Raw genomic sequence first — 56,713 nt, forward strand, 5'->3', positions numbered from 1 at the left:
GAGTTCGTTGACGCCGGGAGGCAGATCGTCGTCGTCCTCACGCGAGAACACACGAATACCGATCACCTTGCCCGACTCACCGTGGGGCACCTTCAACGACGTGTCACGCACCTCGCGGGCCTTCTCACCGAAGATCGCACGCAACAACCGCTCCTCGGGAGTCAGCTCGGTCTCACCCTTCGGAGTCACCTTGCCGACCAGGATGTCACCGTCACGCACCTCGGCACCGATCCGCACGATGCCACGCTCGTCCAGATCCGCCAGCACCTCATCCGACACGTTCGGAATATCACGAGTGATCTCCTCGGCACCGAGCTTGGTGTCGCGAGCATCGATCTCATGCTCCTCGATATGAATCGAGGTCAGCACGTCCTCCTCCACGAGACGCTGCGACAGAATGATCGCGTCCTCGTAATTGTGACCCTCCCACGGCATGATCGCCACCAACAAGTTCTTCCCCAACGCCATCTCACCGTTCTCGGTGGCCGGACCGTCGGCGAGGGCGTCCCCGCCGACCACCCGCTGCCCTTCGTCCACGATCGGACGCTGGTTGGCGCAGGTGCCCTGATTGGTGCGCGAGTACTTCCGCAGCCGGTAGCTGCGCCGCGTCCCGTCGTCGTGCATGACGGTGATGTAGTCGGCCGAAACCTCCTCCACCACACCGGATTTCTCGTTGACGATCAGGTCCCCGGCGTCGACGGCGGCCCGCCGCTCCATACCGGTGCCGACCAGCGGCGCTTCGGTGCGCAGCAACGGAACCGCCTGCTTCTGCATATTCGCACCCATCAGGGCGCGGTTGGCGTCGTCGTGCTCGAGGAACGGAATCATGGCGGTCGCGACCGACACCATCTGGCGCGGGGAGACATCCATATAGTCGATCAGATTCGAATCGACGAGCTCGACCTCGGAATTCTTGCGCCGCACCGGGATTCGTGCGGCGACGAAGCGGCCTCCGGCATCGAGCGGTTCATTGGCCTGGGCGACGACGTGCCGGTCCTCCTCGTCGGCGGTCAGATAGTCGACCTCGTCGGTGACGGCGCCGTCGACCACCCGGCGGTACGGAGTCTCGATGAAGCCGAACGGATTGACCCGCGCGTATACCGAGAGGTAGCCGATGAGGCCGATACTCGGCCCTTCGGGCGTCTCGATCGGGCACATCCGGCCGTAGTGGCTGTAGTGCACATCGCGAACCTCCAGACCGGCGCGCTCGCGGCTCAGGCCGCCGGGCCCCAGCGCCGAGAGTCGGCGCTTGTTGGTCAGACTCGCCAGTGGATTGCGTTCGTCCAGGAACTGCGACAGCTGTGAACTGCCGAAGAACTCGCGGACCGCCGCGGTGATCGGGCGGATGTTGATCAGGGTCTGCGGAGTGATGGCCTCGACGTCCTGCGTGGTCATCCGTTCCCGGACCACCCGCTCCATCCGCGAGAGCCCGATGCGGATCTGATTCTGGATCAACTCGCCGACCGTGCGGACCCGCCGGTTGCCGAAGTGGTCGATATCGTCGACCTCGACCGGAACTTCCGGCCCACCGGCCGCGGTCATCGTGGAATCGCCTGCGCGCAAACGCAACAGGTATTCGATGATGGTGACGATGTCGTCCTCGGTCAGCACGCGCGGACCACCCGTGCGGCCCCCGTGCACCCCGAGTTTCTTGTTGATCTTGTACCGGCCGACCGCGCCGAGATCGTAGCGGTTGTCCCGGAAGAACAAGTTCTCCAGCAGGTTCTGCGCGGACTCCTTGGTCGGCGGCTCGCCCGGACGCAGCTTGCGGTGGATGTCGAGCAGCGCCTCGTCGGTGCCGGCGGTGTTGTCCTTGGCCAGTGAGGTGGTCATGATCTCGGAGAATCCGAAGCGTTCGGCGATCCGTTCGCTGCTCCAGCCCAGCGCCTTGAGCAGGACGGTGACCGGCTGACGACGCTTGCGATCGATCCGCACACCCACGGTGTCGCGCTTGTCGACATCGAACTCCAGCCACGCCCCGCGCGACGGAATCACCCGCGCCGAATACAGCGTCTTCTCCGTGCCCTTGTCGATGGACTCGTCGAAATACACACCGGGCGAACGCACCAACTGCGACACGACCACGCGCTCGGTGCCGTTGACGATGAACGTGCCCTTCTCGGTCATCATCGGAAAGTCACCCATGAAGACCGTCTGCGACTTGATCTCACCGGTGTTGTTGTTGACGAACTCCGCGGTCACGAACAACGGCGCCGCGTAGGTCATGTCCTTGTCCTTGCACTCATCGATCGAGGCCTTGACCTCTTCGAAGCGCGGATCGGAGAGTGTGAGCGACATCGTTTCGGAGAAGTCCTCGATGGGGCTGACCTCGGCCAGCACCTCGGCGAGCCCGCCCATCGAGTCATTGCCCCGCGCGGCCGCGCGCCGTTGCCACTCGGGCGCTCCGACCAGCCAGGCGAACGAATCGGTCTGAACCTCGAGCAGCCCCGGAATTTCCAGGGGCTCGGTGAGTTTCGCGAACGAGAGTCGTTTCGGGATTGTCAAGGCGCGTCCTTCCAGCACCGCGCGCGGTCACGACATGGGTGACCGGCACGAGATCTGCTTGTCCTGTAGGGGCTGTATGCACAAATCCGCACCGGATGTCGTCCGAACATGCCTCGGCCGAGCCGATGGTCGGTGACGCGCAGATTGCATCACTGTCCACGGCTGTTTCGTATTTCGAGAGTTGGCGGGCATCCGGGCTGCGGGAGGTCCCAAAGTACACCGCAAAGAGAAGGTTGTCGAGAGCGCGACAAGAATAAGACACCGCATTATCGGTGTCTTCCCACTTCAATAATGGCAGCCGTATATGCGATTCGTCAAGTCGATTGTCGCCAGGACCGGCGTGTCGTGGCGATCACTTCACGCTGCCAGCGGTCAGGCCCGCGACCAGCCGCTTCTCGATGAGGGCGAACAGCACGACAACCGGCACGATGCCGACGGTGGAGATGGCGAACACGAATTGCCAGGCGGTGTCGTATTGGCCGACGAATTTCGTCAGCGCCACCGCGAGCGGTTGATTTTCCGGAGTGGTCAGCACCACCAGGCTCGCCGCGAATTCGTTCCAGCAGGAGACGAAGACGAAAATCGTCGCGGTGACAATTCCGGGCCATACCAGCGGCAGGCTGATTCGCAGCAGAATATGCGGGCGGGACAGTCCGTCGAGTTGCGCGGCTTCCTCGATCTGCACCGGAATCGAGGCGAAGAAGCTGTGCAGGATCCACACCGCGAACGAGAGGTTGAACGCCGCGTTCACCAGAATCATCGCGAACCAGGTGTCGTTGATGCCGACGGCGAAGAACTCCCGGATCAGGCCCGTCACCAGCACCGTCGGCTGCAGCATCTGAGTGACGAGCACCGCGCCGAGAAAGGCGGCCCTTCCCGGAAAGTGCTGTCGTGCAGTGTAATACGCGGCCGGCACGGCCACGGCCAGCACGATCAGTGTCGCGAGCACCGAGATGGCCAGGGTGCTGACGATATTGAACGGCAGCGGCGTTTCCGGGGTATGCCACATATCGGCGTAGTTCGCGGGCCGCCACCGATCCGGCAGATAGGCCGGCGGAATGCGCAGGATCTCCGACCGGGGTTTCAGCGATCCGAGCACCATCACGAGATACGGGACGAGAAACACCGCCGCGATCACGACACCGGCCGCGGTCAGTCCCCAGCGCCGCTTCGGTTTCCGCACGGCGCGTTCGCGGGTGGTCATGCGCCGGCTTCCGCGGTCGGCCGGACCAGTTTCACGTAGACCGCGATGATCACGGCGATCAGCGCGAAGTTCAGCACACTCATCGCGGCGGCGGTGGCCAGCTGTTGATTCTGCCGAATCAGCTTGTAGGTCAACGTGGTTGTGGTGTCGGCGGAGAATCCGGCGATACTGCCCGTCAGCACCTGCAGGATCGGCAGCGAATTGAAGACGTTGATGATGTTGACGACGGTGGCGACCGCGATCGCCGGACGTAGCTGCGGCAGCGTCAGATATCGGTAACGTTGCCACGCCGATGCGCCGTCCACCCGGCCCGCCTCGCCCACTTCCACCGGAATCGATTGCAGCCCGGCCAGAATCGTATAGGTGGTGAACGGGATCGACACGAAGACCGCGACCGCGATCGCCACCGCGAAGGCCGATCCCGGCTCCTTGGTGAACCCGAAACCCCGATCGAGCACACCGACATCGACCAGGAGGCGATTGGCGAGGCCGACCTCCGGATCCAGCAGATAGGCGAACACACTCGTGGTCATGACCACCGAGGCCGCCCACGGCACCAGGATCGCCAGCCGGATCAGGGTACGGCCGGGAAAGTCGAGAGCGAGAAATTGCGCCAGCGCCGCCGAGACCACCAGGGTGATCAGCACGACGGCGACCACCCAGACGACGGTGTGGGCGAGGACGCTGCCGAGCTCCTCGATGCCGAACAGCCGGCGGAAGTTGGCCGTCCCGGCGAAGCCGCGATCACGACCGTAGCGGCTGAGATCGCGGGTGCTGGTCCAGAGCATGTATCCGGCGGGAAATGCGACCACCGCGGCGATCAGGAGGATCACCGGGCCGATCCACGGCAGGGCGCGGATCGCGGATCCGGTGCGGCCGCGTGGGCTGCTCATTGCGCCGCCCGCGCGATGCGGCGCAGGACCTCCGCCGGGTCCGCGCCCTGTGCCACCGTGCCCATCTGCTGGCGGATCGCGCCCTGAACCGCGGCCCATTTCGGATCGGCGGAGGGATAGAAGCGGGCGACCGGCAGGGTGGCGGCGAAGGTTTCGGTCACCGGATCGTGGGCGAGCGCGCGAGTTCCGGAGGTGGTGATCGGGATGAAGTGCTCCGCCCGCACGAATTCCGAGTAGACCGCGGGTGAATAGAAGTAGTTCAGGAACTGCCGGATCGCGGCCTGCTTGTTGCGGTGTTTACGGAACGCCATCAAGTGGTCGGCGACGCCGAGGGTGACGGACGCACCGGTTTTCGTCGGTGAGGGTGCGGTGGCGTAACGAAACGCCGGATTCTGCCGGTCGATCATGCCCAATACCGGCGGCAAACCTTCGATCATGCCGATCCGGCCCTGGACGAATGCGTTGATCACGTCCTTGCGATCGGTGGAGCCCGGATTCGGCTGGGTGTCGCCCGCCGCGGCCAGTTCCGACATCGCCCGCACCCCTTCGCGGTTGGCGTCGGTGTCGACGGTGAGGGTCGCGCCGTCGGACCAGCTGCCGCCGGCGCCGAACGTCCAGATCGACGTCTCGCCCTGCGCCTCCTCACTGCCCAGCGGCAGGCCGTAACCGGAGATGCCGCCGCCGAGGGCCTGGATGCGGTGCGCGTCCTCGCGCAACTCGGACCAGGTCCGCGGCGGGGCGGCGATGCCGGCGCGGGCGAACAGGTCGGTGTTGTAGAACAGCGTGCGCGTCGAGGCGAACAGCGGTAGCGCCCATTGGGTTCCGCCGATGGAGGCGTTGCGGGCGAAGCCGGGGTCGATGTCGTGCAGGACCGCCGGGTCGGCGATATCGGTGGCCGGATAGAGCATGTCGTCGGTCGCGTAGGCGGAGTAGGCGTCGATGCCGAGAATGTCGGGTGTGGTCGTCACCGACTGCAGATCGGTGCGGATCACCTCGTTGATCGAATCCCACGATTCGACCTGAAGATGGATCGTGATCTGCGGATTCTGTGCGCGGAAGCCCGCGATGATCGCAGCCCACTCCGCGCGGGTCGCGTCGCTGTAGGCGGGCACCAGCAGTGCCAGTGCGCCGGGATCGGAATCATCGGTGCTGCGGCCGCGGAAGCCGCAGGCGGCGACGGTTACCGACAGCACGACGAGAACCGCGGCGATCGTGAACGCACCGCGCGGCCGACCGGACACCAAGCGTCAACCTTCCCCTTCGTACAACCGTCACCCGCGGCATTCGCGGGACATCGGCGGATGCCGGAGGGTGGGGACCGGTCCGGCTCGTCCGAATCTAACCGGGGCGGCGGTCGCGCGGGACGATTCGCGGGAAAGTTGACATGATCGAATCGCGGTCCGATTCTGAGACCGTGCCGCCCTCCACCGAGAGCTCGGATCGCACGCATCCGCCCCGGCCCCACCTGGCCGCCGAGGTGGCCACCCAGCCCGACGACTGGGCATGGGCCGCGGCGGTCGCGGCAGAGCACCGAACGCTGCTGCCGAGCCCCGGCGAGCGGGTGGCGGTCGTGGGCTGCGGCACCTCCTACTTCATGGCGTGCGCGATCGCCGAACTCCGGGAATCGGCCGGCCACGGTCTCACCGACGCGTGGCCGGCGAGTGCGGTGCGCGGTGGCCGCGATTACGACCGCTATCTGGTGATCTGCCGTTCCGGTACCACCACCGAGGTGGTCGACGCGATGCGGGCGATGCCTGCCACGGTGGCGCGCACCGTGATCTGCTCCAGTCCGGGGACGCCGGTACTCGAGCTCGCCGACCCGATCCTCATCGACGCGGTCGACGAGCGTTCGGTGGTCCAAACCCGTTTCGCGACAACGGCTCTCGCGATACTGCGGTGGCATCTGGGGGAGGATCTGGCGCCGGCGATCGAACAGGCCCGCGCGGTCCTGGACGAGGCCGCCGAGTCGAGTGTGCCGGCCGCCGTCCGCAACGCGGAGCAGATCACTTTCGTGGGAATGGGTTTCGCCGCGGCGCTGGCCGAGGAGGCGGGGTTGAAATTGCGGGAATCCTGCCGGGCCTGGGCGGAAGGGTATCTCGCGACCGAATATCGGCACGGTCCCATCAGTATCGCGGCACCGGGTCGTGCGGTGTGGGCGCTGGGGCACGTCGCCGCTGGGCTGCGCGAGGACATCGCCGCTACCGGAGCGCATGTCGAATATCGCGATATCGATCCGATGGCCGATCTCGTGCGCGTGCATCGGCTGTGCCTGCTGCGGTCCGCGGATCTGGGACTGGATCCCGACCATCCGCGCGGGCTGCGGCGATCGGTGATCCTGCGATGACCGAAGCGAGGGAGCTCGATCCGGTCCTCGCCATGGATGTCGGTGGAACCACGATCAAGGCGGAGATCAGCGACTCCGCCGGCCGGGTCGAGGCCGCCGCGACGGTGCCCACCCCGCGCGGTGAGCGGGCCTTCGACGCCATGGCCGCGCTGGGCGACCGATTGCTGGCCGAGGTCTCCGACGAGACACGGGCCGGCCTGCGTCGCGGGGCGATCGGACTGCCGGGCATCGTGGACGCCGCACGGTCGCTGGCGGTGTTCAGCAGCAATATCGGCTGGCGAGATGTGGTGGTGGGCAGTCGATTACAGGACCGGTGGGGATTTCCGATACTGATCGAACACGATGTGATCCTGGCCGGCTGGGCGGAGTGGCGCCTGGGTGCCGGACGCGGCGCCGACGATGTGCTGGTGGTGAACCTCGGCACCGGAATCAGCGGGGCACTGGCCGTTGGAGGGCGGCTCGTGCGCGGTGGCGCCGGGCAGGCCGGTGAATACGGGCATATCCCGGTGCGGCACGACGGGCGACGCTGCTCCTGCGGAAATATCGGGTGCGTGGAAACCGTGGCCTCCGGACCGTCCATCATGCGGGCCTACCGCGAGCGCACCGGCCGCGACATCGACGGCGCCGAAGCGGTTTTCGCGGCTCTGCCGGACGATGCGCACGCCCGGGCCGTGGTCGACGACGCGATCGACGCGCTGGCCGACGGACTCCTGGGGGTCGTGCACGCGGTCTGCCCGCAGCGCATCGTGCTCGGTGGCGGGCTGGCGGGCGCCGGGCCGGTGCTGAGCGAGGGGCTGCGCGCGCGTCTGGAGCGGCTGGTGCGAGTGGCGCCGGTTCCGCAGGTCGTCACGGGTGCGTTCGGTGCGCGGGCCGGATTGGTGGGCGCGGCCCGCTATGCCCGGCTGGAGGTCCTCGAATGAACGATGGGCAGCCGGTGCTTCGCGGCCGCGTGGTCACCTCGGCCGGGGTCGTCGACGATGCGGTGCTCGAGGTGCTGGACGGTCGCATCGAGGCGGTGCGGCCCCTCGCGCAATGGACGTTCGGCAACCGGGGCGCCGAACCGCCGCCGCATCTCGGGACCTTGCTGCCCGGTCTGGTCGACATCCACAACCACGGCGGATACGGCCACCGATTCGACACCACCGATCCGGAACAGGCGCGCGCGGCGGCGCGCTATCACCATCGCCAGGGGGCCACGACGGTGCTGGCGAGCATCGTGACCGCCGCACCCGACACGATGGTGGCCCAGGTCGCGGCCCTGCGCGAGGTGGCCGCCGATGGTGAGATCGCCGGAATACACGTCGAAGGTCCGTTCCTTTCCGAGATGCGCTGTGGTGCACAGGATCCCCGCTATCTCCGCGATCCCGATCCCGAACTGATCCGGCGGCTGCTCGAGGCCGCGCACGGGCATCTGCGCGTGATGACGCTCGCGCCCGAACGCCCGGGATTCGCCGCCGCCGCGGCGCAACTCGGCGAACACGGCGTGGTGGTGGCGCTCGGCCATACCGACGCGGGTTACGAGCAGTTCTCAGAAGCGTTGGCGCCCAACGGAGCCGGTGCTCTGGTCACGCATCTCGCCAATACGATGGCGCCGCTGCACCATCGCGCGCCCGGCGCGGTCGCCGCCGCACTGGTGGGTGCGGCCGCCGGTGATGTGGTGGTCGAATTGATCGGAGACGGCGTGCACATCGAATCCGGTTTCGGGGCATTGGTTTTCGCGACGGCGCGGCACCGCGTGGCGCTGGTGACCGATGCCATGCAGGCGGCCGGTCTGCCCGACGGTGACTACCGTCTCGGCCCGCAGGCCGTCCATGTGGAAGCCGGGGTGGCGCGGGTGCCGAGCGGCGCCCTGGCCGGCGGAACCGCGACGCAATTGCGGTGCCTGCGCTGGGCGGTGCACGAATGCGGTGTGGATCTGGTCGACGCGGTGCGCGCGGCGGCGACGACGCCGGCGGCCGCGATCGGCGCGACGGCCGTCGGTGATCTGCGGCCGGGGATGTTCGCCGATGTGCTGGTGGTCGATTCGGATCTGGAGTTGCGCGCGGTGCTGCGACGAGGACAGTGGTTGAGGTGATCCTCACCGTGACGCTGAACCCGGCCTACGATATGACCTATCGGGTCGAGAACTTCGAACCCGGACGGGCGCATCGGGTTTCGTCGGTCGAGCAGCGTGTCGGCGGTAAGGGCATCAATGTCACCCGGGTGCTCAATCAGATCGGGAAATATTCGCGCGCAACAGGTTTCGCTGATCATACGTTTTCCGCCGCTGCCGAACGAGAACTGCCGGTGGACTTCGTGCACGCGCTGCCGTGGGTGCGGCGCACCGTCGTGATCAGCGACAGTCACGACGGCTCGGCAACCTCGCTGTGGGAGCCGGGGGCACGACTCACCAATCCCGACGCGGTGGATCAACTGCTGGTGCGATTGCGGGGGCTGGCCGGTGAGGCCGGTGGCATCGTCGTCTCCGGGTCGCTGCCCGGCGGCGTGCGCGCGTCGCTACCCGCCGACCTGGCCCGCATCGGACTCGGCGCCGGGGTTCCGGTGATCTGCGATGTGGACGGTCTCGCCCTCGAAGCCGCCGCCCGGGTGCCGGGGGTGATCCTCATGCCGGATCTCGACGAACTCGCGGGACTGACCGGGGCACGCCCGGCCACGACCGAGGAGGTGGCCGCGGCGGCCGCCGCGCTGATGGGCGACGGCGCGGGAGCGGTGATCGCGACGCGGGGCGCCGGCGGCATGGTCGCGGTGACACCGGACGGCGCGTGGTCGGCCGTTCTGCCCGAGCCGTTGTGCGGCAATCCGACGGGGGCCGGTGATGCCGCGGCCGCCGCGGTGATCGCCGCGCTGGCCGGACCCGACCGGCCGGAGTGGCCCGCGATACTCGCCGATGCGGTTGCCACCTCGGCCGCGGCGGTGGTGATGGCGGTGGCCGGCGAGATCGACCTGTCGCTGCGGCAGCGGGTGCTCGCGGAGGTCGTGGTCGAGAAGCTGGCCGATCCGGTCGGCGACCGCTGACCCTTCCGGTGCGGCGCTGCCTCGGGCCCCGGGGCGGCTCGGGCCGAGGGGAATTGCGCCGCGCCGCGTCCGTGCGGTGACCGCGGCGGTGGCGGGCGGTACATTGCCAACGGGCTTGTCGTTGTCTGCGTGCCGTGGGCCGATGCTCGGTGCCTCGGATCGCCGAACCAGAGGATCGTCGAACCGGAGTTTCCGGAAGAGGTGAGCTGATGCCCGACTCCGCACCAGACCCCGCTGCCGCTCCCGAGCCGGTCACGGGCCGCGACCTCGCGCCTGCCACGGACCCGGCGCTCGAGCCCGACCTCGCCCGTAAGCCCGACCTCGCCCGTAAGTCCGATACCGCTCGTGAGTCCGATCCCGCCCTCGAGTCCGACTTCGTCTCGGAGCCCGGCGCCGCAACCCCTGCCGACGACGTGCCGATCCCCCGGATGCCTTTCACGGTTCGCGCGGCGCAGGTCCTCGCGCTCGGCCTGGCCGTGGTCGGCGTCGGCTGCACCGTCACCGCGGGCTGGGTGTCCGGGTGGCATGTCGCGCTGATCACCGGGCTGTCGTTCGTCGCCAGCTGGATATTGGGCGCGGTCGCCCTGGCCTTCGGCGCCGTCGGCGCGAGCATCCGGATCAGCGCGGTTCTGCTCGCGGTGCTCAACGCACTGTGGACGGTGCCCTCCATCGTCGTGGGCCGCCCGCCCGGCTGGCTCGGGCCGGTGGTCTCCGTGCTGGTCGCCGGGCTGCTGCTGCGACGTTCGGCCCGAGACTGGTTCGAACCCTAGGGTCGGCCCCGGACGATCAGGAGGCGGCGGCGGTGGCGTGTGCCGGGGTCCGACTCGAACCCGCGGACCGCACCGCGAGCAGTTCGGCGGCGATCGCCACGGCATGTTCCATCGGGGTGCGGGCACCGACGTCGAAGCCCGCCGGCGCGTGCAAGCGGGCCAGCGTGTCGGCGCCGAATCCGCCGGCCTGCAATGCCTCGAGCCGGTGGTCGTGCGCCGAATGCGAGCCGAGCGCGCCCAGATAGCCCAGCTCGGGTAGGCGCAGCGCGACGGTGAGCAGGGGGATCTCGAACTTCGGGTCCTGGGTCGCGGCGACGATCGCGGTGGTGCGGTCGATGGCCCCGATCCCGGCCTGGGCGTTGAGATAGCGGTGCGGCCAGTCCACCACTACTTCCGCGCCCGGGAACGAGGCGGGCACGGCGAAGGCCTCGCGCGGATCGCAGATGGTCACGCGGTAGCCGAGCAGCCGGCCCTGGGTCGTCAAGGCGGCGGCGAAGGTATTGGCGCCGAAGATGATCAGTCGCGGCGGCGCGGTGTGGGACGAGACGAACACATCCGATTCCGGCAGCGACACCAGCTCGGTGTTGTGCCGGCGGTCGGTGACCAGATGCTGGCCGATCACCTCCGGGTCGCTGTGCCACACGACGGTGAACACCGTGACGGGCTTGTGCCGCGCGATATCCCCGGCCACCGCCGCGAATTCCGGAAAGTCGTTGCGGGAGAACGGTTCTACGAACACGTCGATGGTTCCGCATTCCGCGCTCACGTCGAATCCGGAGGTCGCGTCGAAGCGCCGCAGCTCTCGGTGGCCGGTGCGCGCGGCCTCCACCGCGGCCTCGTAGACGGCGGCCTCGTAGCAGCCGTCGGAGACCGATCCGTGCACACCGCCGTCGGGGTCGACGAGCATCGCCGAGCCCACCGGTAAGGGGGAGCTTCCGAAGGTGCGGACCAGGGTTGCCAGGCCGCCCGTGCGGCCGCTGTGCCAGACCCGTAGCAGGTCCTCGACGATGTCACGCATCACATGCTCCCGATCAGCGTGCGCGAGTGGGCGGGCCCGCCGGTCGTCGCGTCCCGTCGCCAGATCGTCACACGTGAGGGCCACGATAACCGCTCCCGTGCGCGGCGTCGTGTCGGCGATGGGAATTCCCCGACGGGCACCGATCGGCGCGGGAATCCGGCTGTGACATAGCACAACCGAATAACCGACCGAGTTGTACCGTCAGGCGAACAGGCCGCGAACGAACGGCAACGAATCGACCAGTGAGGCGTTCACCGTGCCGTCGTGATCGGTGGGATAGATCCGGAAGGTCAGCGGCTGCCGGTTGGCGGTCAGAACCCCCGCGTAGCGCAGTGTCTCCGGGGTGATCACATCGGTGTCGCGCAGGCCCTGGCCCATGAAAATCGGCCTGTCGTAACCGGTTTCGGGCAAGCCGAGGTAGCCGGACAGCAAACCGTGCAGATTCGGAATCTGCGACAACGGGCGGGTGAACAGATCGCCGATCACCACGCCCGCGGCGGCCAGATCGTCACCGAGGGGTGTGAGACATTCGTCCTTCGCGCGGTCGAGCCAGTTCCGGCCGGAGTCGGTCAGGAAGGACTCGATGCCGAGTTCCGGGAACGTGGTGCGCAGGCCGTTCAGGATGTAGAGAACGTATCCGGTGGTGTGCGGGCTCAGCTTCACCGGCGGGATGCCCGGGCCCAGCGGCATCAGGATGTCCTCGATATAGGCCGGTACGCCGGTGCCGACGCCACCCCGGTAGTCGAGGTCGGGGCCACCGAACTCGGTCGCGTAGCGCGCGGTGAACATCGCCGCGCCGCCACCCTGCGACTGGCCGACCACGACCCACTCGCGCGACAGCTGCGAGTAGTGGCCGACGGCCGCCCGCACGGCGTCGACCACGTTGTGCGCCTCGACGACGCCGTTGAGATACGGGTGATCGCCGGGGGTGCCGAGGCCGGCGTAATCGGCGGCCACGATCGCGTAGCCCTGCTTCAGCCAGGTGCCCAGATACGCCCAGTCCCGATCCACGGCGCCGGGGCCGGCGATGCTGTAGGCGCAACTGTCGCCGAGGCCGACCGTGCCGTGCGCCCACGCGACGACCGGCCAGCCGCCGGCCGGAGCCGGGCCCGGCGGAAAATACACCGCGGCGCTCGCGACCGTCGGCTGATTCCCGACCGTGCTCGTCGTATAGAGGATGCGCTGGGAATCCACGGAGCCGGGCAGCGTCGCGGCCGCGGACAGCGGCTCCACCGATTGCACCGCCGGCGTGTCTGCCGCGGCGCCGGGCGCCTCGATCACGGCGGCCGTCGCGGCCAGTGCCAGGGAGCAGGCGACGCCCGCGACCGCGGTCCACAGTGTGCGCATCGTGTTCCTTTCCGGGTTCCGGTGCCGACCCCCGGGGCACGACGATCAGTGTCGCAGCCGCTCGTTCGAGCCGCCGAGGTATGTCCGAATCGTACGGAGCCGGGAGTGGCGCGGCGCACACCGAGGGCAGCCGCCCGCGCTTGTGAAGGTCCTCACAGTCGGCAATGCGTGCTCCCGAATCGCCGCGGTGGTAAGGCTCACTGAAACAGTACGGGCGTTACGTAAAACCGCATGTCAGGCCTACTCGCCAGTAGAAGTGGGGCGTGCAATTAACAGGCAAATTTTGCAGACTTAGCAAACACCCCCGCAAAGCTAGCCGAGATTCACACTTGCAACAGGTAGACGGCAATTTTTAGTTGTGCCATCGTGTGGAAGTACACCCGATGGGCATAGCAACCCTGCAAATTGCCGCTCCAGCAGAGTTCGGACATCGCGACCCGTAGTCGGCGCGGATGTTCGGCGAGCGGGGCAACCGAGACCGAACGAAGAAGTGGAGTCATCAGATGTCGAACGTCGGCACCCCGAAGACCGCTGCGGAGATCCAGAAGGACTGGGACACCAACCCGCGCTGGAAGGGCATCACCCGCGAGTACACGGCCGAGCAGGTCGTGCAGCTGCAGGGCAATGTCGTCGAGGAGCACACGCTTGCCCGCCGGGGTGCGGAGCTGCTGTGGGAGGGCGTCAACGCCGAGGGCGAGTACATCCACTCGCTCGGCGCTCTGACCGGTAACCAGGCCGTGCAGGCCGTGCGTGCCGGCCTGAAGGCCATCTACCTGTCCGGTTGGCAGGTCGCCGGTGACGCGAACCTGTCCGGCCACACCTACCCCGACCAGTCGCTGTACCCGGCCAACTCGGTGCCGTCGGTCGTGCGCCGCATCAACAACGCGCTGCTGCGCGCCGACGAGATCGCCAAGGTCGAGGGCGACACCTCGGTCGACAACTGGGTCGTGCCGATCGTCGCCGACGGTGAGGCCGGCTTCGGTGGCGCGCTGAACGTCTACGAGCTGCAGAAGGCCATGATCGCCGCGGGTGCCGCCGGTACCCACTGGGAGGACCAGCTGGCGTCGGAGAAGAAGTGCGGCCACCTCGGTGGCAAGGTGCTGATCCCCACCCAGCAGCACATCCGCACCCTGACCTCGGCTCGCCTGGCCGCCGACGTCGCCGACACCCCGACCGTCGTCATCGCCCGTACCGATGCCGAGGCCGCCACCCTGATCACCTCCGACGTCGACGAGCGCGACCGTCCGTTCATCACCGGTGAGCGCACCGCCGAGGGCTTCTACCACGTCAAGAACGGCATCGAGCCCTGCATCGCGCGTGCCAAGGCCTACGCCCCCTACTCCGACCTGATCTGGATGGAGACCGGTATTCCGGACCTGGAGGTCGCCCGCAAGTTCGCCGAGGGCGTCAAGTCCGAGTTCCCGGACCAGCTGCTGGCCTACAACTGCTCGCCGTCCTTCAACTGGAAGGCGCACCTGGACGACGCCACCATCGCGAAGTTCCAGCGCGAGCTGGCGGCGATGGGCTTCAAGTTCCAGTTCATCACCCTGGCGGGCTTCCACTCGCTCAACTACGCGGCCTTCGACCTGGCCTACGGTTACGCCCGCGAGGGTATGACCGCCTTCGTCGACCTGCAGGAGCGCGAGTTCAAGGCTGCCGCCGAGCGTGGCTTCACCGCCATCAAGCACCAGCGTGAGGTCGGTGCCGGCTACTTCGACACCATCGCCACCACCGTGGACCCGAACACCTCGACGGCGGCCCTGAAGGGCTCCACCGAAGAGGGCCAGTTCCACTGAGCTGAACCCGGTCGCCCCTCCCGGGCGACGGTGACCTGAACCGGCGGCAGCTGTCGCCGGTTCACCTCACCACCAGATATGGGCACTCCTGCAACGAGCGCCCGCAGCCCTTCCCGTCGAACAGCCCCGGCGGGGAGGGCTTTTCCCTTAGAACCCCGACAGTCGACAACGTGCCCGGCAAAATTCGATACGAGACAACTGATTTCGTAAGAACATGGGTAACTCATCGGGTACATCCAGAACCGGTTTGGCACCCGACGCAACAACGGATGCACGACTACCGCGGCACTCAGCCGCCCGCAAAAATTCCGGAGAGGCGGAACAGTGAGCAGCGAGAAGATTCAACGCGTCGGAGTCATCGGCGCTGGACAGATGGGCGCCGGAATCGCCGAGGTCTGCGCCCGGGCGCATGTCGATGTGCTCGTGTTCGAACAGACCCGGGAACTGGCCGCCGCCGGCCGCGCCCGCATCCTGCGATCGCTGGATCGCGGTGTGAGCAGCGGCAAGATCACCGAGCGCGAGCGCGAACAGGCCGCCTGGCGGCTGCGGTTCACCTCCGACCTCGGTGACTTCGCCGACCGGCAGTTGGTCGTCGAGGCCGTCGTGGAGAGCGAAGACGTCAAGACCGCGATCTTCAGCGAACTCGACAAGGTCGTCACCGACCCCGACGCCGTGCTGGCCTCCAACACCTCCTCGATTCCGATCATGAAGATCGCCGTCGCCACCAACAACCCCGAGCGGGTCGTGGGCATGCACTTCTTCAACCCGGTGCCGGTGCTGCCGCTCGTCGAGCTCGTGACCACCCTCAAGACCAGCGAAGCCGTTTCCGCGCGCGCCGAAGCCTTCGCCGGTGAGGTCCTCGGCAAGCAGGTCGTGCGCTCCGCCGACCGCTCCGGCTTCGTCGTCAACGCGCTGCTCGTGCCGTACCTGCTCTCGGCCATCCGCATGGTCGAATCCGGCTTCGCCACCAAGGAAGACGTCGACAAGGCGATGGTGCTCGGCTGTGCCCACCCCATGGGCCCGCTCGCCCTGACCGACCTGGTGGGCCTCGACACCGTGAAGTCGATCGCCGACTCCATGTACGCCGAATTCAAGGAGCCGCTCTACTCGGCGCCGCCGCTGCTGATGCGCATGGTGGAGGCCGGGCTGCTCGGTAAGAAGACGGGGGCCGGCTTCTACCAGTACAACCGCTGACGATCGGGCTTCTCGGAGCCGGTCGGCTCGTCGTTCGGGTGCCGCTGCGTAGGCGACGAAAGAGCAAGCCGTGGTGCCCGAACGACGATCCCTGGGTGCCGCGAACCCGCCGGAGCGAAGCGTAGGCCAACCAACACAGGCATAGGCTGCGGAGAAGGTCCTCGACCGCAGCTCGAAAGGGAGTCCCGCTCATGGTCAACGTCACCGACGGTTTCGGATCGAGCATCCTGGGTTATCCGCGGATCGGTCCGCACCGGGAGCTCAAGCGTGCACTGGAGTCGTACTGGCACGGCGCCCTCTCGCGCGAGGAGTTGCTCGCGGTGGGGCGCGACATCCAGGACACTCAGTTCTCCGAGCTGGCCGCGACCGGACTGACGCAGGTACCCGGTAACACCTTCTCCTTCTACGACCACATCCTCGACAACGCGCTGCTGTTCGGCGCGGTGCCGAAGCGGTTCGAGCCGTATCGCGAGGAGTTGCACCCGCTCGACTTCTACTTCCTGATGGCGCGCGGCCGGCCGGATCTGCCGCCGTTGGAGCTGGTTCGCCTGTTCGGCACCAACTACCACTACCGTCAGCCCGAACTCGACGCCGATACCGAATTCTCGCTGCACCCCGAGGCTTTGCTGGAGGAGTGGGACCGGGCGATGGACCGCGGCATCGAACTGCGGCCGGTGGTGCTGGGCCCGCTGTCGCTGCTGTTGCTGTCCAAGGCGGGGCAGGTGCCGGGCGAGACCGAATTCGACAAGCTGACCCTGCTGGACAAGTTGCTGCCGGTCTACGAGCAGCTGCTCGAGATCCTGGCCAAGCGCGGTTCCACCTGTGTGCAGTTCGACGAGCCGTGCTTCACCAGTGAACGCACGCCGGAGGAATTGGCCGCGTTCGAGCGTGCCTACCAGCGACTGTCGACGGCCGCGCTGCGTCCGCGCATCCTCGTCACCGGCCAGTACGGCGATTTCGGTGAGGCCGTGCGGATTCTGGCGGGTACCGCGGTGGAGGCGATCGGGCTCGATCTGGCCGGCCACCGCACCCGGCCCGAGGAACTCGCCGAGATTCCCGGAATCCGGCGCAAGCGGCTCTACGCCGGCGTGATCAGCGGCACCAACGTCTGGCGTGCCGACCGGCTGGTCACCCTCGAATACCTCAACGCGCTGTCGAAGGTGTGCCCGGACCTCGTCGTGTCCACCGGGACCACGCTGCTGCACGTGCCCTACGACCTGTTGGTCGAATACGACATCGAGGGCAATGTCGCCGACCGCCTCGCATTCGCGAAACAGAAAGTGCTCGAGGTTGTTTCGCTGGCGAAGGCATTGACCGAAGTGCATCGGGGCGGGGAAGGCGGCGAGACCGCGGCGAAGTGGGCGAAGCGCCCGACGTCGGTGCATTTCAAGCAGAAACACGCTGTGCGGCAACGGGTTTACGCCGTCACGCCGCAGATGCGCGAGCGTGAACCGTATGAGGTGCGCGCGAAGGCGCAACGGGAGCGGCTGAATCTGCCGCTGGTTCCGGCGACCACGCTCGGCTCCTTCCCGCAGACCGACGCGGTGCGCCAGGCCCGCTACGACCTGGGCGAAGGCCGGCTGTCCTACGAGGAGTACCGCAAGCGGATCGAGGCCGAGATCGAGTCGACCATCCGCCTGCAGGAGGACATCGGCCTCGACGTGTTCGTGCACGGTGAGCACGAACGCAACGACATGATCCAGTACTTCGCCGAACTGCTCGACGGTTTCGCGACCACTCACTTCGGCTGGGTGCAGGTCTACGGATCGCGGTGTGTGCGGCCGCCGATCATCTACGGCGACGTGTCGCGGCCGAAGCCGATGTCGGTGGAGTGGATCACCTACGCGCAGTCGCTCACCGACAAGCCGGTGAAGGGCATCGTGACCGGTCCGGTAACGATGGTGGCGCGCTCGTTCGTGCGCCAGGACCAGCCGCTGTACGAGACCGCCGATCAGGTGGCGCTCGCGATCCGCGACGAACTGGCCGATCTCGAGAAGGCCGGCGTGGCGATCATCCAGGTCGACGAACCGGCGGTCCGCGAGTTGCTGCCGCTGCGGCCGGACGGGCGCACCGAATATCTGCGCTGGGCGGTCAACGCGTTCCGGCTGGCGACCTCCGGGGTTCGGCCCGACACCCAGATCCACACCCATATCGCCTATTCGGCCCGCTCCGAAATCGTGCGTGCCATCGAGGAACTCGACGCCGACGTCACCGCCATCGTCGCGACCCGCTCGCTGGAATGGGTGCTCAAGGCGCTGACCGAGGATGTCGAGGAAGGGCACGGCCTGAGCCACGGCGTGGGCCCGGGTGTGTACGAGAGCCGCTCGGCGCGGATTCCGGATATCGACGAGATCGACGAATTGCTCACCGCCGCAGCCGAAGCCGTGACCCCGCAGCGGCTGTGGGCGAATCCGGACGGCGGTTTGAAGACCCGCCACTACTGGCAGTTGGATCCTTCGCTGCGCAATATGGTCGCCGCCGCCCGCCGGGTGCGGCGTCGCGCCGAAGCGGCCGAATAGCTCCTGCCGCTGCGCAATCCGCATCGCCCGGGTGGTTCGCCACCCGGGCGAAACTCACAGCTGTTGCCGAAGATTCGCTCGCCCCGAGTGCGTTAGCCTACGACTACTGTTTCGAGATCAGGAGAACCGCTCATGGGTATGTTCGACCAGCTCAAGGATGCCGCCGGCAAGGCGGCCGACTTGGCGGCCAAGAATGCCGACAAACTCGACCCGGTGATCGACAAGGTCGGCGATCTGGTCGACAAGCAGACCGGCGGCAAGTTCGAAAAGCAGGTCGACGCCGCGCAGCAGGCCGCGAAGAAGGCGCTGCACGAGCAGACCGAGAAGTAGACCACGCACAGGTGGTACACGGGCGAAGGCCACGCCCGGCTTCGTGCCGGACGTGGCCTTCGTGCTGTGCGAATCAGTGCCGGCCGAACAGCAGCGCCATCAGAGTCGCCATGGTGTCGTCGGCCTTCTGCGTGCGGTCGAAGGTCGTCAGGGCGAGCAGCGAGGGGAAGCGCTGCCGCGCGACGGCGTGGGCGTAGGTGAATTCACGCAATCCGTCGGGGCCGTGGATGCGGCCGAAGCCGGAGTCGCCCACACCGCCGAAGGGCAGCGACGGAATCTGCGGGAACGTGAAAACCGCGTTGACGCTGACCATTCCGGTACGCAGCCGATCGGCCAGTTCCCGCCCGCGCGCCTTCGAGAACACCGCCGCGGACAGGCCGTAGCGGCTGTCGTTGGCGCGGGCGATCGCGGTGTCCATATCGGGCACCTTCGCGACGGTGAGGGTGGGCCCGAAGGTTTCCTCGGTCACGGCCGGGGCGTCCTCGGGCACGTCGACCAGCACGGTGGGCTGCACCACCTGTCCGACGATGGTGTCGGCGCCGCCGGTCAGTGCCCGGCCGCCGCGCGCGACGGCGTCCTCGATGTGGCGGCGGATCACGTCGAGTTGCTTCGGCATCGTGATGGGGCCGATCTTGGCGCCCGGATCATTGCCCGCGCGTTGCTGTTTCGCCTTCGTCACCAAGGTGTCGAGGAAGGTGTCGTAGACGCGCTCGTGGACGTAGACCCGTTCGGTGCCGATACAGGACTGGCCGGCATTGGCCATTCCGGCCCACAGCGCGGCGTCGGCCGCGGCGTTCAGATCGGCGTCGGCGTCGACGAGCAGCACATCCTTGCCGCCGCATTCGGCGACCAGCGGCGTGAGGCTCTCGGCGCAGGCGGCCATCACCTTCTTGGCTGTCGCCGTGGAGCCGGTGAAGGCGATCTTGTCCACGCCCGATCGGCACAGCGCCGCACCGGTCGCCCCTTCGCCCGTGATCAGTTGCAGCACCGGCTGTTCCGGCACGACCTCGGCGAACATGTCGACCAGCCAGCGGCCGACGCCGGGGGAGTATTCGCTGGGTTTGAACACCACGGCATTTCCCGCCGCCAGCGCGTACACGATCGAACCCAGCGGTGTGAACACCGGATAGTTCCAGGGGCCGATCACGCCGATGACGCCGAGCGGCTTGTACTCCACCGACGCCGCCTGATTGATCGTGAGCAGCCCCACCCGAGCGCTCTTGCGGCCCAGCACCTTCGGAGCATTGCGGCCCGCCCACTTCAGATGGTCAAGGCTCAGCGCCACCTCGAGCGCGGCATCGGAATACGGCTTACCGGTCTCGTCGTGCATCACCGCGGCCAGCTGCCGCATCCGGCGGGCCAGCAGTCCCGCGAATCCGGCCAGGCGCCGGGCCCGCTCGCCGTAGTCGAGGCTCGACCACCACTCGTATGCCGTGCGGGCGCGGGCCACCGCCGCCTCGATATCGGCCTCGGTGTGGATGGGGTAGGTGCCCACCACCTCGCCGGTGCCGGGATCGTGCACATCGAAGGTGGCGTGCGTATCGATCTCACCGATCTCGTTCACGGTCGTCATCGGGTGGCCTCCTCGGTAGCGGTGCCGGTGCTGGACGACGGGGTGCGGCCGCGGATCAGGTCGGCCGCCTTCTCGCCGATCATGACGGTCGGCGCATTGGTGTTGCCGCGGACGATGCGGGGCATCACCGAGGCGTCGACCACGCGCAGTCCGCTGACGCCGTGGACGCGCAGTTCGGGGTCGACCACCGCGGTCTCGCCGCTGCCCATGGCGCACGTGCCGACGGGGTGGAACAGCGTCTGGGTCCAGCGTGCGATGTGCGCCCGCCAGCCGTCCTCGTCGATCCGGTCGGCGCGTTCGGGCAGGTAGGAACTGTCGAGATGGGCGGCCAGCGGCTGCTGCCGCGCGATCTCGTGCAGTTGCCGGCAGCCCGCGAGCAGGGCATCCGCATCGCGCGGGTCGGAGAAGTAGGCCGGATCGATCTCCGGCTTCCACAGCGGATCGGCCGACCGCAACCGCAGCCGCCCGCGGCTGTGCACGTCGACCAGCGTCGGCCCGGCGGTGAACATCGGCGCGATGTTCTCGTGAAAACCGTTGTCGTAGAACGCTGTCGGCGCGACGTGGTATTGGATGTCGGGACCTTCGAGTCCCTCGCGGGTGCGCACGAATCCGCCGCCCTCGCCGACATTGGAGGTCAGCGGCCCGCGGCCGAGCGCCTGCCACTGCGCGAGCCGCAACGGGGTCTCGAAATCGGCGAGATCGGAGACGCCGCGGGTGCGCCACAGGATGGGGGTCACCGGGTGGTCGTGCAGATTCTCGCCGACGCCGGGCAGGTCCACCACCACATCGATGCCCAGTTCGCGCAGGTGCGCCGCGGGCCCGATACCGGAGAGCATGAGCAGCTGCGGCGAATTGACCGCACCGCCGGAGAGCAGCACCTCGGCCTCGGCATGCACGGTGTGCTCGCTGCCGTGGCGGCGATAGGTCACGCCGACCGCGCGGGTCCCGTCGAGCACCAGCGCGGTGGCGTGCGCCTCGGTCCGCACGGTCAGGTTCGGCCGGTCCAGCGCCGGGCGCAGATAGCCGTCGGCGGTGGACCAGCGGCGGCCGTTGCGATGGGTGACCTGGTAGCGGCCCACGCCCTCCTGCGTCGCGCCGTTGAAATCGTCGGTGCGGGCAATGCCCGCGGCCGCGGCCGCGGCGATCCAGGCATCGGTCAGTTCGTGGGTGTAGCGGCGGTTCTCGACGTGCAACGGGCCGTCGGTGCCGTGATACGGCGAACGCAGGCCGGTGTTGGTCTCCGACCGCAGGAAATAGGGCAGGACGTCCTCGTAGCTCCAGCCGACCGCGCCGAAGTCGCGCCGCCAGCCGTCGTAGTCGGCGCGGTTGCCGCGGATGAAGATCATCGCGTTCATCGACGAGCATCCACCCAGCGCCTTCATCCGCGGCCAGTACGCGCGCCGGCCGCCGAGATGTTTCTGCGGTGTGGTCTCGTAGCGCCAATCCCATTGGGTGCGAATCAATTTCCCCCACGCCGCCGGTATCTTGATCTCGTCGGCCCGGTCGTCGGGACCGGCCTCCAGCAGCAGGACCGAGACGTGGGGGTCCTCGGTGAGGCGATGGGCGAGGACGCAGCCCGCGCTCCCCGCTCCGATGATGATGTAGTCGAACGATTCACGGTCGGGCACGCGAGGACCTCCAGCACGGTTGCCGAACACCGACACGGATCCGGACGGGGCCGACCTGCGGTTATAGCGGCAGAGACCGTCCCGGACCCGGTTCCAGGGTCGACCTTACGCTGTGTGCGGCGGTCGGGAGCGGAGTTCGGAGGTAGCGAATCGCGGCCGGGGCCGGCGGGTCCGGGCGGGGCGCATACGCAGTGCAGTGCTTCCGCCGAATATAAAGGTACACAGGCGATTACAGATTACTCGGCGCCCGACGATCGCGTGGCGGTCGCTCGCCACCTGCTCCGCTGCGATGCGGCCGGCTCCGGAGGGGGTGCTCGGTATTCGTGAGCCTGGGCGTGTCCGGATCACGGCACGTAGGATTCGGCCGGACCCGCGAACCGGGGATGGCGTCGATGCCCGCCGCGAAGACGGTTGCGCGGTATGGCGGCGAACGGCAGGAGGACCGTGATGGGTGGTTCGTTCCCACGGGGTGCGCGCCGTGGCCGGCGACGGATCTCTCGGCGCGGCCGGGGCGGTGCGCACGGGCCCGTCGGACATGTCGCGAGTGCGGGCGTTCTCGCGACAGTGTGGATCAGCGCTGCGGCCGTTCTTCCGTCCGCGCTCGCTCCGGTTCGCGCCGAGACACCCGGCTGCCCGGCCTCGTCGGTGGAACAGCTGCTGCCCGCCCAGGCCCCGCTGCTCGATTTCGCGGAGAACCTCGGCTACGACGCTCGAGGGAACCTCTGGGTCTCGCGCGTCTTCCGAAATGTGGTGCAGCGCTACGACTCCGGCGGGCACGTGACCGCCGAGGTACCCGTGGACGCGCCCGGTGCGGTCCGGCTCGGTCCCGACGGTGCGCTGTACGTGGTTTTCGGGGACTCGTCGGCCGGACTGCTGCCCGGGGCGCATTCCTCCGGCGTCGTGCGGTTCGATCCCGGCGCCGACCATCCGGCGCCGCAGGTCTACGTCTCCGGTCTCGGCATGGCCAACGGTGCGGCCTTCGACGGCGCGGGCAATCTGTACGTCGCCGATACGGCACACGGAGTGGTGAAGGTGCGGCCCGGCGGTTCCGTCGACGCCGACTGGACCGCGCGCGCCGCGGTAGCCGGGGTAAACGGCATTGTGCTGCAGGGTGATTCGCTCTACGCGACGCTCTATCAGAGCCTCGACGGTCGCATCGTCCGCATCCCCGTCGATGCTCCGCAGTCGCAGACGACCGTCGCTTCGGTCACTGTCGGGGCGCTCCCGCTGACCGCCCTGCCCGACGATCTCACCATGGGTCCGGACGGCATGCTGTACGTCGCGACCACGACCGGTCGTCTGGTCCGCGTCGACCCGGCCACCGGCGCGGTCTGCACGGTCGCCGACCTCGGCGTGCCGGCCACCTCGGTCGCGAAGGTCCCCACCGACGATCGCGCGCTGCTGGTCACCACGGGAACGGGCACTGTGCTTCGGGTGGTTCTCGGCGCGTGACGTTCGTCGGTGCCTGGGCGCGGATGACCGGATGCGGGCCGCGCCCGGGCCGGCGGCTACAGCATCGGGGCGAGGGTGCGCAGACCGGCGACGAGCTGCTCGGCCGAGGGGGCGGACTTCGGGTCCAGCAGCCACTGGACGAGCAGGCCGTCGAGTAGCGTCCAGAGCAGCACGCCGATCGGGCCGCCGTCGTCGTCCTCGATATCCCTGTCGGGCAACAACATTCGGGTCAGTGCCACTTTGCCCTCGCGCTGTTTGGTCGTGATGTCGGCCTTCACCTCACCGGAATGCAACGCCTGCGCGAGACTCTCGATATTGGCCGCCCACAGCGCACGCTGCTCGGTGAACGTGGCGGTCAGACGCCCCAGGAAGGTGAGCAGCCGCTGCGCCGGTTGCGGTTCGCTGCTCTCGGCGAGCGCGTCGAGGATCTGCTGTACGGCCTCGGCGGACGATTCGATCATGGCCTGCGTGAGCAGGTTGTCGCGGGTGCCGAAGTGGTAGTTGATCGCGGCCAGATTGCTGCCCGAGGCGGCGACGATATCGCGCACCGTAGTCCGGGCGTAGCCGCGTTCGGCCAGGCAGTGTTTGGCCGCTGAGAGCAGATCCTCACGTGTTCCCACGTCGGCAGGGTAGCAAGCGCCCGCTGACGAATGTTTCAAACAAATGTTTGTGACAAGTGTTTGAAACGGCTGTATGGTTCTCCGTGTGATCTCCGAATCGTCCGAGAGGTGCCAGATGGTCACGCAACGTCCGATATCGCCCTTCGAGTCGGGTTACTTCCAGGAACACGCCACCTTCGGTTCCGTGCCGGTCGGCGGGATGGCGCTGTTCATCGGGTCGACCGTGGAAGGGGAATTCGACACCGAACTGCTGCGCACGGTGCTGGCCGAACTGGCCGCCGAGCATCCGCTGCTCAGCTGTCGCCGATTCGACGACGCCCGGGTGCCGGTACTTCGCCATGTCGAGGGCTATCGCCCCGCGGTCATCGAAAGTCCCGGTGGCGACATCGAATACGTCGACTTCGTCAACCAGCCGCAACCGTGGGACGAGGGCTTGTTCTTCGCGCGGGTGTTCCGCGAGGACGACCGGACCCGCATCGTGCTCGTCGTCCATCACGGAATCACCGACGGCCGTTCGTCTTTCGCACTGCTGGACGAGATGTGGCGGCGCTACACCGCGCATCGCCGCGGGGCGCCGCTGCCGGTGCGCGCGAATCACGAACTGCCGCAAGCGGTCGACGAGCGCCTCGCCGCGGTCGTCTCCGGGGCGGAGGTCGGCGAACTGCTCGCGGCGATGCGCACGATCATCGGTGAGCCGCCCGCGCGATTGCCGCGCGACGGCACGGCGGGGTCGGGGCGCGGTCTGTTCGTCGCCGAGCGGATCGAGCTGGAACCGGAGGAGACCGCGGCCTTCGCCGCCGCGGCGCGCTCGGCCGGGATCGGGGTGAACGCCTTGCTGAGCGGGTGTGCGCTGGCCGCGGTCCGGGCCGAACTGGGCGGTGTGGGCGCACTGCCGATGGTCTGCGGCTATGCCGCCGATATGCGGGCCGCGGTGGATCCGTGGCTGCCCGACGAGACGGTCCTCAACTGCGCCTCCGGCTGGGGCACGCTACTGGCGGTGGCCGAATCCGCCGATCCGTTCGTACTGGGCAGGGTGGTGCACGCCGACGTCCGCGCGGCCCTGGAGCGCCGCGACCCCGCGCATCTGGCGTTGGCGGGCCGGTACATTCGCGACGAGGCCACCGCGCGGATACTCGCGGAACAGCCCAGTATCGCGCTGTCGAACATCGGGCGGGTGCCGGACCATATCCTCCCCGAGGGGGTGCGGCTGGTGCGGGACAACCTGCTCGCCATGGGGCCCGGCATGCCGCCCAAGCTGACTGCGTTCACCCTGGGGGAGCGGCTGACGGTGCAGGTGGAATACGACACCAACGATCACAGCCGCGCCCAGATGGGCCGGGTGCGCCGCAATCTCGCGGAGTTGTTGCACCGCACCGCCGGCCGCGCGGGAACGCCATCCTGCGACGGCTCGGTTCCGCCATCCGCGGACGGCTCGGTTTCGCCCTCCGGCGGCGACGCCGAGCGCGCGGACGCCGGCGTCGCCTCGAAATTCACATGGTGGCGGCGTCGATGACGAACCGGTACCGCACGTCGCTGGCGACCACGCGCTCGTAGGCCTCGTCGATGCGGTCGGCGGAGATGACCTCGATTTCCGCGCCGATGCCGTGTTCGGCGCAGAAGTTCAGCATCTCCTGGGTTTGCGGGATGCCGCCGATATTCGACCCGGCCAGCGACCGGCGGTTGCCGGTGAGGGTGAAGGGGCGCACCGCGAGCGGCTGCTCGGGCAGGCCGAGGATCACCATGGTGCCGTCGAGGTTCAGCAGACGCATATAGGTGTCGATCGGCAGATCGGCCGAGACGGTGTTGATGATCAGGTCGAACCGGTTGCGCAGATCGCGGAAGATCTGGCGGTCGGTGGTGGCGTAGTAGTGGTGCGCGCCGAACCGCCGGCCGTCGTCCTCTTTGCTCAGCGAATGGCTCAGCACCGTCACCTCGGCGCCCATCGCGGCGGCGATCTTCACCCCGACATGGCCCAGCCCACCCATGCCGATGATCGCCACCTGCTTGCCCGGGCCCGCGTTCCAGTGCCGCAGCGGTGAATACAGGGTGATGCCCGCGCACAGCAGCGGCGCGGCCTCGTCCAGTCCGATGCCCTCCGGAATGCTCACCACGAAGCCGTCGGTCACCACCACCTGGCTGGAATAGCCGCCGAGGGTGTAGCCGCCGGCCTGGATCTCCTCCGGGACGGCGCCGTTGTAGGTCATGGTGGCGCCGCGCACGCAGTACTGCTGCTCACCGGCCAGGCACGGCTCGCACTGTCCGCACGAATCGACCATGCAGCCCACGCCCACCCGGTCGCCGACCGAGAACTCGGTCACCTCCGGGCCGACCGCGGCGACCAGACCGGCGATCTCGTGGCCCGGGACGCAGGGGTACTTGGTGCCGTGCCACTCGTTGCGGGCGGTGTGGATGTCGGAGTGGCAGATGCCGGCGTACTTGATGTCGATCAGCACGTCGTGCGGGCCGAGTGCGCGGCGTTCGATGGTGGTCTTGGTGAACCGGCCGTCGGGCGCGGAAACGGAATACGCGGCAGCTGTCGTCATGCGTTCATGCCTACCCCCGCATGGATGCCTACGCAAACCACCCGCCTGGAGCGACGCGACCGGAGCGGGGGCCATACCCACCACCGGCGACCCGCCGGTCGGATGTGCTCGGCGGGCTCGCGCCGATATCGGATGCTGATCCGGTGGCGATCGTGCTGGCGTTGATATCGATGTGTTCGACGCTGGCAGGCGGGTTGGCGGCCGCGCGCATCGGGGAGCGCAAGCGGCTGATCCTCGGCCTGGCCGCCGGGATCATGCTCGGCGTGGTCGCCTTCGACCTGATCCCCGATGCCCTGGCCGAATCCGACCGGGTCGTCTCGGGTGTGCCAGGCGTGCTCGTGGCGGCCGTGATCGGCTTCTTCACCATTCACATCATCGAACGCGAGATGGCGATCCACATCGGGCACGAGCAGGATTTCGGCCGCCACACCCACGACTTCCCGTCGGTCGGACTGGTCGCCACCGGGGGATTGATCTTCCACAGCATGCTCGACGGTCTCAGCATCGGCGTCGGATTTCAGGCCGGCACGGCGCTGGGCATCTCGGTCGCGATCGCGGTGATCTCGCACGACTTCGCCGACGGATTCAACGCCTTCACCATTCCCACGCTGTACGGCAATGCCCGGCGGCGGGCGCTGACCCTGCTGTTCCTGGATGCGCTGGCGCCGGTGGCGGGCGCGATCATCGGCACGGTGATCCGGGTGCCTCCCGACGTCGCGGGCCTGTATCTGGGATATTTCGCCGGATTCCTGCTGTATCTGGCAACGAGTGACATTCTGCCGGAAGCACATTCGGGCCGCCCGTCGCGCACCGTGCTGTTCTGCACGATCGCCGGTGCCGCGTTGATGTTCGCGGTGGCGGCATTGCAGGACTGATACCGGGCGCCGCGCCGATTTGGTACACATAAAAGCACAAACTCCGCCAGCCCACCCCGGGCATGCAGAATCGGGAGCGGCGATGGACGAGCAGCATTCGGGCCGGCAATCGCGTCCGGCTCGCGGCGGGTGGCTGTCGACGGTCGTCTTCGTGCTCGTCATGGCCCTGGTCGGCGCGGCATTCCTGGGCTACCGCGGGGATCTGCCACGGTGGGCGGTGCCCGCGGGCCACTCCACCTCGGCGCTGTTCGGGCCGCCCGTGCCGCCGATGGATCCCGCGGCGGTGGCCTCGGCCGTCGAACCCGACCTGGTGAACATCAACGTGTCGATCCGGCCCAGCGGGATGGGCGCGGCCGGCTCGGGCATCGTGCTCAGTCCCGACGGTGAGATCCTGACCAGCCACCACGTGGTGAAGGGCGCGGAGACCATCACCGTCGGCGATCTCGGCAACGGTGGGCACTATCCGGCGACGGTGCTCGGCTACGACTCCGACGCCGATATCGCGCTGCTGTCGCTGAGCGGGGCGGCGGCGCTGTCGGTGGCCCGCATCGGCAGCTCCGCCGGGGTCCGGGTGGGCGATCAGGCGCTGGCGATCGGCAATGCGGGCGGAACCGGTTCCCCGACCGCGACACCGGGCACGGTCACCGCGCTGGATGCCTCGATCGTGGCGCGCGATACCGCCGATCTGTCGCGCAAGGCGTTGATCGGCATGATCGAGGTGGCCGCGCCGGTGGTCTCCGGACAGTCCGGTGGCGCCTTGGTCGACCGGACCGGCGCGGTGATCGGCGTGGTGACCGCCGCCTCGGGCGAACTGTCCCGGCAGCAGGGGCAGGCCAGCGGCTACGCGGTGCCGATCGATCGGGCGTTGAGTGTGGTGCGCCAGATCCGCACCGGCATTCCGACCGATACGGTCCACGTCGGTCCCACCGCGACACTCGGTGTCCTGACCTCCGATGCCAAACCCACCGGCGCCCGGGTGGACGTGGCAATCTACGGGCTGCCGGCCTTCACGGCCGGGCTCGATTCCGGCGAGGTGATCGTCGCGGTCGACGACACACCGGTCACCTCGGCGCAGACGCTCAAGGCAGCGCTCAACGTGCGCCGGCCGGACGAGGTGATCCGGCTGGATCTGGTCGAGCCGGACGGCACGCACCGCACGCTCGCGGTGACGCTGGCCGCCGGCCCGCCCAACTGATCAGAACAGCGAGAGCCAGTAGTCCTGGAAGCGCAGGAAGACCAGCAGCAGCACGATCGCGTAGTAGACCACCACGATCGTCCACCGCCACTGCGCGACGATGCCCATGATCCCGCGGGCCCCACCCCACAGCTGATCGGTGACGACCGCCAGGCAGACCGGCGTGAACGTCCACACCACCATGCAGTACGGGCACAGCGCGCCGATGCGGTAGAGGCTCTGGAAGATCAGCCAGAAGATGAAGCCCATCCCGGCGACCAGGCCGATCCACAGCCCGCCCCAGAACCAGCGCGGCAGGCCGACACCGGCCACCGCGAGCACCGCGATGGTGACCGCCACCGAGAATCCCGTGACGCCGATGATCGGATTCGGGAATCCGAACACCGACGCCTGGTGGGTGGCCATCACCGAGCCACAGGACAGGATCGGATTGATGCTGCACGACGGCCGGTAGGACGGATCCTTCAGCAGTTTGAAGTCTTCGATCGTCAACGTCACCGCGGCCAGCCAGCCCAGCAGGGTGCCGAGCAGGAGTAGCCACGCGGGGCGGGGCCGGACGGTGATCACTTGGCCGCGGCCTCGATCACCGGGCGCAGACCGTCGGGCTGCATCAGCTGCTGCGAGCTGGTGATCTGCTTACCGTTCACGTACACCGTCGGCGTGGACTTGATGCCGCTGTTGAGCACGTCCTTGGTGGTCTTCTGCACGTACTTGTCGTACTTGTTCGACGTGATGCACTCGGCCACGGCCGGATCGGTGTAGCCGGCGGCCTGGGCGATCTGCACCAGCTTCTCGTCGGGCAGGCCGGTGCCGCCCTCCGGGGGCTGCTGCTCGTACATGGTGGTCAGCCACGGCAGGAACTTGGTCGGGTCGGAGCCGGCGACGCAGTAGGCGGCGTTGGCCGCGCGCGAGGAGTAGCGGGTGCCGCCCGAGGACTGATCCAGGAACGCGATGATGTTGTAGCGCACGCTGGCCGTGCCGGCGTTCACCGCGTCCTCGATGGCCTTGGCGTTCGCGGTCTCGAACATCTTGCAGGCCGGGCACTGCAGGTCGGCGACGACCCGAATGTCGACCTTGGCGCCGGGCTTGCCGATCTTGATCTCGCCCTGGTCGGTGATCGAGCCGGTGACCGCGTCGGGCGAGGCCGGCTGCGCGGCGACCGAGGGCACCGGCCCGGTGTCGTTCTTGTTGGACTGTTTGACGGCGATGCTGATGCCGATGGCCGCAATGAGCGCGATCAGCACGGCCGCGACACCCACCTGAATCAGGATCGTGCGCGTGCGATCTCCGCCTCGCACCGCCGTCAGCGAGTTCTTCCCACGCGGATTCTTGCTCACCTCGGAGTTCACCACGCCTTTCCTGTGTTACGTGTCGGTGTGCGACATCGGTGTTGTGCGGCCGGGCGCCGCCTGCGATCGTACGGGCCGTCCGCCACGCCGTCGCGGTGCCGCATCGCGGGCGGGCGGCCGCACGAGGCACACTCGGCACCACATGATTCCCGGTCAACCTGAGAGATCCCCGAGATTCGGGCCGAAATATCCGCGGTGGTGACCGGCGTCTCCGTGCCGATCAGCTCGCGGCGAGCCGCGCCTTCTCGGTGTCGATATCGAACTGCGGCGCGGGCCAGCCCAGCTTCAGACCACCCAGCGCATCGATGAGCAGTTCGGTGACGGCCAGGCGGGCGAACCACTTCCGGTCGGCCGGAACGACGAACCACGGCGCGTGGTCGGTATCGGTGCGGTCCAGTACGTCCTGATAGGCCTGCTGATAGTCGGGCCAGAGCGCGCGGTCGTCGATATCGCTCGGGTCGTACTTCCAATACTTGTCCGAGCGTTCCAGCCGTTCGCCGAGGCGGCGCTTCTGTTCCTCCAGCGAGACGAACATCGCGACCTTGACGATCGTCGTGCCCGCCTCGGTGATTTCCCGTTCGAACCGATTGATCTCGTCGTAGCGCGACTCCCATTCCTCGCGCGGCACCAGGTTCTGCACCCGCACCACCAGGACGTCCTCGTAATGGGACCGGTCGAAGACGCCGATCTGACCGCCGGCCGGCAGCCGGTGGCGGATTCGCCACAGATAGTGGTGCCGGCGTTCCTCCGCGGTGGGAACGCCGAAGGCGGCATGCCGGACCCCCTGCGGGTCGACCATGCCGATCACGTGGCGCACCACGCCGCCCTTCCCCGCGGTGTCCATACCCTGCAGGATGAGCAGCAGGTTGCGGTGGTCACCCGAGCGGCCGTTCGCGAACAGCATCTCCTGCAGCTCCGACAGCACCTGGCCGCGTTCGGGCAGCAATTGCTCACCGAGTTTCTTGTCGCCGGTGAATCCGGGCGTCGCGGACAGGTCGTAGGAATCGAGCCGGACCCCGGCGGCTCGCAACGCGGTGGTGGGCGGTTCGGTCCACGGAGATTTCGCCATAACCGTCGAGTATGGTCGGCGGCCCCGACAGCCGGGCGGTGATCGTGCCCGTGAGTCAGCCGATTCCGGCCAGTCTCGTCAACTGTGCGGCGAATTCGGCGTCGTCGACCGGGGTCAGCACCAGCTCGGCGGCCGTGGTGAGCAGATAACGTCCGTCGCCGGTGATGTCGAGCCAGGTGCGATGCCGCGTCGGCGGCGACATGGGATTGTCAGGTGCGACGGTGACGGTGATGAATCCGCGCGCGTCGACCGGGGCGCGCAGCGTGCGGCGGAAGCGGGCGGCGCCCGGATCCTGCGGTGTGTCGATATCGCCGCCCGGATGGGCGTCGGTCCCGATGTCGAGCACCGCGTGCTGCGGTTCGCGCATCGGCCCGCGTGTGCCCGCCGGCGCCGAGCCGATCGCGGCCACCAGCCGTTCGCCCACCCCGCGCGCGTGGCAGACGGCGACCGTGACGGCGTCGGGCCGCGCGATCAGCAGCCCGGCGTGCCGATGGACGACGGCGGCGAAGGCGAGGATCAGTTCCGGCTCGTCCGCCGGTGTGGAGCGCCGGCCGGAGACGGTGATCGTAGTGGCGTCCGGCCGCGTGCACAGCAGCAGTGCGGCGGTGAGATCCGGATCCGTGTTGCGCGCATAGCGGGTGCGCAAACCCAGTGCGGCATATTCGGATTCGGTGCGCACGGTGGATTCCGGGATCATGTTCACCGGATAGGGACGGCGGTCGAGATCGGTTTCGGTGGCCCAGACGTGGGCGAACTCGTCCGGCGTCAGCACCCACTTCACTACGGATGACCCCCACCCGAATCCGGCCGGGGTGCGGGAACGAAGCGCGGCACCCGGTCACCGGAGGCGACCAGGGTGCTGTTGTAGCGGAAGGTCATGATGTCGCGGGCGTCGGCCAGGGCCGCGGCGGCGGCGACGTCGTGGGTCATCCGGCGGGCGCCGCCGTGCACCACCTCGGCGACCGGGTCGGGCAGCGGAACATAGGCCCGCGGCGCGGGCAGGGCGTCCCGAATGGATTGCGCCGCTTCCGCATCGGCCTCCAGCAGTTGCCGCAGCCGGGTGCAGACCTCGGCCGCGGCGGCGCCTCGTTCGACGAACGCCGCCGTCGCGGGTTCGGCCGCCGCGCGGGCTCGCCCGGACCAATGCTCGAATTCGGCGTGCGTGGCCTCGGCGAAGGTCCGGAACGCCGCGGCGACGGCGTCGGCCTGCTGTTGCCAGGCCGCGGCCGCCTCACCGAGCGCGGCCGGATCCAGTGTCTCGTGCACCAGCTCCCACAGTTGCCGGTGGCTGTAGGAGCCGTACACCTCCCGATCCGCGACGAAGGGCGGATCGACATGCGATGCGTCGGTCACCTCACACTCCCGGCTCGGGCCGGATCAGCGCCAGCGCCGCGCGGTTGGCGGCCTCGGCCTCGTCGAAGTGTTTCCCCGCGGCCAGATAGGCGGCCTTGAACAGCAGTGCCGTCTGCTGGAACGAGAGGACGGTGTCGAGGAATTCGCCTCCTTTGCGGGAGAATCCGCGCGCCAGGGACCGGCCGGAGGCGAGTTCGCCGAAGCCGCGCACCGCCGTCGGTACGGCGCCGCTGCTGCGAGCGGCATGGAGATCCTCGACGAGACGGTCGCAGGCCGCCGCGAGATTGCGCGCGGTGTCCTCGGCGATCTCGAACACCTCCGCTCCGGAACCTGTTGCCGCGGCGTACAACTCGCGCGCCAGATGCTGGCCGGTCTCCGGAATCGGCACCGTGATGATCCCCTTCCGCCCGAGAGTTTCCCGCGAGCGAGCTTACCGGAGCAGCGGTCGCCGGGCGCGTGGCGACGCATTGTGAATGCGCACATCGATGGGCGCGAAAAATGTGTAAATCACTGTGGCGCTGTCTGTTTCAGGCGGCGTCGGCCGCCCGGGCGCTGACGTACTGCAGCAGGCCGTGCACTTCCTGCACGATATCCACCAGCCCGGATTCGGCGAACAGTTTCGGGAACGTGTCGAGGTCGAATACGCGGAGCCCGCCCGCCCCGCCGACCGCGCTCGAGACCTCGCCCACCCAGCCCTGCGGGCGGTGACTGGTGCTGATCGCGATACGACCGCCGGGCGCGAGCACCCGGATCATCTCGGCGGCGGCGGTCAGCGGATCGGGAATCAGATACAGCGCACCGAAACAACAGACCGCGTCGAAGCTGTTGTCGGGGAAGGGAAGCCGGCGAGCGTCGCCGCGGACGTAGCCGGCCCGCGGGCCGGAGTTGTCGGCGACGGCCTGCCGCAGCATCGGCACCGAGAAATCGATTCCCACCGCGTATCCGGGGCCGATATGTTCACTCAGGTAGTGGGTGAAATTGCCCGGCCCGCAAGCGATGTCGAGCACCCGGTCGCCCGCGTCGAGGCGCAAGGTCCGCACCGCGTCACGGCGATCGGCCTGCATGGTGCGCCCGGTGGCCAGCAGAAAACTGGTCGGCCGCCACGCCCGCTCGTAGAGCAGGGCGAAGACCGGATTGTTCATGGTGCGGCGTGCGAGATTCACCGGGTCATCCTCGCGTCGAGGTCGTCTGCTGTCGAGATCCGGTACGGCGGTGCGCTGTGCCCGACGAGCCGCAGTCGCCCCCAGAAGTCGCGATCACCGAGGATCGCGTTCGCGGCGCCTTCGGTGGTCCGCAACGTGACGCGCCGCTTCCGGTTGCCGGCCGCCGCATCCAGCGCCGCATCCGGGTCGACGCGTCCGTACCAGCGGTAGATGCCGTCGATCGGCTGGCGGTGGCCGCGCAGCCGCACTCGGACGGTGAACTCCCGATCGTCCAGCACGACGACGGCCGGCCCCAGATAATCCGCATCGGGTTGCCGCATGATCGCCTTTCCGAGCTGCGCGTCAGGTCCTGCCGCGCTATAGCCGTGACAATGAGTAATAGGTAATATCGAGTGTGCCACCGCTCACATCGGTCGGCAAATGCGCCGACGGTGAGCACGGACAACGCGCCGGCCGCGGCGTAGCGGCAGAACGGTGAAGCCGATGACACAGCACACCGACAATCTCGCGGAGGACGGTTTCGACGGGCGCGAGCGCGTGGCCCAGCGGCTGCTTCGCTCGTCGGCGGAACACTTCTACGACGCCGATATCGACATCGACTGGGAGCAGCCGTGGGCCCCGGACAAGGCGTGGCTGCCCGAACACCGGATCTCGCTCTACGGCACTCCGCTGTGGGATCGGCTCACTGCCGAGCAGCGGATCGAACTCGGCAAACACGAATTGGTGAGCCTGCTGTCGTTCGGGATCGTCGCCGAGGGGCTGCTCAGCAAGTATCTGCTGCGCATCGTCGCACGCGACCCGACCTCGCAGCATGCGATGTACGCGCTCACCGAACTGAGCGAGGAAGCGCGCCATTCGATCATGTTCGCGCGGCTCATCGACAAGACCGGAATACCGCCGTATCGGCCGGTGGCGCTCAACCGGATGCAGCTGCGCGTCGCCGAACACTTCCCGATCGGTCCGGTCGTCTACGCCGGCACCCTGCTGATCGAGGAGATCCTCGATCGCGGTCAACGAGAAGCCATGGCCGACAGCACTGTTCAGCCGCATGTGCGGCAGTTGATGCGGATTCATGTGCTGGAGGAGGCGCGGCACATCGGTTTCGCCCGCGATGCGCTGGCGCGCGGGATGGCCCGGCGTTCGCGGTGGCAGCGGCTGCCGCATCAACTCCTGCTGGCCTACTTCGCGCTGGTGCTGTATCCGATGCTCGTCAATCCGCAGGTCTATCGCGCGGTGGGTATCGACCCCCGGCGCGGATTCGCCGCGGCCTTCACCGGCCCGCAGTACCGGCGGACGATGAGTTTCCTGTCCGAGCCGATGCTGCGCTATTTCGACGAGGTCGGCATGCTCGACGGCGCGGCGGTGCGCACGCTGTGGCGGCTGACCCGTTCACTGCCCGACGATCTGTGAACGGGCCTGCCGCCGCAAGCTCTTCCGTCGTTCAGGCGCGCTCGACCTCGATGGTCATCCCGGCCCGCCGCAAGCGATCGGTGAGGGGATCGCCCATGGCGGAGGCGGGCGTGAGGATGCCCGCCAATTCCGGGAGTTCGTCGAAGGCCAGGCACAGTCCGGCCTCGCCGAGCATCACCGAGGTGGCCTGATAGCCGGGGTCGCCCTGTCCGGCGAAGGTGCAGACGTACCGTGCGCCCGAGGTGGTGTCGGCGAAGGTCTTCATGGTGAACCAGCCACTGCGGCGGGCCTGCTCGCCCGGGCCGGTGCCCGGCTTCGGCAGGATCCGGTCCAGGAGCCGGCGCCCCACCGACACGCGGGAGAGCAGGGCGCCCGCGGTCATGGTGGCGACGATGCCGCCCGCCATACCCGCGGCGACCAGCGGTGCCGCCGGCGAGCTTCCGGCGCTCATCACCTCGCGATAGCGGAAGTTCTTGCCGTACACCCAGCCCAGCAGGCCGTTGCTGCGCCGCACCACCTTGGTGTTGTGCGCGGCCATCACGAAGGTGGCGACCCAGCCGTCGAGGCTGGGGTCGATGGCCGAGGCGCGCGAGAGAGCCTGATCGGACTGCCGGCCCACATCGGGTTCCATCGACTTGTCGGGGCTCAGCGAATACGGGTGCGAGAGCACCGAACCCTTGGCCGGATCGGTGGCGATGGCCTCCATCATCGCCCGCCCGGAGTCGATGGTGCCGCCGCTGGCGCCGCCCTTGAGCCAGGCCACCAGGGTGGTGTCGGTGAGCTCCCCGGTGTTGTCCTCGACCGACCGGCGGTAGAGCCGATAAACGCTCAGATCCGACGGAATCGAGTCGTAGCCACAAGAATTCACGATTTTCGCGCCGGTTTCGGCGGCCCGATCGCCGAACCGATCGATACATTCGCGGATGAACAGCGGCTCGCCGGTGAGGTCCGCGTAGTGGGTGCCGGCATTCGCACAGGCCTGGGCCAGGGGCAGGCCGTACCGCAGATACGGGCCCACGGTGGTGACCACGACCTTGGTCCGGGCCGCCAGCGCGTCCAGTGCCGCCTGGTCGGAGGAATCGGCGACCAGCAGCGGCCAGATCGCCGCCCCGCCGCCGAGTTCGTCGCGCACCGCGGTGAGTTTCTCCGGCGAACGGCCCGCGAGGGCGATACGCGCATCCGCGGGCGCGGCCTCGGCCAGATACTGCGCGGTCAGCCGGCCGACGAACCCCGTCGCGCCGAACAGTACGAGGTCGAATTCCCTGTCGGTCATGCCCATCCCATTCTCGTGGTGGCCGATTACTTTGTGCTGGTACGTTTTCCGCCGGCGGCTTTGCGTGGCGCGGCGCGCTTGGCAGGTTTGCGCGGCAGGCCGCGCCGGGCCAGCCAGGCGTGGTGCTGCTTACCGAGTTCGGTCACCGGGTCGTCACCGTAGAGCCACTCGCGGGCGATCCGATGCCAGTTCCCGGTCGCTTCCAGCTGGCCGAGTACCCCGAAGGTCAGGAAATCCGCACGCCGGGAGAACAGATGTTCCGGCGGCAGATTCTGCTGCTTCATCCCGGCGTACTCACTCGCGCGCGGATCGACCGCCAGCACGAAGGCGCCGCTGGCCAATTCGGGGGTGATGGTCAGGTCCTGGTCGATCAGCGCCCACTCGCACGCGGCGAGCACATACTCCAGACAGTCCTCGGGGGTGATCTCCTCCGGCGAATCGATGATGCCGTGGTCGATCATCAACTGGCGCAGATCTTCGGCACGTTCCTCGGCCGCCGCACGGATGCAGGTGGCCTCGAACCGGACGTGTTCGGGATCCATCCGGTTGAACAGCCCGAAATCCAGGAAGGCGACCCGGCCGTCCTCGCCGAGCAGCAGATTGCCCGGATGCGGGTCCCCGCAGAATTCGTTGAAGGTGAACAGCGAACCGACGTAGAAGCGGTAGATGATCTCGCCGACCCGGTCGCGTTCGGCCTCCGGCAATCGGCGGATCTCCTCGAAACCGCGACCGGGGAAATACTCGCTGACCAGCACGTGCGTACTCGACAGCTCGGGCATCGTGGCCGGGACCACGATGAACGGATGGTCGGCGAACAGTTCGGCCACCTCGCGCTGGGTATGCGCCTCGGCCACGTAGTCCAGTTCGCTCTCGAGGTTCAGCCGCAGTTCGTCGAGGACCGCCGGCGTCACCCACGGCATCGCCGACTGCAGGACGCGGCGGAACATCGCGAGATTCTTCAGATCGGCGCGCACGGCGGTATCGATGCCCGGATACTGCACCTTCACCGCGACCGCGCGCCCGTCGTGCAGCCGCGCCCGGTAGACCTGGCCGATGGAGGCCGCCGCGATCGGTTCGTCCTCGAATTCGGCGAACAGCTCCTCGAGCGTGCGGCCGAAATCCTTCTCGATGACGCCGCGCATGGTGTCGAAGGAGACCTTCGGCGCGCTGTCGCGCAAGACGGCCAGCCGGCGCTGGAATCGCTCGCGATGTTCGGGCGGAACCAGATCCAGATCCAGCACCGAGAGCATCTGGCCGAGCTTCATGGCCACGCCCTTCATGGTGCCCAGCACCATGACCATCTGCTCGGTGGCGCGGATCATCGACTCCTCGGCCATCCGCTCGCGCACCGCTTCGGAGCGTCCGCGCATGGAACGGCGGGTCTTCTGCGCACGTAAGACGTTGCCGGCGACGGCCACACCCAGTTTCGTCCCCCGCGCCAGCCGCGACGTCGGCAGCTCTTTCGCCATTGATGACCTCCGTTGATGCCCCGCCTGGCCGGTCTTCAGCGTAGCCAAGCGCGAGCCGTCGGCCCATAGACGGCGAGCACGGATTCCTTCGCGGGCGAATCAGCCCAGGTCGGCCTCGGGAAGTTCGTGCGGCACGGCGTTGAACTTCTCCGGCGAACCACCCGCGCGGACCATGCCCTCGATGGCGCTCCACACCATCATCGCCAGATGGTCGAGCATGCGATCGGCCGACATCGAACGGTTGCTGATCCACCAGTCGGTGGCCAGCTGCACACCGCCGACGATCACGTACGAATACAGCAGCACGCCCTCGGTGTCGACGCCGCGATCGAAGGCCTTGGACTGCACCACCACCGAAACCACGTCGGCGAACAGCTTCTCGAAATCGGCGAGGCTGGACTTGTCGGTGGTCGAGCCGTTGCCCATGATGAAGCGGTAGACGTCGATATCGGCCTCGACGGTGTGCACATAGGCGGCCAGAGTGTTGCGGACCAGCTGATATTCGTCGGCGTCGTCGCTGATCGCCTCGTAGATCCGCGGCATCAGCGTGGTCTCGATGAACCGTTCCATGGTGGCGCGGGTCAGATCGGACTTGTCCGAGAAGTAGCGATAGAGGACGGTTTTGGATACGCCGATCTCCGCGGCGATCTCGTCCATCCCGACATCGCCGCCGCGTTTGCGGATAGCGGCGAGGGTGCCGTCGACGAGTTCTTCCCTGCGGTCGATCTTGTGCTGGTGCCAGCGCCGCTTGCGACCGTCCACCCGGCCGGGGCGCACCGCAGCGGAGTCGACGGCAGCGCTCGCGGCACGATGTGTGGTCATGCTCGAGGGGACTCCTGGATCCGGGGATAAGGGCACCACCAGCTTAAGTCCTTCGCCGAGGTGATGTTCCCGGTTCGCCGAGTGGCCCGGCTCTCGGCCCTGGGGCGTTCGCCCGGCGCGGGGTGAGCGGGCGCACGCCGGCGACGCCGATATTCCGGCCAGAATGGGGATATGGAGCAATCTGCCGGCAGCGCCCCCGTCCTGGCGGAAGCGAACGCGCACCCCGATACGCGGGCGGGAGTGGGAAATGCCACACGGTCCTCGGCCCGGGGCGCGCCCGGACCACCGTCTTCGTTCGCCGACCTGATGGACGAATCCGGGAAGAAACGCGATCTGCGCAAGATGAAGATGGTCGCGACCGGCTTCCTGGTGGCGGCCACGGTCGTCTATCTGGTCTGTTGCTGGCTCGGCTCGAACGGTATCGGCGGCAGCTGGGTCGGCTACGTGCGCGCGGCCTCGGAGGCCGGCATGGTCGGCGCGCTGGCGGACTGGTTCGCGGTCACGGCGCTGTTCCGGCATCCGCTGGGCCTGCCCATTCCGCACACCGCGATCATCCGCAAGAAGAAGGATCAGCTCGGCACCAGCCTGGGCGATTTCGTCCGCACCAATTTCCTCTCGCCCGACACCGTGGCGACGAAGGTGAATTCGGCGCAGATCTCGTTGCGCCTCGGAACGTGGATGGCCGATTCCCGGCACGCCGCGCGGGTGTCGGAGGAGTCGTCGACCATTCTGCGTGCGGTGATCGGCGCGCTGCGCGACTCCGATGTCGAGCAGGTCATCGACCAGACCATCGTCAAGCGCATCGCCGAACCGCAGTGGGGGCCGCCGATCGGGCGGGTGCTCGCCGAACTGCTGGCCGAGAACCGGCAGGAGCCGCTGCTGGATCTGCTGGCCGAACGCGCCCACCAGTGGGCGCTGGCGAGTCAGGAGACCCTGGACCGGATCGTCATGCGCGACGCCCCGTCGTGGGCGCCGAAATTCGCCAATATCCTGCTTTCGGAGAAGATCTACCGGGAATTGGTGGAATTCACCTGGAAGATTCGCTCACAACCCGATCACGAAGTGCGAATGGCGGCGAACCGATTTCTCGAGGATTTCGCTCGCGATCTGCAGTACGACGAGGCGATGATCGCCAAGGCCGAGCGGGTGAAGGCCGAGATCATGGGGCGCGAGGAAATAACCGGAATGGCGCGTGCGACCTGGCGTGCGGCCAAACGGATGATCCTGGAATCGGCCGACGATCCGAACAGCACCTTGCGCCGCAAGATCTCGGAGAATGTGCAGCAGTTGGGTCAGCGTCTGGTCGACGAACCCGAACTGACAAAACAAGTGGACGCTTGGGTTGAACGCGGTGTGAGATATCTCGTCGCCAACTACGGTTCCGAGATCGCGGCCCTGATCAGCGACACGGTTGCCCGCTGGGATGCCGAGGAGGCGAGTCGCAAGATCGAATTGCAGGCGGGGCGGGATCTGCAATTCATCCGGATCAACGGAACGGTGGTCGGATCACTTGCCGGCCTGGCGATTTACGCCGTATCCCATTTACTCTTCCCAGGCTTCTGACGGCCGCTGCCCGAAGTTTGCTGAAATAGTGCTAACAGGGGTGCTTGCAAGAGTTAGCACCCTCATTTAGAATCGACCGTACAACCGCCGGAAGGTGAGCAGTGTGATGGCACAGGAACCAGAGGTTTCTGATCGGAACACGGGGGAAACCGCAGAGACGTCTGCGGTTCCCGGAGACCGGGTGGGTCGCGTAGCCAACGCGGCGCACGACATCGGAGGCTTCATCCGGGCGCAGCGGGAGGCCGCTCAGGTCTCGTTGCGTCAGCTCGCACAGCTGGCGGGGGTGAGCAATCCGTACCTGAGTCAGATCGAGCGCGGATTGCGCAACCCGTCCGCCGAGGTACTCACGCAGATCGCCAAGGGTCTGCGCGTGTCTTCGGAGGTCTTGTACGTCCGGGCCGGCTATCTCGAACAGAGAGAGCACAGCCCGGTGCGGGACGCACTGCTGGCCGATACCGACATCACGGAACGGCAGAAGCAGGTGCTCCTGGACATCTACGAATCGTTCCGCCGCGAAAACGGGGGGAACGACAACGGAGGGAACGTCTCGGAATCCGTTCAGGGGGAATCCGAGGGGGGCGTTCCAGGGGGGAGCAGGGGCGGTGTGCCCGAGAGCCCGAGGGGCGGTGCACCCGAAAGCCCAAGGGACAACGAGGTTCCGCACCATGCCACCGATGGCAGCACTACCGAAATCTCGCCACGCCAGGAGAGCGAACAACCATGACCCAGCCCAACGTCACTGTGACCAAGCCGATCTACGCGACCGTCGGAGCCGGTGACGCGCTCTACGCGGCGGTCAACGACATCGTCGACCGCGTCCGCGACCGCGCCGCCACCGTCGATGTGAACTCCCGTGTCGAGGAGGCTCGCGAGCGCCTGTCGAATCTGCCGGCCGATGTGCAGGATCAGATCGAGACGCTGCGCGGCCGCCTGACCGGACTGCCCTCCGAACTGCCGGACGACCTCGCCGAACTGCGCGAGAAGTTCACCCCGGAGGAGCTGCGCAAGCTGGTCGACCAGTACTACCGCCAGCTGGTGGATCTGTACTCGGATCTGGCCGTACGCGGCGAGGAGACCGTCGACCGGCTGCGTTCCAACCCCGGCTTCGACGAGCGTTTCGACAAGGTGGAGAACATCTACACCGATGTCGTCACCCGGGCCGAGGATGTGCTGACCAAGGTGTCCGATCAGGCTCGCGGGTTTCTGGGTAAAGCGGCCGAGCAGGCCGACGAGGCCGCCGCGGTCGTCGACGCCGAGGTCGTCGCGGTGACCACCGAGGCTGCCGCCGAGGAGCCCGCCCCGGCCAAGAAGGCCCCGGCGAAGAAGGCCCCCGCCAAGAAGGCGCCGGCCAAGCCCACCACCACCGCCGCGAAGAAGACCACTCCGGCCAAGAAGTAATTCGGCCGCAGCAAAGACCGGCCGAGGGGTAATCCGGAACCGTCACACGGATCCGGGTCGTACCGGATCCCGCAACGCCCGCATGCGCACTGCCGCATGCGGGCGTTGCTTCTATCATGGGTGCTGTGTACCAGCTGACTAGTGCAATCCTGTGGCTGCTCTGGCTCGCCGCGATGGCCGCGACCATCTTCGCGCTGGTGCATGCGATCCGGCAGCGCGCCGACGCGTTCACGGCCGTGGACAAACTCACCAAACCGATCTGGGTGTCGATTCTGGCGGTCGCCCTCGGTTTCCTGCTGCTCGCTCGCACGCCGGTGGGATTGCTGGGGATCGCCGCGGTGATCGCCACGGGTATCTATCTGGCCGATGTGCGGCCTAAGGTCGACGAAATTCAGCGCGGTCCGCGCTGGTGAAACAGCGAACCCCGCGCTTGCACTAGCAAGCACCCACTCCTTCGGGTTACTGTATCGATCAGTAACACACAAAGGAGTGTTCTCATGCAGGCAACGTTGCCCAGCACGGTGGCGGGGATCGTGGAGCGTCTCCGCGGGCTGCCGGCCGCCCATCGCGCCGCACTGCGCACCCGGTCCTACGACCTGCCCGCACTGAATTCCCCGGCGGTGCCGTGTGAGGTGACCGCGGTGACCGCGTCCGACGGCGCCCGGCTGCGCGTGCACAGTTACGGCCCCGCCGACGGCGAGGCGATCGTGCTGGCGCACGGCTGGACCTGCTGCATCGAATACTGGAATCCCCAGATCAACGCCTTCGCCGGCGAATACCGGGTGATCGCCTACGACCAGCGCGGTCACGGCGAGAGCGAATCCGGCACCGCACCGCTGTCCACCGATCTGCTGGCCGACGATCTCGCGGCCGTCCTGGATGCCATGCTGCGCCCCGGTCAGCGCGCGGTCCTCGTCGGGCACAGTCTCGGCGGAATGACCATTCAGGCCTGGGCCGGCCGGTATCCGCGGCAGGTCGCCGAGCGGGCCGATGCGGTGGTGCTGGCCAATACCGCCTCCGGTGACCTGATCGCCGAGACCACCGTGGTGCCGCGCTTCAATCGCGGTCCGCTCGCGCTGCCGTTCCCGATCGGCCGCCTCGGACTCGGCCTGCCGGTGGTGTTCCCGCCGATCCGGCTGGTGAAGTGGATCTTCCGCCGCCAGATCATGACTCTGGCCGCGGCCGGTGAGGTGGTCGATTTCGCCCTGGCGATCGTGCGCTCCTGCCCGGCGCGCGTGCGTTCGCGCTTCGGCTTCCTGCTGGCCGAACTGGCCCTGCAGAGCTGTACCCGCTGCGTGACCGTGCCGACCACGGTGATCTCCGGTTCCGTGGACGATATGACGCCGCCGGTGCACTCCGAGCGCCTGGCCGAGGAACTGCGCTCGGTCGGCGCGTTCCGCAAGCTGGTCGAACTGCCGACCGGCCACCTCGGCAATGTCGAGGCATACGAGGCGTTCAACGATGAACTCGCCGAGGTGCTGGACGAGACGTACGTCTCGCGGCACGTGCGCGAGGCGACCGCCTAGCCGGTTCGGCAACCGCTTGGCGAATTCGGCGTAGCACTTCTGTGGCGCCGGCCGATAGAAGCGGGTAGTGGGACGTTGCGCCGGCGGATGTGAATGCCGTTGGGCGGAATGGGTATTCGGTCTCTGTGGGGGTGTGAGCAGCGCTGAGGTGCGGCTTCGCCGGACAAAAGTGCGAAACCGGAAATTCTTCGCTGCTTGCACTAGCAAGCACCGTTGCTAGCGCGGTAACGTGCGGTAGGACACAAAGGAGTGCTCATGCTGGTGAACCTGCCCGAGAACGTTGCCGCCCTTCGGACCGGCATCGGCGCTCTGACCGGCGGATACCGCGCGAAAATGCGTTCGCGTACCTACCGCACGGCCGAGTTGAACTGCGCGCCCGACGCAGAGGTCGTCTCGGTCACGACGACCGACGGCGCCCGGCTGCGGGTACACGCGTACGGCCCTGCCGACGGCGACGTGATCGTCTTCGTGCACGGCTGGTCCTGCTGCCTCGAATACTGGAACCCGCAGATCAACTCCTTCGCCCGCGACCACCGCGTGATCGCGTTCGACCAGCGCGGTCACGGCGACAGCACCCTGGGGACGGGCCGGTTCGACGCCGAACAGCTGGCCGACGATCTGTGCGCCGTCCTGGACGCGGTTGTGCCGGCGGGACGTAAGGCCGTCCTGGTGGGACACAGCATGGGCGGCATCACGATTCAGGCCTGGGCCAAATTCCATCCGGAGCAGGTGGCGCAGCGCGCGAGCGCGGCCCTGCTGCTGACCACGACGGCGGGCGATATCGCCGCCGAAACCCGGGTTCTGCCGATCTTCAACGACATCGTCCCGGCCCCCGACTGGCTGGGCCGCGCCTTGTTCGGCCAGCCCGTGCCGTTCCCGGCCGGCGCTCCGGTGCGCGGAATCTTCAAGGCGCGCATCATGAATCGGTACGCCACAGCGGATCAGGTGGACTTCGGGCTCTCGATCGTGCGCTCCTGCCGTCCGCTGGTGCGGGCGAAGTACGCGCTGGCGCTGATCGAACTCGAAATTCACGGCGCCGCAGCGAATCTGTGCATCCCGACCAGTGTCGTGGCCGGGGCCTACGACAATCTGCTGCCGGAGAGCATGTCGCGCAAGATCGCCGACGAGCTCGCCGCGGCGGGCAATCTGGATCGCTATTCGGTCTTCGCCACCGGACATCTGGCGAATGTCGAGGCGAGTGCGGAGTTCAACGCCGAACTGCGCCGATTGATCGAGGTCACTCGCTTCGGCCGCCGTGCGGTGGCGGGCTGAGCGCCCGGCGACTGCCCGCCGGGGCTGGACGTACTCGCGGCGCGGGTGCATCCTGGTGACCCACGTTCGGATCGGGAAGTCGCCACAAGACCTGTCGTAGCGGAGCCGCTCTGCCGGCTCCGCGCGGCGAGGACGGCAACACGATGCTGAATCGTGTTGTCCGCCAAGGCCGGTCAAGGGCGCCCGGTCTTGGCCCGCCGCGTCGCTACGAGAAGACCGGCTACGAGAAAACGACGGTGCGCCGCCCGTGCACCAGCACCCGCCCCTCCAGGTGCCAGCGCAGTCCGCGCGCGAGCACCACACGTTCGATGTCGCGGCCCTGCCGGACCATGTCGCGCACGGTGTCGGCATGGTCGATACGGCTGACGTCCTGTTCGATGATGGGCCCCGCATCCAGGTCGGCGGTGACGTAATGGCAGGTGGCGCCGATCAGCTTCACGCCGCGGGCGAAGGCCTGGTGATACGGCCGCGCCCCCACGAACGAGGGCAGGAAGCTGTGGTGGATGTTCAGCGCGCGCCCGGCCCAGTGCTCGCACAATTCGGCCGGCAGCACCTGCATGAACCGCGCCAGCACCACCGCGTGCGGATCGTGGGCGTCGGTGAGCTCGCGCACCCGCTCGAAGGCCGGGCCGCGTTCGGCCGGATCGGCGGGGAAGGGCACGTGGTGGAACGGAATACCGTGCGCGCGGGTCATCTCGCCCAGATCCGGATGGTTGCCGATCACCGCTTCGATGGTGGCGGGCAACTCGCCACTGGCGGCCCGGCCGAGCAGATCGTGCAAGCAGTGCCCGTCGCGGCTGACCAGCAGGACCGCGCGGCGGCGACGCCCGGAATCCAGCAGCTGCCAATCGGTCTGCGGCCCCAGTTCGGCGGCCACCACGGTGAAGCGCTCACGCAACTCGTCGATGCCGAACGGCACGGTCGCCGCCGCGATGGCCTGGCGGGTGAAGAACCAGCCGGTATCGGGATCGGAGTGATAACCGGCCTCCACGATCGACCCGCCGAATTCGGCGATGAACGAGGTGATGCGGGCGATGATGCCCGGTCGGTCGGGACAGCCCAGGCTCAGGACGAAACGCCGATCATCGGCTGACGCGGTGCCACTCATGGGCACGATCCTCGCAGGTCGCACGCGGTTCGATCACGCCGCCCGGGCAGCGAGCCGCAAAGCCTGTCCGGGGTAAGCGAATTCGCGGGCCGCATCGGATCGCGAGCGCTCGGCGGCCGGGAACGCTCGCGGGCTGTGCCAGACTTGGTCCCCATGTCCGAAACCGTTCCCACCGCCTACACCCGCGCCCAGGTCGCCGCGATGATCGATCACACGTTGCTGGCCCCCGAGGCGACCGCCGCCGACGTCGCGAACACCATCGCCGAGGCTCGTGAACTGGGTGTCTACGCGGTGTGCCTGTCTCCGTCGATGCTGCCGGTGACCGCGCCCGGGCTGGTCGTCGCCACGGTCGCGGGCTTTCCCTCCGGCAAACACCACTCCCTGGTGAAGGGCACCGAGGCGCGATTCGCGGTAGAGCAGGGCGCGGCCGAGGTCGACATGGTGATCGACATCGGCGCGGCCGTCGCGGGGGACTACAACGCGGTCCTCGCCGATATCGTCACCGTCCGCGAGGCGGTCGAGGATCGGGCGCTGCTCAAGGTGATCGTCGAGTCCGCGGCGCTGTCGGATGCGGCGATCGTCGAGGTGTGCCGTGCCGCCGAACGCGCCGGCGCCGATTTCGTGAAGACCTCCACCGGATTCCACCCCGCGGGCGGCGCCGAGGTACGGGCCGTGCGGCTGATGCGGGAGACCGTCGGCGGGCGGCTCGGCATCAAGGCCAGCGGCGGAATTCGCACCGCCGCCGCGGCCGCCGAACTGATCGACGCCGGTGCGACCCGGCTGGGGTTGTCCCGCTCGGCCGATGTGCTGGCCGGCTTCCCGGAGTAGAGCCCGCGAGCGGCGCCGGGCTCGCTGCACCCCGGCTCGATCAGCAGCGGATCTCCGTGTCGCCACCGCCCTGCAGGGTGGTCGGGCCGCCCCGCAGCGACACGGAGATGCCGTTGTCGGTGACCTTCACGCTGGTCGGCTGCATACCCAGCGGGTAGTTCTGCAGGCTCTGCGTCATCGAACCGACGATGCTGTCGACCAGATCGGTGGGCAGCCCCAGCCCGAGCAGCGAGGCCGACTGCGTGCTGACCTCGATCTTGCCGTCCACGATGTGCGGCTGAACCTTCAGATCGGCGATACCGCCGAGCACCTTGACGTCCAGGGTGCCGCCGGCCGGATCCGATTCCACGCCGGAGACGAGCCCGGTCAGGGTCTGGGCGATGCCCTCGTTGCTCCAGGTCGCGTCGGCGGAGCTGCTGCCTACCTTCGCGCCGCCGCGCCCGCCGTCGAGCAGGGTGATGTCGTTGAGCCGGGCGTGCACCTTCATGTCCACGGCGGGCCCGAACTTCGCGTCGTCGCTGTCGACGGTGATGTACTGGACCTTGTGGTCGACGGCGGTGAGCAGTAACGGCTTCGGCCCGAATCCCACATCGACCTTCGACCCCAGCTCCTTCTCGACCTGGGAGGCCATGCACTGCTGATTCTTGTGGCGCAGATAGGTTTCGGCGCCCGCCGCGGTGCCGACCAGCGCGAGCAGCACGACGAGTCCGACGATCAGTGCGATCCGCCGCCCGTTGCGGCGTTTGGGTTCACCCGCCGGTGCGGGAGCGGGTACCGCGGTGTCCGGAGTGGTCATGGCAACCGATTCTTCCCGAGCTTTCTGAGCCCGCTCTGTGGAGCCTGTGAGGCTTGTCATGCAGTGCCGACGTGATTGTGACATGAGGCACAGCGGTCCGGCGTAACCTGATCCCATGTCCGCGCACGATGCAGGGGATGCCGCGGCCGCGCGCCGACCGGGGGATTCCGAGCAAGGCTGGTGGGTGCTGCGCCGGCTGGCCGATCGGCACGCCGGATACTTCACCACGCGCATCGTATTGCGGGCCGGCTGTGAGCACCGGATCCGCGGCGCCCTCGCCGACGGTTCCGTGATCCGCGCCGGCCTCGGCATTCTGCGCATGGCCGATTGGCCGGACGGCCCGCTCGACGAATACGCGATGTGGGCGGCCTGGTTCGACGGCGCCGCCGCCGTCTCCCATCACAGCGCTGCCGAACTGCACGGCCTGGGCCGCCTGCGCCCGCGCTTTCTGCACCTGTCCGCGAGTGCCGGCCGCCCGCCCGCGGCCCCGCGGCTGGTCGTCCTGCGCCGCGAGCTGCATCGCGGTGATGTGGAGTCGGCCGGTGCGTTCCTGGTGACCACCCCCGTGCGGACCGTACTGGACCTCGCCGAAACCGGGATCGGACAGGGGGCGCTGGACGAGGTGGTCGCCGACGCGGTCGCCATCCATCGCTGCATTCCGCACGAAATCGCTTCGGCGAGTGCGAATTTGCCGCCGCATGCGGCCGCACGGGTGCGCCGCGCCCTCGCCGCGGCCTGAACCCGGCGATCGCGCACCGCGAATTCAGTCGGGCCGCACACACTCCCACGGCACCGACAGGACGCAATCACGCATCCGCCGCCGGTAGTTCCGCACCGGAAAGCCTTGTTCCCGCAACAGTTCCGCCGCCACCCGCCAGCGCACGCGCGGCCCGTACACCGCCATCGGCGCGGCATGCGCCCACGCCCGGTCGGCCGCGGTGAGCAGCGTGTGCACGCGTTCACCGCGAATATTGCGGTGGATCAACGCCTTCGGCAGCCGTTCGGCGATATCGGAGGGTTTGCCGACGGTGAACGGATCCCAGGCCAGCGTCAGCGAGATCGGGCCGTCGCGGTCGAGCAGAATCCACGCGCAGCGGCGGCCCAGTTCGTCACAGGTGCCCTCGAGCAGGAGTCCCTCGGGAGCCAATCCGCCGAGAATTGTCGCCCACGCCTGCGCGACCTCGCTCTCGTCGTATTGCCGCAGCACATTGAACGCCCGCACCAGGACCGGCCGCAGTCCCGCGAGTTCGAATCCGCCCCGGGCGAAGTGCACGCCGTCGCGAGCGGGAACGACGCGCTCGGGATCGATCTCCAGACCGACGACGCGAATGTCGGCGCGCACCCGGCGCAGCCGGGCCGCCAATTCCAGCGTGGTCACCGGACTCGCCCCGTAGCCCAGATCGACCACCAGCGGGTCGGCGGCCGACCGCAGCCGCTCGACGACCAGTGGATCGTGGCTCAGCCAGCGGTCGCTGCGGCGCAGCCGATTGATCCCGGTGGTTCCGCGCGTGATGGCGCCCACCGGCTTGGACGTACCCCCGGCCGACGGTACGGCGGCGGTGCGCGAGTGGCCGGCCGAGCCGAGATGTCCGATGTTCGCAGCACGGGGCCGGCCCGGCGGTCTCATCGTGGTGATGCAGGCGTGCGGTGGAGCCACGGAACTCAGGCCGTCGGGCGCTGCTCTTCGAGCCACTGCTGGGTGAATTCGGCTTCGGCGCGGAACAGGTCCACGAGGTTGACCAGCATCATCTGCTCGAGTTTGGGCCCCAGCATCGGAATGAAGACCTTAGCCACGGGTGAGGTGCGCAGGGTGCAGCCGGTCTCGGTGGGAAACAAGCGCACGGTGCCGGTCAGCGTCCCCGGACCGGCCGGAATCGATGCGCTGAACTCACCCTCGACCTCGGGACCGAACGGCCCGTAGCTCTCCTTGCGGGTGATCACCAGGTCCTTGCGCATCACCGTCTGCGCGATCTCGGGCAGCATGTCGCGCGGCAGGATGTGGCGGACTTCGACCTCGATACCGTCGCCGTCGGCCTGCAGGTGGACCACCTCGTTCGGCGAGTGCTTGCGCATCTCCTCCATCCGCGCATCCCAGTAGGCGCGGTCGGACAGCGCCGCGTACACCTCTTCGGTGGTGTGCAGCGGATAGCGAGCGGAATAGTCCAGTCGGCGGGCCATGGGGGACCAGGGTACTGGTCCCCGGGGAGCGCCCCGATCAGTGGTTGGCGATCCAGGTGTTGGTGAAGTCGGTCTCCGAGGCCAGCAGTTCCAGCAGTTTCTCGGCCACCACGGCCTCGATCTTCTTGCCGAACAACGGGATCGTCACCTCGACCGAGCCGTCGACCACGGCCTGGGAGGCGGTGTCGGAACCGGTCAGGGTGACCGTGCCGCGCACCTTCGCCGGCGCACCCTCGACATGCGCTTCGAAAACGCCGGACAGGCCCTCGTAGGTCTCGGTACGCGGGATGATCAGATCGCCCGGGCGGACCGAGGTGATCGCGGCGGGCAGTTCGGAGGCGGGGATGGTCTGCACCATCTCCACGCGCAGCCGGTCCCCGTCGGCCGAGAAGGAGTCCAGCCGCGCACCGGGCCCGCCGACCTCCTCGATGCGGTCCTTCCAGTACTGCTCGTCGGCGAGCGCAGCACGCACCGCCGCGGCGGGGTGCGCGTAGTGAGCTGTGTACGCCAGGGGTGTCGCCATGGTGTGACACGCTACCGTCTTTCGATGTGCAGACATCTCGAGTGGTGGCATTCGACAACGTGCGGGAGTTGCTGGCCGCGACCGGCGCGCAGGTGCGCGAATCGGTGCCGCTGGCGCAGCTGACCACCCTGCGGGTCGGCGGGCCCGCGACGGTCGCCGAATGTCGCACCACCGAGGCACTCGTCGAGACGGTGCGCACGCTCGACACCGCGGGCGTTCCGGTGCTGCTGGTGGCCGGTGGCTCCAACCTGCTGATCGCCGACAGCGGATTCGCCGGCGTCGTCGTCCGCATCGCCACCGACGCCGTCGAGCTCGGAGCCGACAGTGTGACGGCCGAGGCGGGCGCGGACTGGGACGGCGTGGTCGCCACGACGGTCGCCGCCGGATTCGGCGGACTCGAGTGCCTGTCCGGAATTCCGGGTTCGGCCGGCGCGACGCCGGTGCAGAACGTCGGCGCCTACGGCGTCGAGGTGGCGCAGGCGCTGCGCCGGATTCGCCTGCTGGATCGCGTCAGCGGCGAAATCCGATGGGCCGCACCGGAGGAACTCGGCTTCGGTTACCGCACCTCGGTGCTCAAGCATTCCGATCGGGCGGTGGTGCTGGCGGTGGAGTTCCAGGTGAATCCCGACGGTGCCAGCGCCCCACTGCGATACGGCGAACTGGCCCGCGCCTTCGATGCCGCCGACGGCGAGTCCCGTCCGGCCGCGGCCGTGCGCGAGGCGGTACTCGCCTTGCGCGCCGGCAAGGGCATGGTGCTCGATCCGGCCGACCACGACACCTGGAGCGCCGGGTCGTTCTTCACCAATCCCGTGGTGGCGCACGATCGGGCGCCCGCCGTCGTCGAGGCGATCCGGGCGCATGTGGGCGATATCACTATTCCGACCTATGCCGCCGAGGGTGGGGTGAAATTCTCCGCGGGCTGGCTGATCGAACGCGCGGGATTCGGCAAGGGTTTCCCAGGTCCGGACGCTCCCGTCCGGTTGTCGACGAAACATACACTCGCCCTGACCAACAGGGGTTCTGCCCGCGCCGCGGACTTGGTGGACCTGGCGCGCACCGTGCGGGCGGGCGTCGAACAGTGTTTCGGAATCAGGCTGGAACCCGAACCGGTGACCGTCGGTCTCGAGCTCTGACGGGTGGCGGGCGCCACGTTCCGATCGGGCCGGGCTGTCGGAGGGGCGCGGTAAATTCGCGGAAGTGAACATTCGAGGAATTGCCGGCCGCCGGGCCGTTCTGGTCGGGGCCGGCCAGCTGGCGGTGGCCGCGCTGGTGGCCGGATGTTCGGGCAGCGGCGGGAGCGGTTCGTCCGCGCCGAAGGAGTCCGGCCCGGTCGCGAAGCTGAAATTCGAGCCCGGGAACGGAACCGGCGACGTCAACCCGATCGCGCCCGTCTCGGTGACCGTGACCAGTGGCCGCCTGGACCAGGTCGCCCTGACCAATCCGGACGGTAAGCAGGTCACCGGCGTCCTGTCGCCCGACAGGAGCAGTTTCAAGGTCAACGAGCCGCTCGGCTACGGCGTCACCTACACCTGGTCGGGCACGGCGGTCGGCACCGACAACAAGCCCGTGCCGATCGAGTCGAAATTCACCACCCTCGCCCCCAAACAGACCGTGCCCGCCACCATCAACATCGGTGACGGGCAAGAGGTCGGCATCGCCGCGCCGATCATCGTGCAGTTCAAGAAGCACGTCGAGAACAAGGAGGCGGTCGAGAAGGCGCTGACCGTCACGACCACTCCGGAGACCGAGGGCGGCTGGGCCTGGCTGCCCGACGAGAACGGCGGGTCCCGCGCGCACTGGCGCCCGCGCAACTACTGGGCGCCCGGCACGGCGGTGACCTTCGCCGCCAAGCTGTACGGCCTGGACCTGGGCGGCGGCGCCTACGGCAACTCCGATCTGTCCTCGCAGTTCACCATCGGCCGCAGCCAGATCGTGAAGGGTTACGCGCCCAGCCACCGGGTGCAGGTGATCCGGGACGGTTCGACGCTGTTCGACTTCCCGTGCAGTTTCGGCGAGGGCAACGAGGCGCGCAACGTGACGCGTTCGGGCATTCACGTGGTGACCGAGAAGTACGAAGACTTCCTGATGTCGAATCCGCCGTTCTACACCAACGTTCGCGAACGCTGGGCAGTACGCATCTCCAACAACGGCGAATTCATCCACGCGAACCCGGAATCGGCCTCCGCGCAAGGCAATACCAACGTCACCAACGGCTGCATCAACCTGAGCACCGGCGACGCCCAGCAGTACTTCCCGACGGCCATGTACGGCGACCCGGTCGAGGTTACCGGCACGTCGATCGCCTTGTCCGCCGCCGACGGCGACCTCTACGACTGGACCATCGACTGGGACACCTGGAAGACCATGTCGGCGATCCAGGGCCAGCCCGCACCGGTGGTATCGGCGACTCCGGTGGCGCCGGGTCCCGTGCGCGGCGGCAGCTAGAACCCGCTGACCGGCCCGTCGAGTTCGGGCCGTCGTGGTCGCGTCCGGCTGCGCGCCGGGCGCAGGCTCAGCGGCGGGCGAAGCGGCCGGCGTCGGCCTGGTCGCGCGGCTTCACCACGATGGTGTCGAGGTTGACGTGCGGGGGGCGGCTCGCGACGAAGCCGATGATTTCGGCGATGTCGGCGGCGAACAGCGGGTCGATACCTTCGTAGACCTTGGCCGCCCGCTCGGTGTCGCCGCCGAACCGGACCAGCGAGAATTCGGTTTCGACCGCGCCCGGCGCGATTTCGGTGAGCCGCACCGGCTTGCCCAGCAGCTCGCCGCGCAGTGTGCGATGCAGGACGGCCTGCGCGTGTTTGGCCGAGGTGTAGCCGGAGCCGTTGTCGTAGGGCTGCAGGGCGGCGACCGAGGTGACGGTGACGATCAGCCCGTCACCCGAGTCGATCAACTTCGGCAGCAGCGCCTTGGTCACCCGCAGCGTGCCGAGCACGTTGGTCTCCCACATCCACCGCCAGTCGTCGAGGTCGGCCTCGGTGACCGGCGCCAGCCCCTTCGCCCCGCCGGCATTGTTGACCAGCACGTCGGCCCGTTCGACCGCATCCGTGAACAGGCGTACCGACGACTCGTCGGTGACGTCCAATTCGATTGCGGTACCGCCGATTTCGTCGGCCAGCGCCTGCAGCCGGTCCATCCGGCGCGCCCCCACGTACACGTGATAGCCCTGTTTCGCGAGCTCGCGGGCGGTAGCCTCACCGATTCCCGAGCTCGCTCCGGTGACGACGGCGTGACGAGTGCTCATGGGAATCGAGCCTAGCGTCCCCGTTAACCTGGCGAGCATGGCGATTCGGGATGTGGTCAGCGCGGACGGAACCAATATCGTGTATGAGGTCTCCGGGCCCGAACAGGGACGTCCGCTGGTGTTGTTGCACGGGTGGGCGGGCACGTTGCGGTGCTGGGGCCGTGCGGCGGAGATTCTGGCCGAGACCTTCCGCGTGGTCGCCGTCGATCTGCGCGGGCACGGGTACTCCGATGCGCCCGAGACCGGATACGACGATCCGAAGAACTGGGCGGCCGACGTCGCCGCGGTGCTGGCCGCGGAGAACATCACCGCCGATGCCGTGCTGCTGGGCTGGTCCTACGGCGGCATCGTGCTCAGCGACTATCTGACCGCGTACGGCACCGGCGCCGTGGCCGGGGTGGTGTACTGCGGATCGCAGGCCGGGATCGGCCGGGGCGTCGAGGGTTCCCAGCCCGGGCCGGCGATGCAGAAGGCCATCCCCGACGTGTTCGAGGAGAGCGCCGGCCGGGCGATGCGCGGCTTCGCCGCCTTCGGCAACGCCAACACCGGACCCGGCCGGGACAAGGGCGAGGACGCCCAGCGCCTGTTCGGCGGCAGCCTCGCGACTCCGCCCCGCGTCCGCAAGGCGCTGTTCTACCGCACCGTCGACAACACCGAGACCCTGCGCAACCTCGACGTTCCGGTCTTCGTCATGCACGGCGCCGCCGATCCCGTGGTGCCCGTCGAGAACGGCCGCTACATCGCCGAGCACGCCCCCCAGGCGCGCACCTCGTTCTGGGACGACGCCCAGCACGGCCTGTTCGTCGAGGATCCCCAGCGCTTCGCCGATGAGCTCACGGAATTCGTTGTCTCGCTCGGGTGATCCCGTCCACCACCACCTCCCAGCCATGGGTGTGACTACGCTCACTCGAGGCACGAGCGCATAACGGTTGACGCGTCGAGGCGTGCACACTGGAGTGTGTGAGTTATCGCCCGGATCAACGTCCGCATCGGATCGCGGTGTTGTCGGTGCACACCTCTCCGCTCGCGCAGCCGGGTACCGGCGATGCGGGCGGGATGAACGTCTACGTGCTGCAGTCGGCGCTACAGCTGGCTCGCCGCGGCGTAGAGGTGGAGATCTTCACGCGTGCGACATCCTCCAACGACGAGCCGGTGGTCGAGGCCGCGCCGGGGGTGCTGGTGCGGCATGTGGTGGCGGGACCGTTCGAGGGGCTGGACAAGCACGATCTGCCGACTCAGCTCTGCCCGTTCGCGGCGGAGGTGTTGCGTCAGGAGGCCCGGCAGCTGCCCGGCTACTACGACCTGATCCATTCGCACTACTGGCTGTCGGGGCAGGTGGGCTGGCTGGCCCGGGATCGGTGGCGGGTGCCGCTGGTACACACCGCGCACACGCTGGCCGCGGTGAAGAACGCATTCCTGGCCGAGGGCGATACACCGGAACCGCTGTCGCGGGTGGTCGGCGAGAAACAGATCATCGCCGAATCGGATCGGCTGGTCGCCAATACCGCCGAGGAGGCCCGCCAGCTCGTCGAGCTCTACGGCGCCGAATCCGAGCGCATCGACGTGGTGCCCCCGGGTGCGGACCTGTCCCGCTATCGCCCCGGTGACCGGGCGGCCGCGCGCGCCGAATTCGGTATCGAGCCGGATGAGCAGGTGGTGGCCTTCGTCGGCCGGATCCAGCCGCTCAAGGCTCCCGATGTGCTCGTGTTCGCGGCGGCCGAGGTGCTGCGCGCCGAACCCGAACGCAAGCTGCGGGTGCTCATCGTGGGTGGACCCTCGGGCACCGGGCTGGATCGCCCGGACGCGCTGATCGAGTTGGCCGCCACGCTCGGCATCTCGGATCGGGTGACATTCCTGCCGCCGCAGCCGCCGCATCGTCTGGTGCAGGTGTACCGGGCCGCGGATATGGTCGCGGTGCCGAGTTACAACGAGTCGTTCGGCCTGGTCGCCATCGAGGCGCAGGCCAGCGGCACACCGGTGCTGGCCGCCGACGTCGGCGGGTTGAGTACCGCTGTGCGAGACGGTGTTTCGGGCATGCTGGTGTCCGGGCACCAGGCCGACGAGTGGGCGGCCGCCCTGCGCGGGCTGCTCGACGATCCGGAACGGTTGCGGCGGATGGGTGCGGCAGCGGTGGATCATGCGGCCGGTTTCTCCTGGGAACACACCGCCGACGGGTTGCTCGACTGCTATGCCGGGGCGTTGGCCGGGCATCGGGGTGTGCGTTCGCGAATGCCGGGTACGTTGCTGACAGAGAGCAGTCAAGCAAGGTCGCGGGCGCTGTGGCGGCGCCGGATGGGAGTGGTACGCCGGTGAGTGACACCATCGCGCAGACCGCGCAGCTGATCGACGACACCGTGCGTGAGCGCGAGATCGACTACACCCGCGAGGGCCGGGACACCTTCGTCGTGGTGCTGCCCGGTGAGCGCAAGCTGAAGACGACGGTCATGCTGACGGTCGGCAAGCACGGCGTGCGCTTCGAATGCTTCGTCTGCCGCAAACCCGACGAGAACTTCGAGGGTGTCTACAAGTATCTGCTGCGCCGCAACCGCCGCCTCTATGGTGTCGCCTACACCCTGGACCGGGTCGGTGACATCTATCTGGTCGGCCGCATCGCGACCCATGCCGTGACCCCCGACGAACTGGACCGCATCTTCGGCCAGATTCTCGAGGCGGTCGACGGCGACTTCAATGTGCTGCTGGAGCTCGGTTTCGCGGAATCCATTCGGCGCGAATGGAAATGGCGTGTCTCGCGCGGTGAATCGCTGAAGAACCTGCGGGCGTTCGAGCATCTGGTGAATACCGAGGAGTCCTGACAGCTCTCGCTCGCCGAGTGGGTACCGTGCATCCGATCGGGTGATGCGCTGAGGAGGCGGTGGCGAGATGGGCGTGCTGGCTGTGGATATCGGCGCGACGAAATTCGCCGCGGCCGTGGCGGCGGCGCCGATCGAGTCCGTTTCGTACGACGACCCCGCAGCGCGACCCCGATCGCTGTCCCTGTTGCGGCACATGCGCCGAGTCGACGTGCCTTCCCGGGGAGCGTGGGAAGCCTGCCGCGAGCTGCTGCGGCAGGTGGTAGCTGTCGCATCGGCCGACGACACCTGTGGCACCGGCGAATTCGAGGTGACCTCGATCGGAATCGCCGCCGCCGGTCCGGTGGATGTCGGTGCCGGTAGCACCGCGCCCTTGAACATTCCGGAGTGGCGTGACGGCTTCCCGATCGTCGCCGCGGTGCGAGAACTGTTCCCCGAGGCCGATATTCGATTCGCGATCGACGGCGCGGCCTTGGCATTGGCGGAGTATCGCGTCGGTGGTTTACGCGGTGTCCGTTCCGGGTTGGCGATGACGGTCTCCTCCGGAATCGGCGGCGGCATCGTCAGCGACGGCCGAGTTCTCGTGGGCCGCACCGGGAATGCCGGGCACGTCGGCCATATCGTGGTACCGGGCTGGGATGTGCCGTGTGCCTGCGGCGGTGTCGGATGTGTGGAGGCCGTCGCGAGTGGCATGTCCTCGGTCCGGTGGGCACGCGCACAGGGCTGGACGGGAACGAC

At 68.1% G+C, this 56,713-nt stretch carries 55 protein-coding genes (1 of these 55 cut by a window edge); 28 read left to right on the forward strand and 27 right to left on the reverse strand.

The window, feature by feature from the left end:
• The 4 genes from rpoB to ACPCUW_RS33135 form a co-directional block, all read right to left on the reverse strand.
• The coding region (gene rpoB, locus ACPCUW_RS33120) for a DNA-directed RNA polymerase subunit beta (protein ID WP_423429244.1) at positions 1-2,505 on the reverse strand (2,505 nt) is incomplete at its 3' end.
• A 352-nt stretch (positions 2,506-2,857) separates the two neighbouring features.
• On the reverse strand, positions 2,858-3,709 hold the full coding sequence (locus tag ACPCUW_RS33125) for a carbohydrate ABC transporter permease (RefSeq protein ID WP_423429245.1): 852 nt from the start codon (positions 3,707-3,709) through the stop codon (positions 2,858-2,860).
• Positions 3,706-4,602: a carbohydrate ABC transporter permease gene (locus tag ACPCUW_RS33130; protein WP_423429247.1), complete on the reverse strand. Its 897-nt coding sequence runs from the start codon at positions 4,600-4,602 to the stop codon at positions 3,706-3,708. Before ACPCUW_RS33130 ends, ACPCUW_RS33125 begins: the two co-directional genes overlap by 4 nt.
• The gene (locus tag ACPCUW_RS33135; protein WP_423429249.1) at positions 4,599-5,843 is read right to left on the reverse strand and encodes an extracellular solute-binding protein; all 1,245 of its coding nucleotides are present in this window, start codon (positions 5,841-5,843) and stop codon (positions 4,599-4,601) included. The genes ACPCUW_RS33130 and ACPCUW_RS33135 overlap by 4 nt, the downstream gene beginning before the upstream one ends.
• Positions 5,844-6,016: 173 nt before the next feature.
• Here ACPCUW_RS33135 and ACPCUW_RS33140 point away from each other — a divergent pair, with 173 nt between their 5' ends.
• The 5 genes from ACPCUW_RS33140 (at position 6,017) to ACPCUW_RS33160 (ending at position 10,731) form a co-directional block, all read left to right on the forward strand.
• Positions 6,017-6,946 carry an SIS domain-containing protein gene (locus ACPCUW_RS33140; protein WP_423429251.1) on the forward strand — a complete coding sequence of 310 codons (930 nt, stop codon included), beginning with the start codon at positions 6,017-6,019 and terminating at the stop codon, positions 6,944-6,946.
• On the forward strand, positions 6,943-7,866 hold the full coding sequence (locus tag ACPCUW_RS33145; RefSeq protein WP_423429253.1) for an ROK family protein: 924 nt from the start codon (positions 6,943-6,945) through the stop codon (positions 7,864-7,866). The genes ACPCUW_RS33140 and ACPCUW_RS33145 overlap by 4 nt, the downstream gene beginning before the upstream one ends.
• Positions 7,863-9,020, forward strand: a complete 1,158-nt coding sequence (nagA, locus tag ACPCUW_RS33150) for an N-acetylglucosamine-6-phosphate deacetylase (RefSeq protein ID WP_423429254.1) — start codon at positions 7,863-7,865, stop codon at positions 9,018-9,020. Before ACPCUW_RS33145 ends, nagA begins: the two co-directional genes overlap by 4 nt.
• Positions 9,008-9,961 carry a hexose kinase gene (locus ACPCUW_RS33155; RefSeq protein WP_423429256.1) on the forward strand — a complete coding sequence of 318 codons (954 nt, stop codon included), beginning with the start codon at positions 9,008-9,010 and terminating at the stop codon, positions 9,959-9,961. The genes nagA and ACPCUW_RS33155 overlap by 13 nt, the downstream gene beginning before the upstream one ends.
• A gap of 209 nt (positions 9,962-10,170) precedes the next feature.
• Positions 10,171-10,731: a hypothetical protein gene (locus ACPCUW_RS33160; RefSeq protein ID WP_423429258.1), complete on the forward strand. Its 561-nt coding sequence runs from the start codon at positions 10,171-10,173 to the stop codon at positions 10,729-10,731.
• Positions 10,732-10,747: 16 nt separating this feature from the next.
• Here the strand turns inward: ACPCUW_RS33160 and ACPCUW_RS33165 are convergent, their stop codons facing one another.
• Positions 10,748-11,749, reverse strand: a complete 1,002-nt coding sequence (locus ACPCUW_RS33165; RefSeq protein WP_064909753.1) for an XdhC family protein — start codon at positions 11,747-11,749, stop codon at positions 10,748-10,750.
• A gap of 201 nt (positions 11,750-11,950) precedes the next feature.
• Positions 11,951-13,096: a lipase family protein gene (locus ACPCUW_RS33170; RefSeq protein WP_218403111.1), complete on the reverse strand. Its 1,146-nt coding sequence runs from the start codon at positions 13,094-13,096 to the stop codon at positions 11,951-11,953.
• Between the two features lie 503 nt (positions 13,097-13,599).
• On the opposite strand from ACPCUW_RS33170, the gene aceA reads away from it, so the two are divergent.
• The 4 genes from aceA (at position 13,600) to ACPCUW_RS33190 (ending at position 18,935) form a co-directional block, all read left to right on the forward strand.
• Positions 13,600-14,892, forward strand: a complete 1,293-nt coding sequence (gene aceA / locus ACPCUW_RS33175) for an isocitrate lyase (RefSeq protein ID WP_030518801.1) — start codon at positions 13,600-13,602, stop codon at positions 14,890-14,892.
• Positions 14,893-15,216: 324 nt separating this feature from the next.
• Positions 15,217-16,086: a 3-hydroxybutyryl-CoA dehydrogenase gene (locus ACPCUW_RS33180; RefSeq protein ID WP_030518802.1), complete on the forward strand. Its 870-nt coding sequence runs from the start codon at positions 15,217-15,219 to the stop codon at positions 16,084-16,086.
• Between the two features lie 191 nt (positions 16,087-16,277).
• The gene (gene metE, locus ACPCUW_RS33185; RefSeq protein ID WP_423429259.1) at positions 16,278-18,605 is read left to right on the forward strand and encodes a 5-methyltetrahydropteroyltriglutamate--homocysteine S-methyltransferase; all 2,328 of its coding nucleotides are present in this window, start codon (positions 16,278-16,280) and stop codon (positions 18,603-18,605) included.
• A gap of 132 nt (positions 18,606-18,737) precedes the next feature.
• The gene (locus ACPCUW_RS33190; protein ID WP_051757293.1) at positions 18,738-18,935 is read left to right on the forward strand and encodes an antitoxin; all 198 of its coding nucleotides are present in this window, start codon (positions 18,738-18,740) and stop codon (positions 18,933-18,935) included.
• Positions 18,936-19,008: 73 nt separating this feature from the next.
• Here ACPCUW_RS33190 and ACPCUW_RS33195 read toward each other — a convergent pair whose 3' ends face one another.
• On the reverse strand, positions 19,009-20,508 hold the full coding sequence (locus tag ACPCUW_RS33195) for an aldehyde dehydrogenase family protein (RefSeq protein ID WP_063016226.1): 1,500 nt from the start codon (positions 20,506-20,508) through the stop codon (positions 19,009-19,011).
• On the reverse strand, positions 20,505-22,136 hold the full coding sequence (locus ACPCUW_RS33200; protein ID WP_423429261.1) for a GMC family oxidoreductase: 1,632 nt from the start codon (positions 22,134-22,136) through the stop codon (positions 20,505-20,507). The genes ACPCUW_RS33195 and ACPCUW_RS33200 overlap by 4 nt, the downstream gene beginning before the upstream one ends.
• Before the next feature lie 564 nt (positions 22,137-22,700).
• Between ACPCUW_RS33200 and ACPCUW_RS33205 the strand changes: the two genes are divergently transcribed.
• On the forward strand, positions 22,701-23,588 hold the full coding sequence (locus tag ACPCUW_RS33205) for an SMP-30/gluconolactonase/LRE family protein (protein ID WP_423429263.1): 888 nt from the start codon (positions 22,701-22,703) through the stop codon (positions 23,586-23,588).
• A 56-nt stretch (positions 23,589-23,644) separates the two neighbouring features.
• Here the strand turns inward: ACPCUW_RS33205 and ACPCUW_RS33210 are convergent, their stop codons facing one another.
• Positions 23,645-24,208 carry a TetR/AcrR family transcriptional regulator gene (locus ACPCUW_RS33210; RefSeq protein WP_063016231.1) on the reverse strand — a complete coding sequence of 188 codons (564 nt, stop codon included), beginning with the start codon at positions 24,206-24,208 and terminating at the stop codon, positions 23,645-23,647.
• Between the two features lie 115 nt (positions 24,209-24,323).
• Between ACPCUW_RS33210 and ACPCUW_RS33215 the strand changes: the two genes are divergently transcribed.
• Complete coding sequence (locus ACPCUW_RS33215) at positions 24,324-25,721, forward strand: phthiocerol/phthiodiolone dimycocerosyl transferase family protein (protein ID WP_423429264.1); 1,398 nt, start codon at positions 24,324-24,326, stop codon at positions 25,719-25,721.
• Here ACPCUW_RS33215 and ACPCUW_RS33220 read toward each other — a convergent pair.
• Complete coding sequence (locus ACPCUW_RS33220; protein WP_030516138.1) at positions 25,699-26,751, reverse strand: NAD(P)-dependent alcohol dehydrogenase; 1,053 nt, start codon at positions 26,749-26,751, stop codon at positions 25,699-25,701. The two genes, ACPCUW_RS33215 and ACPCUW_RS33220, sit on opposite strands and share 23 nt — an antisense overlap.
• Positions 26,752-26,894: 143 nt before the next feature.
• Here ACPCUW_RS33220 and ACPCUW_RS33225 point away from each other — a divergent pair, with 143 nt between their 5' ends.
• Both ACPCUW_RS33225 and ACPCUW_RS33230 read left to right on the forward strand, forming a co-directional pair.
• Entirely contained in the window at positions 26,895-27,626 is a 732-nt protein-coding gene (locus ACPCUW_RS33225) for a ZIP family metal transporter (protein WP_063016284.1), read from the forward strand.
• 82 nt (positions 27,627-27,708) lie between these two features.
• Positions 27,709-28,821: a S1C family serine protease gene (locus ACPCUW_RS33230; protein ID WP_423429265.1), complete on the forward strand. Its 1,113-nt coding sequence runs from the start codon at positions 27,709-27,711 to the stop codon at positions 28,819-28,821.
• Here ACPCUW_RS33230 and ACPCUW_RS33235 read toward each other — a convergent pair whose 3' ends face one another.
• The 8 genes from ACPCUW_RS33235 to ACPCUW_RS33270 all read right to left on the reverse strand — a co-directional run bounded on the left by ACPCUW_RS33235 (position 28,822) and on the right by ACPCUW_RS33270 (position 34,075).
• Entirely contained in the window at positions 28,822-29,388 is a 567-nt protein-coding gene (locus ACPCUW_RS33235; protein ID WP_063016237.1) for a vitamin K epoxide reductase family protein, read from the reverse strand.
• Entirely contained in the window at positions 29,385-30,173 is a 789-nt protein-coding gene (locus ACPCUW_RS33240; RefSeq protein WP_104392743.1) for a DsbA family protein, read from the reverse strand. The genes ACPCUW_RS33235 and ACPCUW_RS33240 overlap by 4 nt, the downstream gene beginning before the upstream one ends.
• 217 nt (positions 30,174-30,390) lie before the next feature.
• Positions 30,391-31,239, reverse strand: a complete 849-nt coding sequence (locus ACPCUW_RS33245) for a PPK2 family polyphosphate kinase (protein WP_423429267.1) — start codon at positions 31,237-31,239, stop codon at positions 30,391-30,393.
• 55 nt (positions 31,240-31,294) lie between these two features.
• The gene (locus ACPCUW_RS33250; protein ID WP_030516144.1) at positions 31,295-32,020 is read right to left on the reverse strand and encodes an ESX secretion-associated protein EspG; all 726 of its coding nucleotides are present in this window, start codon (positions 32,018-32,020) and stop codon (positions 31,295-31,297) included.
• Positions 32,020-32,592 carry a hypothetical protein gene (locus tag ACPCUW_RS33255; RefSeq protein ID WP_423429268.1) on the reverse strand — a complete coding sequence of 191 codons (573 nt, stop codon included), beginning with the start codon at positions 32,590-32,592 and terminating at the stop codon, positions 32,020-32,022. The genes ACPCUW_RS33250 and ACPCUW_RS33255 overlap by 1 nt, the downstream gene beginning before the upstream one ends.
• A gap of 1 nt (position 32,593) precedes the next feature.
• Positions 32,594-32,980 (reverse strand): hypothetical protein, encoded by a 387-nt coding sequence (locus ACPCUW_RS33260; RefSeq protein ID WP_063016243.1) that lies wholly within the window; start codon positions 32,978-32,980, stop codon positions 32,594-32,596.
• A 139-nt stretch (positions 32,981-33,119) separates the two neighbouring features.
• On the reverse strand, positions 33,120-33,755 hold the full coding sequence (locus tag ACPCUW_RS33265; protein ID WP_423429269.1) for a class I SAM-dependent methyltransferase: 636 nt from the start codon (positions 33,753-33,755) through the stop codon (positions 33,120-33,122).
• The gene (locus tag ACPCUW_RS33270; RefSeq protein ID WP_423429270.1) at positions 33,752-34,075 is read right to left on the reverse strand and encodes a DUF4873 domain-containing protein; all 324 of its coding nucleotides are present in this window, start codon (positions 34,073-34,075) and stop codon (positions 33,752-33,754) included. Before ACPCUW_RS33270 ends, ACPCUW_RS33265 begins: the two co-directional genes overlap by 4 nt.
• A gap of 163 nt (positions 34,076-34,238) precedes the next feature.
• Here ACPCUW_RS33270 and ACPCUW_RS33275 point away from each other — a divergent pair, with 163 nt between their 5' ends.
• Complete coding sequence (locus ACPCUW_RS33275; RefSeq protein ID WP_423429271.1) at positions 34,239-35,165, forward strand: AurF N-oxygenase family protein; 927 nt, start codon at positions 34,239-34,241, stop codon at positions 35,163-35,165.
• Between the two features lie 31 nt (positions 35,166-35,196).
• Here the strand turns inward: ACPCUW_RS33275 and ACPCUW_RS33280 are convergent, their stop codons facing one another.
• The 3 genes from ACPCUW_RS33280 to ACPCUW_RS33290 form a co-directional block, all read right to left on the reverse strand.
• Positions 35,197-36,444, reverse strand: coding sequence for a saccharopine dehydrogenase family protein (locus ACPCUW_RS33280; protein WP_423429273.1), 1,248 nt, complete (start codon positions 36,442-36,444; stop codon positions 35,197-35,199).
• 20 nt (positions 36,445-36,464) lie between these two features.
• A complete protein-coding gene (locus tag ACPCUW_RS33285) occupies positions 36,465-37,907 on the reverse strand; it encodes an ABC1 kinase family protein (RefSeq protein ID WP_063026993.1) in 1,443 nt (480 codons plus the stop codon).
• A gap of 99 nt (positions 37,908-38,006) precedes the next feature.
• Positions 38,007-38,729, reverse strand: a complete 723-nt coding sequence (locus ACPCUW_RS33290) for a TetR/AcrR family transcriptional regulator (protein WP_423429274.1) — start codon at positions 38,727-38,729, stop codon at positions 38,007-38,009.
• A 306-nt stretch (positions 38,730-39,035) separates the two neighbouring features.
• On the opposite strand from ACPCUW_RS33290, the gene ACPCUW_RS33295 reads away from it, so the two are divergent.
• From ACPCUW_RS33295 to ACPCUW_RS33320, 6 genes are all read left to right on the forward strand, one after another.
• Positions 39,036-40,292: a DUF445 domain-containing protein gene (locus tag ACPCUW_RS33295; protein WP_245921877.1), complete on the forward strand. Its 1,257-nt coding sequence runs from the start codon at positions 39,036-39,038 to the stop codon at positions 40,290-40,292.
• 106 nt (positions 40,293-40,398) lie between these two features.
• Positions 40,399-41,016 carry a helix-turn-helix domain-containing protein gene (locus ACPCUW_RS33300; protein ID WP_245008092.1) on the forward strand — a complete coding sequence of 206 codons (618 nt, stop codon included), beginning with the start codon at positions 40,399-40,401 and terminating at the stop codon, positions 41,014-41,016.
• Positions 41,013-41,690 carry a hypothetical protein gene (locus ACPCUW_RS33305; protein ID WP_064909210.1) on the forward strand — a complete coding sequence of 226 codons (678 nt, stop codon included), beginning with the start codon at positions 41,013-41,015 and terminating at the stop codon, positions 41,688-41,690. The genes ACPCUW_RS33300 and ACPCUW_RS33305 overlap by 4 nt, the downstream gene beginning before the upstream one ends.
• A 116-nt stretch (positions 41,691-41,806) precedes the next feature.
• Positions 41,807-42,103, forward strand: coding sequence for a DUF2516 family protein (locus ACPCUW_RS33310; protein ID WP_030516156.1), 297 nt, complete (start codon positions 41,807-41,809; stop codon positions 42,101-42,103).
• A gap of 84 nt (positions 42,104-42,187) precedes the next feature.
• Positions 42,188-43,216 (forward strand): alpha/beta fold hydrolase, encoded by a 1,029-nt coding sequence (locus ACPCUW_RS33315; RefSeq protein ID WP_423429276.1) that lies wholly within the window; start codon positions 42,188-42,190, stop codon positions 43,214-43,216.
• 255 nt (positions 43,217-43,471) lie between these two features.
• Positions 43,472-44,488 carry an alpha/beta fold hydrolase gene (locus ACPCUW_RS33320; RefSeq protein WP_063016285.1) on the forward strand — a complete coding sequence of 339 codons (1,017 nt, stop codon included), beginning with the start codon at positions 43,472-43,474 and terminating at the stop codon, positions 44,486-44,488.
• Positions 44,489-44,708: 220 nt separating this feature from the next.
• Here ACPCUW_RS33320 and purU read toward each other — a convergent pair whose 3' ends face one another.
• Positions 44,709-45,596 (reverse strand): formyltetrahydrofolate deformylase, encoded by an 888-nt coding sequence (gene purU, locus ACPCUW_RS33325; protein WP_030516159.1) that lies wholly within the window; start codon positions 45,594-45,596, stop codon positions 44,709-44,711.
• Positions 45,597-45,749: 153 nt separating this feature from the next.
• Between purU and deoC the strand changes: the two genes are divergently transcribed.
• A complete protein-coding gene (deoC, locus tag ACPCUW_RS33330) occupies positions 45,750-46,424 on the forward strand; it encodes a deoxyribose-phosphate aldolase (protein WP_063016257.1) in 675 nt (224 codons plus the stop codon).
• 40 nt (positions 46,425-46,464) lie between these two features.
• Here deoC and ACPCUW_RS33335 read toward each other — a convergent pair whose 3' ends face one another.
• On the reverse strand, positions 46,465-47,220 hold the full coding sequence (locus ACPCUW_RS33335; RefSeq protein ID WP_082940536.1) for a DUF2993 domain-containing protein: 756 nt from the start codon (positions 47,218-47,220) through the stop codon (positions 46,465-46,467).
• Positions 47,221-47,335: 115 nt separating this feature from the next.
• Here ACPCUW_RS33335 and ACPCUW_RS33340 point away from each other — a divergent pair, with 115 nt between their 5' ends.
• Positions 47,336-47,959, forward strand: coding sequence for a hypothetical protein (locus tag ACPCUW_RS33340; protein WP_063016258.1), 624 nt, complete (start codon positions 47,336-47,338; stop codon positions 47,957-47,959).
• A gap of 24 nt (positions 47,960-47,983) precedes the next feature.
• On the opposite strand, the gene ACPCUW_RS33345 is transcribed toward ACPCUW_RS33340, so the two are convergent.
• The 3 genes from ACPCUW_RS33345 to ACPCUW_RS33355 all read right to left on the reverse strand — a co-directional run bounded on the left by ACPCUW_RS33345 (position 47,984) and on the right by ACPCUW_RS33355 (position 49,921).
• On the reverse strand, positions 47,984-48,742 hold the full coding sequence (locus ACPCUW_RS33345) for a class I SAM-dependent methyltransferase (protein WP_423429279.1): 759 nt from the start codon (positions 48,740-48,742) through the stop codon (positions 47,984-47,986).
• A 140-nt stretch (positions 48,743-48,882) separates the two neighbouring features.
• On the reverse strand, positions 48,883-49,398 hold the full coding sequence (locus ACPCUW_RS33350; protein WP_063016260.1) for a DUF2505 domain-containing protein: 516 nt from the start codon (positions 49,396-49,398) through the stop codon (positions 48,883-48,885).
• 37 nt (positions 49,399-49,435) lie between these two features.
• Entirely contained in the window at positions 49,436-49,921 is a 486-nt protein-coding gene (locus ACPCUW_RS33355) for a DUF2505 domain-containing protein (RefSeq protein ID WP_063016262.1), read from the reverse strand.
• A gap of 41 nt (positions 49,922-49,962) precedes the next feature.
• Here ACPCUW_RS33355 and ACPCUW_RS33360 point away from each other — a divergent pair, with 41 nt between their 5' ends.
• The gene (locus ACPCUW_RS33360) at positions 49,963-51,054 is read left to right on the forward strand and encodes a UDP-N-acetylmuramate dehydrogenase (RefSeq protein WP_423429293.1); all 1,092 of its coding nucleotides are present in this window, start codon (positions 49,963-49,965) and stop codon (positions 51,052-51,054) included.
• Between the two features lie 64 nt (positions 51,055-51,118).
• The gene (locus ACPCUW_RS33365; RefSeq protein WP_104407540.1) at positions 51,119-52,366 is read left to right on the forward strand and encodes a L,D-transpeptidase; all 1,248 of its coding nucleotides are present in this window, start codon (positions 51,119-51,121) and stop codon (positions 52,364-52,366) included.
• Between the two features lie 67 nt (positions 52,367-52,433).
• Here the strand turns inward: ACPCUW_RS33365 and ACPCUW_RS33370 are convergent, their stop codons facing one another.
• On the reverse strand, positions 52,434-53,165 hold the full coding sequence (locus tag ACPCUW_RS33370) for an SDR family NAD(P)-dependent oxidoreductase (RefSeq protein WP_063016266.1): 732 nt from the start codon (positions 53,163-53,165) through the stop codon (positions 52,434-52,436).
• Positions 53,166-53,202: 37 nt separating this feature from the next.
• Between ACPCUW_RS33370 and ACPCUW_RS33375 the strand changes: the two genes are divergently transcribed.
• The 4 genes from ACPCUW_RS33375 to ACPCUW_RS33390 form a co-directional block, all read left to right on the forward strand.
• Positions 53,203-54,027, forward strand: coding sequence for an alpha/beta fold hydrolase (locus tag ACPCUW_RS33375; protein ID WP_423429282.1), 825 nt, complete (start codon positions 53,203-53,205; stop codon positions 54,025-54,027).
• 98 nt (positions 54,028-54,125) lie between these two features.
• Positions 54,126-55,478 (forward strand): D-inositol-3-phosphate glycosyltransferase, encoded by a 1,353-nt coding sequence (gene mshA, locus ACPCUW_RS33380; RefSeq protein WP_423429284.1) that lies wholly within the window; start codon positions 54,126-54,128, stop codon positions 55,476-55,478.
• A complete protein-coding gene (locus ACPCUW_RS33385; protein WP_423429286.1) occupies positions 55,475-55,978 on the forward strand; it encodes a YbjN domain-containing protein in 504 nt (167 codons plus the stop codon). The genes mshA and ACPCUW_RS33385 overlap by 4 nt, the downstream gene beginning before the upstream one ends.
• Before the next feature lie 67 nt (positions 55,979-56,045).
• Positions 56,046-56,713 carry the 5' portion of an ROK family protein gene (locus ACPCUW_RS33390; protein ID WP_423429287.1) on the forward strand. It continues 295 nt past the right edge of the window, so only the first 668 of its 963 coding nucleotides appear in the window; its start codon is at positions 56,046-56,048; the stop codon falls past the right edge of the window.

Origin of the sequence: Nocardia sp. AB354, from assembly GCF_049538315.1 — a bacterium.
Lineage (GTDB): Bacteria > Actinomycetota > Actinomycetes > Mycobacteriales > Mycobacteriaceae > Nocardia > Nocardia nova.

Excerpts from the sequence above, each read along its gene's own strand:
- ACPCUW_RS33340 (WP_063016258.1), top strand. The coding sequence starts at position 47,336 with ATGTCCGCGCACGATGCAGGGGATGCCGCGGCCGCGCGCCGACCGGGG.
- ACPCUW_RS33130 (WP_423429247.1), bottom strand. The coding sequence starts at position 4,602 with ATGAGCAGCCCACGCGGCCGCACCGGATCCGCGATCCGCGCCCTGCCG.
- ACPCUW_RS33290 (WP_423429274.1), bottom strand. The coding sequence starts at position 38,729 with ATGACCACACATCGTGCCGCGAGCGCTGCCGTCGACTCCGCTGCGGTG.
- ACPCUW_RS33170 (WP_218403111.1), bottom strand. The coding sequence starts at position 13,096 with ATGCGCACACTGTGGACCGCGGTCGCGGGCGTCGCCTGCTCCCTGGCA.
- ACPCUW_RS33285 (WP_063026993.1), bottom strand. The coding sequence starts at position 37,907 with ATGGCGAAAGAGCTGCCGACGTCGCGGCTGGCGCGGGGGACGAAACTG.
- ACPCUW_RS33245 (WP_423429267.1), bottom strand. The coding sequence starts at position 31,239 with ATGGCGAAATCTCCGTGGACCGAACCGCCCACCACCGCGTTGCGAGCC.
- ACPCUW_RS33195 (WP_063016226.1), bottom strand. The coding sequence starts at position 20,508 with ATGACGACCGTGAACGAGATCGGTGAGATCGATACGCACGCCACCTTC.
- ACPCUW_RS33300 (WP_245008092.1), top strand. The coding sequence starts at position 40,399 with ATGGCACAGGAACCAGAGGTTTCTGATCGGAACACGGGGGAAACCGCA.
- ACPCUW_RS33320 (WP_063016285.1), top strand. The coding sequence starts at position 43,472 with ATGCTGGTGAACCTGCCCGAGAACGTTGCCGCCCTTCGGACCGGCATC.
- ACPCUW_RS33215 (WP_423429264.1), top strand. The coding sequence starts at position 24,324 with ATGGTCACGCAACGTCCGATATCGCCCTTCGAGTCGGGTTACTTCCAG.
- ACPCUW_RS33230 (WP_423429265.1), top strand. The coding sequence starts at position 27,709 with ATGGACGAGCAGCATTCGGGCCGGCAATCGCGTCCGGCTCGCGGCGGG.
- metE (WP_423429259.1), top strand. The coding sequence starts at position 16,278 with ATGGTCAACGTCACCGACGGTTTCGGATCGAGCATCCTGGGTTATCCG.
- deoC (WP_063016257.1), top strand. The coding sequence starts at position 45,750 with ATGTCCGAAACCGTTCCCACCGCCTACACCCGCGCCCAGGTCGCCGCG.
- ACPCUW_RS33295 (WP_245921877.1), top strand. The coding sequence starts at position 39,036 with ATGGACGAATCCGGGAAGAAACGCGATCTGCGCAAGATGAAGATGGTC.
- ACPCUW_RS33125 (WP_423429245.1), bottom strand. The coding sequence starts at position 3,709 with ATGACCACCCGCGAACGCGCCGTGCGGAAACCGAAGCGGCGCTGGGGA.
- ACPCUW_RS33190 (WP_051757293.1), top strand. The coding sequence starts at position 18,738 with ATGGGTATGTTCGACCAGCTCAAGGATGCCGCCGGCAAGGCGGCCGAC.
- purU (WP_030516159.1), bottom strand. The coding sequence starts at position 45,596 with ATGAGTGGCACCGCGTCAGCCGATGATCGGCGTTTCGTCCTGAGCCTG.
- ACPCUW_RS33305 (WP_064909210.1), top strand. The coding sequence starts at position 41,013 with ATGACCCAGCCCAACGTCACTGTGACCAAGCCGATCTACGCGACCGTC.
- ACPCUW_RS33310 (WP_030516156.1), top strand. The coding sequence starts at position 41,807 with ATGGGTGCTGTGTACCAGCTGACTAGTGCAATCCTGTGGCTGCTCTGG.
- ACPCUW_RS33350 (WP_063016260.1), bottom strand. The coding sequence starts at position 49,398 with ATGGCCCGCCGACTGGACTATTCCGCTCGCTATCCGCTGCACACCACC.
- ACPCUW_RS33160 (WP_423429258.1), top strand. The coding sequence starts at position 10,171 with ATGCCCGACTCCGCACCAGACCCCGCTGCCGCTCCCGAGCCGGTCACG.
- ACPCUW_RS33355 (WP_063016262.1), bottom strand. The coding sequence starts at position 49,921 with ATGGCGACACCCCTGGCGTACACAGCTCACTACGCGCACCCCGCCGCG.
- ACPCUW_RS33335 (WP_082940536.1), bottom strand. The coding sequence starts at position 47,220 with ATGACCACTCCGGACACCGCGGTACCCGCTCCCGCACCGGCGGGTGAA.
- ACPCUW_RS33165 (WP_064909753.1), bottom strand. The coding sequence starts at position 11,749 with ATGCGTGACATCGTCGAGGACCTGCTACGGGTCTGGCACAGCGGCCGC.
- aceA (WP_030518801.1), top strand. The coding sequence starts at position 13,600 with ATGTCGAACGTCGGCACCCCGAAGACCGCTGCGGAGATCCAGAAGGAC.
- ACPCUW_RS33315 (WP_423429276.1), top strand. The coding sequence starts at position 42,188 with ATGCAGGCAACGTTGCCCAGCACGGTGGCGGGGATCGTGGAGCGTCTC.
- ACPCUW_RS33370 (WP_063016266.1), bottom strand. The coding sequence starts at position 53,165 with ATGAGCACTCGTCACGCCGTCGTCACCGGAGCGAGCTCGGGAATCGGT.
- ACPCUW_RS33280 (WP_423429273.1), bottom strand. The coding sequence starts at position 36,444 with ATGGGCATGACCGACAGGGAATTCGACCTCGTACTGTTCGGCGCGACG.
- ACPCUW_RS33275 (WP_423429271.1), top strand. The coding sequence starts at position 34,239 with ATGACACAGCACACCGACAATCTCGCGGAGGACGGTTTCGACGGGCGC.
- ACPCUW_RS33270 (WP_423429270.1), bottom strand. The coding sequence starts at position 34,075 with ATGCGGCAACCCGATGCGGATTATCTGGGGCCGGCCGTCGTCGTGCTG.
- ACPCUW_RS33375 (WP_423429282.1), top strand. The coding sequence starts at position 53,203 with ATGGCGATTCGGGATGTGGTCAGCGCGGACGGAACCAATATCGTGTAT.
- ACPCUW_RS33145 (WP_423429253.1), top strand. The coding sequence starts at position 6,943 with ATGACCGAAGCGAGGGAGCTCGATCCGGTCCTCGCCATGGATGTCGGT.
- nagA (WP_423429254.1), top strand. The coding sequence starts at position 7,863 with ATGAACGATGGGCAGCCGGTGCTTCGCGGCCGCGTGGTCACCTCGGCC.
- ACPCUW_RS33220 (WP_030516138.1), bottom strand. The coding sequence starts at position 26,751 with ATGACGACAGCTGCCGCGTATTCCGTTTCCGCGCCCGACGGCCGGTTC.